Source organism: Bacillus sp. GMs2/2, assembly GCF_050172095.1.
Taxonomy (GTDB): domain Bacteria; phylum Bacillota; class Bacilli; order Bacillales; family Bacillaceae_G; genus Bacillus_A; species Bacillus_A cereus.
Window position 1 is genome coordinate 1 of sequence record NZ_JBNLYE010000010.1, and the last position, 47,929, is coordinate 47,929.

Here is a 47,929-nt window from a genome sequence, read left to right on the forward strand (position 1 = left end):
ATTCACTATTTTTTATTGTTGCTAATATCCATTTCGTAGTGTACCAAGCTAACTCATACTCTTCCTTCGTGACATCGCCACTTTTATAAGCATCCTCTAGCTCCTCTTCATCTAATACATACACCTTACCGCTAGGTAATAATACTACATCTAAATATAAATCATCAAAATAAGGTAAACCACGATCGTCTATTTTATATTCTTTCGCCACATCGATATAATATTGCACTAATTTTTTCTGATCATCTAACATAGCGGTAATCGCAAAGTTTTTCCCGTCTATGAAATATTGAATCCACGTATACTGATCCGCTGCAATACAAAGTTCTTCACCATCATATTCTTTACAACTAGGCTCTCTCACCTTTTTTATATCCAGTATTCCGAGCATTCCCTCTTCCACTTGCTTAACCGTATAACTCTTTTCTATTAGTCTCTTCCACGAAGAACCGTCACCATATTTACGTTTCATTATGTCTGCTCCTCTTCTATATACAGAAAAGCTCCCACATATTATGTGAGAGCTTGTTCATATTATAATTAAGCCGCTTGACCCTTTTCAGAAATCTCTTTTAAATAAGCTTGTCCTTTTTCAGCGTCATATTGACCTTCCCACTTAGACATAACTACAGCTGCTAAAGAGTTTCCTACAACGTTAACTGCTGTACGAGCCATATCTAAAATACGGTCAATACCAGCAATGAACGCTAAGCCTTCAGGTGGAATACCTACTGTACCAAGTGTCGCTAATAATACAACGAATGATACGCCCGGTACACCTGCGATACCTTTTGATGTAACCATTAATACAAGCAATAATGTAATTTGTTGTGTAATAGATAAATCAATACCGTACATTTGCGCTAAGAAAATAGCCGCAATTGCTTGATATAAAGTTGATCCATCTAAGTTAAATGAATAACCTGTCGGAATAACGAAAGATGTAATTGCTTTCGGACAACCGAATTTCTCCATTTTCTCCATGATTTTTGGTAAAACTGTTTCTGAGCTTGCTGTAGAATACGCTAAGATCAGCTCGTCTTTTAAAATCTTAAAGAATTGGAAAATGTTAATTCCAAATATTTTCGCTGTAAGGCCTAAGACAACTACGACGAAGAAAATCATTGCCCCATATACGACAATTAGTAATTTCCCTAATGGAATTAATGAAGCAAGACCAAATGTAGAAACTGTAACACCAATTAGTGCAAACACACCAAATGGTGCAAATTTCATAACTTGGTTTGTTACGTAAAACATTGCGTCAGCTACACCTTGGAAAAATTGAAGAACTGGTCTTCCTCTTTCACCAATTGCTGCTACACCTAAACCAAATAGTACAGAGAAGAAGATAATAGCAAGCATATCTCCGTCAGCTAACGACTTCATAATGTTCGTTGGAACAATATTTACAAATGTATCTGCAAATGAATGACTTTGTACTTGCTCTGTCGTATGTGTATATTTCGAAATATCTGTCTTTGTTAACTGCTCCATATTTACGCCTTTTCCTGGTTGGAAAATATTCGCTATTAATAGACCAACAATAATTGCAATTGTTGTAATAATTTCAAAGTAAAGAATTGTTTTTCCGCCTAGTCGACCTAGTTTTTTAACATCGCCAACACCAGCAACCCCAACAACAATACTTGCTACAACAATCGGTACAACGATCATTTTAATTAATCGGATGAAAATATCACCAATTGGTTGTAAGTACTTCACAACAGCTGGATTATCAAAGAAAATCGCCCCAACCGCAATACCAAGCGCAAGTCCTATTAATATTTGCCATGCAAGTCCTATTCTTTTCATATTTGTTGTAACCCCCTCTTCGATGTGTCACTCTATCTCTCATTCTATCTCTATAAAACTAAGAAATTAAGAGTATTACATATTATTCGACAATTCACTACATTTTGTCCCTGTTAAAAATCATAAATCAAAAATTTAAATCTGACAACAAAATAACTTTGCCTGAACACAAATAATTTTCTTGACAAAAAGCAGACACATGTCAGAAAACCTCACATGAGAACGATTCCTCACTAGTATTTTATTAGCTTTCCAAGTAATATTTCACCTCATAAAAACGATTACTTTCCTTCTTTATTTTACAGATGAATCCCAAAATATACCTTTGTTACACATATGAATAAAATGTAAGCACTATGACAATTACAGTTGAAAAATGATAAATTCCGACAAAACTTAGCAATTTTATAAAATTTTCTTTACATTATGATTACAACGATAGACACCCCTCTTCTTATGATATATAACATTCATAGGGAAAGGAGTCAGACAACAATGAAAAAGAAATTTGCAGCGTTTAGTGTTTTAGCAGCAGGAACGATTTTTGCTTCCCCGTTACTTTCACCTGCATACGCTGAAACGAATCAAGATAAATTATCTAACATTCAATCTGAATTAGAAGGCAAACAAAGTGACTTACAAAATAAATCAGTCGAGAAAGAACAAATAGAAAAAGAAATTCAAGAATTACAGAAGAAAATCGATGAATTAACTACTTCTATTAATAAAAACGAGACTGAATTAAATGATACAAAAAAAGAAATTAGCAAAACACAACAAGTAATTACTGACAAAAAGAAACATATAGAACAATTACAAACAAACATAGATACACGTCAGGAAGTTATTAAACAACGGTTACAATCTATGCAAGAAAAACCGCGTACCAATATCATTACAGAAGTATTAACAAACTCTACAAACATTGCTGATCTTGTTGATAATATGTACTCCGTAAGTTTAATATTAAACAACGATACAGATATTGTAAAAAAACAAACATCTGATCAAAATGCTGTAACGTCAGAAAAAGAGGCTGTTGAGAAAAAAGAACAACAACTGAAAGAATCTGAGCAAAAACTAGAACAAAAACAGCAAGAATTACAAAATAACCAACAACAGCAACAAACTCTTATTAACGATCTACATACGAAAGTAGCAAAAGTAGATTCAGAGATTGAAGGATTAGAAGAATCCAAAGGCATTTTAGAAAATCAACGTCAAGCTGTTCAAAAAGCAATTGAAGAAGAAAAACGTGCCGAAGAAGCTCGTAAAGCGGAAGAAGCTCGCCAGGCAGAAGAGGCTCGCAAACAACAAGCTACTAAATCTGCTCAAGCAACTCAAGCGGCCCCAACACCACATGATACAAATATCGGTGGCTTTATCAAACCAGCAGCTGGATCAAAAACTTCCGGATTTGGTGTACGTTCTTTAGATAATCATAAAGGAATTGACATCGCTGCTTCGGGAACGGTTCCAATTATCGCCGCTGCAGATGGCGTTGTTATTCGTTCAGAATTATCATCTAGTTACGGAAACGTAGTGTATTTATCTCACCGTATAAACGGAAAAACATATACGACAGTATATGCTCATATGAATAGCCGTTCTGTATCGAATGGACAAACTGTAAAACAAGGCGATCAGCTTGGATTTATGGGGAACACGGGCCAATCATACGGACAACATTTACACTTCGAACTTCATCTTGGAGAATGGAATGTCGGCAAGACAAACGCAGTTGACCCATCTCCTTATATCGGATTATAAAAAACCTCGGTGCCTACCGAGGTTTTTTATTTACACTTCACACAATATAGGCATTCTACATAGACTATAACTAAATGCCTATAGTTTACGGGGTGATCAATATGAATACGCAATTACAACAAAAAATAGAAGAAGCTAGAGAGACGTATATTGGCCGGATATTTACATTTGGCGGCTCAGTATTATTTTTAATCGGTTCATTCCTTGCAGTCACTACAGCCTATAAAGCATATAATCGTTTATTACACTCATCAACATCCACATAAAAAAAGACGGGAGATCCCCGCCTTTTTTTATGCAAACATTTTAAATACACCTATCGCATTTAAAAATACAATTATTACAGTTACCGGAATAACATAACGAAGTAAGAAGAACCAAATGTTAAATAACGTTTTCCCCTTCGTTTCCGTCACTTCTAATTCTTTCATCAATAACTCTTTACTCATTTTATTTGGTACAAATAATGAAATAGCTAGTACTCCTAACGGCAGCAATACGTTACTTACCGAAAAGTCAACTAAATCAAAGAATGTTTTCCCGAATATTTTCACGTCACTCATAATCCCAAATGATAAAGCTGATGGAATACCGACTGCAAAAATAAGAATACCGATTAATAATGATGCTGACGGACGCTTCTTCTCATTACCTTTCGCAACAGATGCTACTACAATTTCAAGCATTGAAATTGCTGATGTTAAAGTCGCAAAGAAGAATAAAATTAAAAACATAATAAAGAAAAATTGACCAAATGGTATTTTTGCAAATACTGCTGGAAGGACGATAAACAGTAATCCTGGTCCTTCAGTTGGTTTAACTCCTAATGCGAAAATCGCTGGGAAAATTGCTAATCCTGCAAGTACTGTAACAAAAACAGTTAAACTTACAATAGATGTTGCTGATTTCGCTAAATGTTCCTCTTTCTTTAAATACGAACTATACGTGACCATTACTGAGGCACCTACTGTTAGTGAGAAGAAAGATTGTCCCATCGCGTATAAAATCGTATTTGCTGTAAGCTTTGAAAAATCTGGCTTTAAGAAGAACTCTACTCCAGCAAAAGCACCATCGAGTGTTAACGCACGAACAATAATCGCAATAAATAAAATAAATAATAGCGGCATCATGTACTTACTTGCCTTTTCTATACCTTTCTCTACACCTTTACTTACGACAAAAATTGTACAAAGCATAAAGATAAATTGTGCTCCAATCGCACTTAACGGATTTGAAATCGTTTCACCGAACAATTGTCCATAATCAGCTGCTCTATTCCAGAAACTTCCTGTCACACTATAATATAAATAAAGTAAAATCCATCCACCTACAACACTATAAAAAGATAGTACACTAAAACAAGTAACAACTCCCATACGACCAATCCAAGGATATACTTTGCTATTTGGCACTAGTACTTTATAAGCTGTAACGGCCTCTTTTTGCGTGCTACGTCCAATAGCAAACTCCGCTATTAAAAGAGGCATACCTATAAATAAAGTTAATAGTAAAAATACAAGGAAGAATGCGCCTCCCCCGCCATTACCTGCAACATATGGAAATTTCCATATCGCACCAAGACCTACTGCGGCTCCGGCTGCTGCGAGTACAAAGCCTATTTTCGACGTCCATTGCTGTGTTTCTTTCATCATAAATTCTCCTTTTCTGAATATTTAAACTTTTGTTAATTATACACTTTCATTTCATACTCGCACACCTCCTTTAGAAAATAAAAAAGTCCCCTACACGCAAATATGCATGTAGAGGACGATATATGTAATATAAATACCGTGGTACCACCTCAATTGGATTGATAAATCCCACTTGTTCAAGTACAGGAATAATTCCGATACTCTATCCTTTTAACGGCGGAACCCGGGTTGCCTACTACAATGTTCAACATACCTCTCGCAAGCCCATTCTGTATATTTTATCGTACCGGGCTCCCACCTAACCCCAGCTCTCTGAACGCATCAAATATACGTACTCTTCTTGCTCATCGATTTTATCTATTGAAGTTACTTGTGATTATAAATTATATTTTTATATTTGTAAAGCTCACTTTATCTTTTATTATTTTAAAACCTTTTCCTCTAATTCTCGTAAAAAACTTTCTCTTTTCCCCTCGTTTTGCACATATACTGATTTCAACACTTCTTGGAGCAATATATTTCGCTCTCTCTTTTCTAACTGTAAATCTTTTAACTTCACCCTTACTTCATATAAAAAATCTAAATACGATTCATATGTCTCATCATATTTATTTGCAATCTCATCTCGAATTTTTTTTGCGAGCTTAGGGCTCGCTCCCCCAGTAGAAACTGCTATATTAAGTAAACCACGATGAATCGCTGCCGGAAAATGAACATTACCACTTTCCGGATTTGTAATAACATTTACTAATTGATTCTCGGCGGCATCTTCAGCAACTTGTTCATTTAATATTGAATCACTACTCGCTGCAACAACTAAAAAAGCACTTTTAATATCACTTTTCTCATATTCTCTTTGATACCAACGAATTTTCTTTTCTTCCACAAGTTTTACTAAATTCGCATCTAATTCTGGACTTATCACAACTATATCCGCACCCTGTTTGAGTAAAGGAATAATTTTAAATCCTGCAACTTTTCCCCCACCAATAACAACAACGCGTTTCTCATTAACTCGCACTGTAAGTGGATACATACTGATCTCCTTTCAATAACTCCGTCGTTTTCTGAATTAACATATCTTGAAACGCTTCATTCTTCCCTAAATATGGACTGATTTTTATCTCTCCCAATTCATATTGGCGCACTTCTTTCTCAATATGTTTCATAAGTAAACCTGTAAATAACAAGTAAGGCAGTACAACGATGTTCTTTTCTTTTTGTTCTACAACTTCCTTTAATTTCTCCTCAAATTTTGGCTCTGCAGCCGCTAAATAACAAACTTCTACTTTTTTAACCTTCTCTTTTGTTTGAAATAAAGAAGCAATCCAGTTTATATCTCTTAATACTTCAGGATCACTGCTCCCTCTTGCAACAAGAAGTAACGTCACTTCATTTTTATCTTCCTGTTCGATGCCACTTCCGCTATACACCGATTTAACAAGTGTTTCTGATACACCAAACGGATTACCATAGGTCACTTTAACATCCGAAAATTGATTGGTTAATTTTTCTAATTCAAAAGGGATATCTTTTTTTACATGCCCTGCCGCTAATAAAAAAACAGGGATAGCAATAATCTCAGTGGCCCCACGCTTCACACATGTACGAAAACCATCTTCAATAGAAGGATTCGCTAACTCTAAAAAACAAACTTCTTGAATAGTCGCTTCTATACGGCTCATACACGATGTAATAAATTGAATCGCCTCTTCTTTCGCTGTCTTCAAACGACTTCCATGACATATATATAAGACGGCTTTCATTTTACAACACTCCACTTACTTGATAAGCATTTTCTGTCTGCTTCTCAAACCAATGAATTTTTTCTCTAAAACGGACAACCTCTCCAATTACAATCATACTCGGATTTTGAATTTGCTCTTTTTTCGCAACATCTACAATTGTCCCTAACGTTCCAACAACTGTGCGTTGCATAGACGTCGTCCCCTGCTCAATAATAGCAGCTGGCGTACTTTTATCTTTTCCATGCTTCATAAGTTGCTCACATATGTAGGGCAAATTACTAACCCCCATATATACCGCTAAAGTCTCTACACCTTTCACTAAACTCTCCCATTTCACTTCTTCTTCAGCACCTTCTTTCCTATGCCCAGTCACAATAGCAAAACTTGCACTTGCATCACGGTGCGTCACTGGAATGCCCGCATAAGCAGGAGCAGCTATTCCAGCTGAAATACCAGGAATGATTTCAAATGGTACACCTTGCTTTGCTAATGCTTCAGCTTCTTCTCCCCCTCTACCAAACACAAATGGATCGCCGCCCTTAAGCCTCGTTACAACTTTTCCTTTTTTCGCATACTTAATAAGAAACGTGTTAATTGTCTCTTGCTTCATCGTGTGATAATTCGGGAGTTTTCCGCAATAAATTAAATCCGCGTCAGGCTTTGCGTGTGAAAGCAGCTCTTTATTCACAAGTCGGTCGTATAAAATAACATCTGCCTTCTCAATACATTTCAACCCTTTAACAGTAATTAAATCTGGATCGCCAGGACCCGCTCCAACAATATAAACCTTTCCCATCATCTCTCCTCATTTCTTCTATTAAAATGAAACTTCCATTCGTATATAAGAATGGAAGTTTTTATTTTTTCGTATTACTGATCTCTACTCATGGATAACAAATGCCGCACCTTTTCGAATCTTCTTTTTTTCAAACAAAGAAATCTCTTTTACCTCTGGCAACGGTAAAAAATGCTTTTCAAGCTCAATCTCCGCAAGCTTAAATGCCTGTTCTTCACTTTGAGCAACAACAACAATCGGAACAATACTATTTACTAACACAGCTTCAAATCGATATAAATCCATATCGTCCCTCCTAAGACGCTATGACTTCTTCTAACACGTTATTTAACGCTATTTGTAATGTATCTACACCAACACGACCTACAAAATCATAAAATGTCTCGGCTGGTAATTTATTCTCTTTGAAATAACTTATAAATGATGCAAGTACATCAGGTAGATCCTCGCCATCTATTTTTCCTTTTAACTTTTGATTGTAGGCACCGCCATCTAATAATGTTCCACCTACGTATATTTCAAACGCTTCAACAATGCCTTTTTCCTTCGTTTTCATTTTCACACCTTGTAACCCAATGTCAGCAATTTGACGTTGACCACATGAATTCGGGCAGCCTACCATATGAATTCGAACTGGAACATCGAGTGCAATTTGTGTATCTAAGTATTCTGCAATTTTCCGTAATCTTTCTTTCGTTTCTACTAGTGCAAGATTACAATATTCAATACCGGTACATGAAACCGCATGACCAATAAATGATTTCGGGCTAGCAGATATCGCTTCAAACAGCGGTTCACTAAGTAATCCTTTTACATTTTCCGGAGGAACGTTCGGAATAATGAAGTTTTGCGAGTTACATGTACGAATTTGTCCATTTCCATATTGCTTTGCGATTCTTGCAATCTCAAACATTTCTTCTGCATGTAAACGACCTACCGGTACATTAAAACCTACATATTTTAATCCCTCTTGTTTTTGGTCTTGAACACCATAAAAATAGCCTGCATTCCATCCTTTGAGTGCACTTTCCCCTTTACTTTGTAAAGGCCCTGTATACTCTATTAGTTTCTCTTTAAATTTCTCTGCTCCCCAGTCCGCAACAAGAAATTTCAACCGAGCTAAATGACGTTTTTCACGATATCCAAAATCACGGAATATAGTAGCAATCGCAATCGCCACCGCCTTCACTTCTTCTGGTAAAACGAATACATCTAATTCATCAGCTAAATACGGACGGGCTGATAATCCTCCACCTACTTTTATATGAAAACCAACTTTTTTCTCACCATCTATTTCTTTCGTAGCAGGTGTAAATGCAACACAGTTAATCTCTGCGTTTGCTGAGTTATAAATATTAGAACTAATAGACATTTTAAATTTACGTGGTAAATTAGAAAACTCTTCATTATGCTGGAAGTAATCGTATACTTCTTTTACAATATGCGTTGTATCAAATAATTCATTTGCATCAATGCCAGCAAGCGGATTACCTGTAATATTCCGCGTTATATCACCACACGCTCCAGCTGAAGACAATCCAACTCTTGCTAATCTTTTAAAAATATCTGGAATTTGCTGAATTTCTAACCAGTGAAACTGAATCGCCTGTCTCGTCGTAATATCTATTACATCACGTCCATAATCTTCAGCGATAGAAGCAAGTACTTCTGCCTGTGCATTTGTAATAATCCCTGACGGAATATTTACCCGCATCATAAAATAACCAGCTTCTTTTGGACGTTGTAAATACAATCCTGCCCATTTAAAGGCATCCCACTCTTCTTTCGGAATAGATTCGAAACCATTTTCCGCATAGTAAGGAATATCATTAAAAATTTCTAAGCCATCTTTTTCTAATTTATTTTTCTCGGTCTGATTTAATTTTTCATTGTTAGCCCATACTTTTTCATAACTCATTGTTTATCCCCCTATATAAAACTACGCTCTTGTAAGTACTTCACGATTTGTTCTGCACATTCTTCAATAGAATATTTGTGCGTTTCTACAATTAATTCCGCTTGCTCTGGCTCTTCATAAGGCGAATCAATACCTGTGAAATCCTTAATGTCACCTTTCCTTGCCTTTTTATAAAGTCCTTTCGGATCACGTTTCTCACACTCTTCAATCGGACACTTCACAAAAATTTCAATAAATTCATCTGCCGCTAATAAATCTCGTACTTGTTTGCGGTCTACTCGAAATGGTGAAATAAATGCTGTAAGGACAACTGCTCCTTGATCTACAAATAACTTTGCCACTTCGCCAATACGTCTTATATTTTCCATGCGATCACTTTCAGAAAATCCTAAGTCTTTATTTAAACCGTGGCGAATGTTATCCCCATCCAGCACATAATTTCCAATATTCTTTTCAAACAGTTTACGAGCGACCGCATTCGCTACTGTAGATTTACCCGAAGCTGATAAACCAGTAAACCAAATTACAAAACTATGATGTCCATTCTTCACTCTTCTCTCATCTTTTGAAACCGAAGCTGTATGCCAAGTAATATTCGTATCCATCTCGTTCTCTCCCTATTCTGTTACTACTTCTTTTTTCAAGCCTTTAATTAGCACTTCCACTACTTCTTTACGACTAAATGTACTTGGCGGAATCTCACCGTTTCTTAATAATTCTCTTACTTTCGTACCCGATAAAATAACATGATCTTCTTTTCCGTGCGGACATGTTTTCGTTGAAGCCATCGCTTCACATTTCGTGCAGTAAAAACTATGTTCAAAGAATAGTGGTGTAATTCCTAACTCTTCCACTGTAAAGTTCGTAAAAATTTCTTGCGCTTCGTATGTTCCGTAATAATCTCCTACTCCAGCATGATCACGCCCTACTATAAAGTGGGTACATCCAAAATTCTTTCTTACTAACGCATGAAATATCGCTTCCCTTGGTCCTGCGTAACGCATGGCAGCAGGAAATACACTTAAAAAGACACGATTTTTCGGATAATAGTTTTGAAGGAGTACTTCATAGCTTTCCATTCTTACATCAGCAGGAATATCATCCGATTTCGTTTCTCCAACGAGCGGATTTAAAAAGAGACCATCTACAATTTCAAGAGCAGACTTTTGGATATACTCATGGGCACGATGTACCGGGTTTCTCGTTTGAAACCCGACCACTGTTTTCCACCCACGTTTTTTAAATTCTTCCCTCGTTTCAATTGGGTCTAAATGATAAGAAGGAAATTGATTATTTTCAAAGCGTTTTGTTAGAATAATAGTTCCTCCAACGTAAACGTTTGGTCGTTCATATAATTTTTCCACTCCTGGATGAGCCTCATCCGTTGTTTTATATACAAGTAACGCTTCTTTTTCTTTATCTGGTACAAAAATATCTTCTATTTGAATGACACCATATATATTTCCATTGTTGACAAGCTTTACTTCCTCTCCAACTTTCAGGCTTTCTGCGACTTTTTCTGTTACAGGTAATGTAATTGGTATACTCCACACACTACCATTTGCTAAACGAAGCGTTTCTACAACTGAATCATAATCTTCCTTCCCTAAAAAACCAGTAAGGGGGCTATATCCACCTGTCGCCAATAATTCTAAATCACTTAACGCAATATTGTCTAACTTAATTTCTTTTTCAATTTGTGATACGTCATATGCCTCATCTATACGGTTTACTAATTCGTTTACTATGCTCATTTTTCTATATCCTCTCTTAGCTTTATTTCAAGATTCATCTTATTGGTAATGAAGACCACATTCAGTTTTCACTTTTCCAGCCCATCTACCATCTCTTGAATCGCCACCATCCCCAACAGGTAACGTACATTTCTCACACCCAATACTTGGATAACCAATATCATGCAACGGGTTATACGGCAAGCTATGTTTGTATACATATCGCCAAACTTCTTTCCACGTCCAATGAATGAGTGGACAAACTTTAATAGATTGAAAACGATGATCTTGATTTATAAACTTTGTATGCTTACGTGTTTCTGATTGTTCCCTTCTTAAGCCTGATATCCATGCTTTTTCCACGACTAATGATTTTTCTAAAGGTAAAATTTTTCTAATCTTACAACAAAGATTCGGATTGCTCTCCCACAGTTTTTCACCATGCAACTTCGCCTGTTCATCAAGTGTAAGTTCTGGCTGTTTTTCTATAATATTCAATGAAGGAAATCTTTCCCGCACTTTCCGAATTAATTCATACGTTTCTTGAAAATGAACATTTGTATCCAAAAATACGACTTTAGCATATGGATTTACTTGGTTTATAAGGTGCAGCAATACCATACCTTCCACCCCAAAGCTACATGCGTAGACAATTTCATCTTTATACTCTCCATAAGCCCACTTTAATACTGATAGCGCGCCTTTTGTTTCGTCTTCTTCCGAGAATGAAACAACATTTTCTTCCCACGTTTCATACGTCAACATGTTTTTTCCCCCTGTAAAAGCAAAAAGACGGTTTTAACCTAATGAAAATAGGTTAAAACCGCCTCTAGTTTTTCTAGTCAGCGCTTTTCACTTTAAACGTACTTTTTCACTTTTCTCTAACTGAATTACTTTTCCATCTTGCACAACAATTGTAATTGAACCATATTTCATATCAGCAAGCATCGCTTCAATCTTCTCGGATACTTCATCAAAATGTTCCCGTACACTCACGCGAACAGCCCCCCCTTTTTATTCATAAAAAAAATCTTTCCCATTTCGAAAAGACTGTTCGGTAATATATTTTACCTTATCTTTCAAAATGGATCCCATTTTGCTGGATTTAGCACCTTGCTTTCTATAAGCAGGTTGCCGAGCTTCTTCGGGCCAGTTCCCTCCGCTTCTCTTGATAAGCTTTGTATTTGTATTTTATCACAATTCTGATTTTTTTCAATCCTAGTTTTCCGATATATTTTAATTATTTTATTTTATAAAAAAGGAATTGCCCATACGAACAACTCCTTTTCCTATTTAGACAAGTTCTTTAATACGTATGCGATCGTTCCCAATAATATTTTCATATGTTTCGCGTTCCACAACTACTTGCGATGTTCCGCCTTTTGCAAAGACAACGGCTGGTCTTCGAATCCGATTGTAATTATTCGCCATCGAGTACCCGTATGCTCCTGTACAGGAAACTGCTAGTAAATCAGAAGCAACGACTTTCGGTAAATGAATATCCCAAATCAACATGTCTCCACTCTCACAGCATTTCCCGGCAATCGAAACGAGTTCCTCATTCTCATCATTCCCTCGATTCGCTAACATCGCTTCATAACGCGCGCTATATAAAGCTGGTCTTAAATTATCTGTCATTCCACCATCGACTGATACATATTTCCGAATACCAGGAATATCTTTCACAGATCCAACTGTATAAAGTGTTGTCCCAGCATCACCTACAATGCTACGGCCTGGTTCAACCCATATTTCTGGCAATGGATATTCACATACAGTAAATTGTTCTCTCACTGCACTTGTTACAGCTCGCACATATGTCTCAAGAGTTAATGGTGTATCTGACTCTGTGTAACGTATTCCAAATCCTCCGCCTACATTTAACACTTTTACTACATAGTTTGTTTGCTCTCTCACTTCTACTAAAAATTGGCGAAGAACTTCAATCGCTCGAACAAAACCAGCTGTTTCAAATATTTGCGATCCAATATGTGAATGGATCCCTAGCACATTATAATTTGATTTTTGTAAAGCAAATCCAATTGCCTGCATTGCTTGACCGTTTGAAACGCCAAATCCAAATTTCGAATCATCTTGACCTGTCGTAATATATTCATGTGTGTGCGCCTCTACTCCAGGCGTTACACGAATTAATATGTTCACAAATTTCCCATGTTGCATCGCTAAATCGTGTAAAACTTCTAATTCAAAGAAGTTATCTACGACAAAACAACCGATATTCGCCTGAAGAGCCATCACTATTTCTTCTTCTGTTTTATTATTTCCATGAAAATGAATACGTGATGCCGGAAATCCTGCTTGGAGCGCAGTATATAATTCTCCCCCAGAGACAACGTCTAATGACATATTCTCTTCACGAGCTACTCGGCACATCTCCATGCACAAGAACGCCTTGCTTGCATATGCTACTTGATAAGAGAAACCACTTTCTTTAAAAGCACGATGAAATGCTCGGCATTTTCCTCGAATAGACTCTTCATCGTATACATAAAGTGGTGTTCCGTATTGCTTTGCTAGCTGCGTCGTATCGCACCCTCCAATTTCTAAGTGTCCTTGCCCATTAATTCGGCTTGTGCCGTGTAAATACATTTAAATTCCTCCCTTATTTCCTCTAAAACTCATAACCCCAATCTTCTATTCATTGCAGCACGCTTTTAGATAGACAAAAAACGCGCGGAACAATGTTCACACGCGTTTCTTATTAGGAAAAATATATATTGAAAAAATAAACGAGTTGTTATCTCCTCAAAATAAGAAACCGCATCAACATCTCCAAATAGCTCTCCATAAAATAAATCTTATGACAGTACTACATTTATTCAATGCAGTCCCAATATATGAATAAGATGGTTATTCTTATATTTCGGCAATAGTCCCTTTCAACCTATGATCACAGATTCCATTAAATCTCCCATAGCTTACTCTTTCCTATCGCGGCCTCTACCTTTGAGAGTAGATGAGGTAAGTCTATTTAATTTTCAAACATCTAATTGTTGCTATTAACAATACCAAAGGACCATTTTATTTGTCAAACAATTTTTTATATTGTTTTTTTGCAGTTTAATTTCGTATCGTCTGGTAAGCGCTTTACTAATACCTTTGTTACTTCCCATTCGCCTTCTTCGTTATTAAATGTAATCGTTACCTTCTCAAATGGTGGAGCAATTTTCCCAGCAACACGTTCATACTTTGTCACTTCAATACTTGCTTGAAATAAATATGTACCGCTATACACTTTTTTTAAACTAATAATTTTAGGACATTGATAAGGTTTCAAACTTCCATATTGTTTTTCAATTGCTTTATTTATTTTTGGAAATAAAACAGAATAAAGTGCATCTTCCATAAGAGGTGCATCATATTGGGCTACCGACACACTTGGTGAAGTAAAAAGTATAACACTACTGCATGCTATAAAATATAATAATTTTCGCATTATAACCTCCGTATTATCACGCGATTCTTTCTGCGTACAATAATTATCATACATAGAAATTCTGTTTTATTGTCTCCCACCACTCTTTTTCTACTCGATTATTATAAAAAAGCCCACAACCTTCTTTTATTTTCGTATAATGATACTCATAGTATAATAATCATAATAACAAAGGACTGTTCGTATATATAAAATGAGTCGTTAAGCAAACTGACTCTCAAGAACTGTCATGCTTTTTAGGAGAGGAGTATATTATGCTACAACATCTGTTTCCAAAACTGCGATTTGCACTCGTTGCAGTCGTTTTACTATGGATTAAAACATATATTGTGTACAAGCTAGCATTTGATATTAAAATTGATAATTTCTTTGAAGAATTCATGCTTTTTATCAATCCACTAGCTGCGTTACTTTTATTTTTCGGCTTAGCTTTACTTGCATCTAAGCACCGAAACCGAATTATAATTGGAATCAGTTTTATACTGTCATTTATTTTATTTGGAAACGCAATGTTTTATGGGTTCTATAACGATTTCGTTACTTTCCCGGTTTTATTCCAAACAAACAATATGGCTGATTTAGGGACAAGTATAAAAGAACTCTTTACGTACAAAACATTACTTTTATTTGCAGATGCAATTATTTTAATGTTTATTTCGCGTAAATTCCCATCATTTGGCGACAAAACACCACTTTCCCGCTCAGAGAAGCGAACTTTCTTTAGCGGTGTAACAGCTTTATTAGCACTACAAATTGTTGTATCAGTTATTTATAAACCACAAATGTTCTCACGCTCATTTGACCGTCAAACTGTCGTGAAGAATTTAGGTTTATACACATATCATCTATTTGATATTACGCTTCAATCCAAGTCTTCAGCTGAGCGTGTATTTGCAAGTGGGGATGGGTTTTCTGAAATTAAAAACTATACAGACTCAAAAGACAAACAAGTTGATAAAAACTTATTTGGAGCTGCAAAAGGTAAAAATGTAATTTTAATTTCAATGGAATCTACACAAAGCTTTGTTATTAATAAAAAAATAAATGGAAAAGAAATTACACCATTTTTAAATGAATTTATTAAGGATAGTTTCTATTTCGATAACTTCTATCATCAAACTGGACAAGGTAAAACTTCTGATGCTGAATTTATCGTTGAAAACTCACTTTATCCGCTAGATCGTGGTTCTGTATTCTTTACTCATGCGACAAATGAATACACAGCGACACCAGAACAATTAAAGAAATACGGATATTCTTCTGCCGTCTTCCATTCAAATGATAAAACGTTTTGGAATCGGGATGTAATGTATCCTGCGCTTGGATATGATCGTTACTTTAATTTAAATGATTACGCAGGAACGGAGCAAATGTCTGTCGGTTGGGGATTAAAAGATAAAGAGTTCTTTGAACAATCTATTCCAAAGTTAAAATCTTTACCGCAACCGTTCTATACAAAATTTATTACATTAACAAATCATTTTCCATTTCTTCTAAATCCGGAAGATCAATATGTTGATGAATTCAACTCGGAAAGTGGTGTTGTAAACCGCTACTTCCCAACTGTTCGTTACACAGATGAAGCTCTTAAATTATTTATTAAACAATTAAAAGAAGAAGGATTGTATGATAATTCCGTTATTGTCATCTATGGTGATCATTACGGTATTTCCGAAAACCATAACGCAGCTATGGCACAGTTCCTAGGAAAAGATACTATTACACCATTCGATTCTATGCAATTACAACGAGTCCCTCTTATTATTCATGTGCCTGGCCAAGAAGGAAAAGTTGTTTCTAAAGTATCCGGTCAAATTGATATTAAGCCAACGCTCCTTCATTTACTTGGTATTAAAACAAATAAATCCGTTGAATTTGGAACTGACTTATTTATTAAAGAGAAAGACCCGCTTATGGTAATGCGTGATGGTAGCTTTGTTTCTGAAGAGTATGTTTATACAAAAAATATGTGCTACAAAAGAAGTACGGGTGAAGAAGCTGACATGACGCTATGTCAGCCGTATATTGAAAAAGCAAAAACAGAATTAAAACTCTCCGATAAATTAATTTATGGAGATTTATTACGCTTCGATCCTAATAATCGATATAAAACTGGAACGATGACAACGAAATTTGAATAGTAAAGGAAGCAACTTTATACAAGTTGCTTCCTCTTTTTATTTTCACTTAATTTTCAAACCATCCTTCTATGAAATCTTTCACAAATTGGTAATTTCTTTCGTATGAGGAATAAATTTATGGTATGATAAAATAAGTAAACTTTCATACACTAATTAAGAATTTATTACAGAAAGCAAGGGATCAGATTTTGTATAGAGCAGCTATTCCAAACTTATTTACGCTCGGAAATTTATATAGCGGATTTTTATCAATCGGCTATGCATCTTTAGGATATTATAAATCAGCTGCTATTTTAGTACTTATCGGGATGATGTTAGATAGTCTTGATGGTCGTGTTGCTCGTTTATTACGTGTTGATTCACAAATGGGAAAAGAGCTCGACTCGCTTGCAGATGTCGTAACATTTGGTGCAGCACCAGCTGTTTTAATGTATTACACATCTTTCTCAAACTACGGAATCATCGGATTATACATAGCGGGATTATTCCCTCTTTTCGGAGCATATCGTTTAGCACGATTTAATGTAACACCATCTTCTACTTCAATGAAATATTTCACTGGAGTACCGATTACAGCAGCGGGAGGGCTTGTTGCTTTCTTAACGTTATTTTCACATACCATTCCAAAAATCGTTCTTATTACCGTATTTGTAACGTTCGCATTTTTAATGGTGAGCCGCATTCGTATCCCAAGTTTAAAAGATGTACCAATTCCACGATATAGCATCATTATTACACTATTTTTAGTTGGAATCATTATTACAATGTATCAAACAGGATTTGGAAATTTTTCTGTTTTCTTATTTATTGCCATTCCACTATATATTTTGTACATGTTATCTCAATTCATTAGACAAAGACCGTCTAAAAAAGCGAATAAAGAAAAATAAGAAAACCTTCCGAGTCCGGAAGGTTTCTTTTTATTTTGTAACTAATACCTTTTGATTTACAGGTGTTACTGGCTCTTCGCCGTTTAATACAGCTAAAATATTTCTGACAGCCATTTCAGCCATCGCATCACGAGTTTCAAATGTTGCATTCCCTACGTGTGGAGCAAGTACTACATTCTTTAATTCTTTTAGCTCTTCTGTAATTTTCGGTTCAAATTCAAACACGTCAAGAGCTGCTCCTTCAATTTCATTCGTTTTTAATGCATGAGCAAGTGCTGCTTCATTCATAATTGGTCCACGTGAAGCATTTACAATATACGCTGTTTTCTTCATCATTTTAAACTGCTCTTCATCAATCATATGATGTAAATTTGGATTATAAGCACAGTTAATTGTAATAAAGTCTGCTGTTTGTAATAATTCTTCCAACATCACATACGTTGCCCCCAGCTCACTTTCAGCTTCAAGCTTACGATTTGGCCCTGTATATAAAACATCCATTCCAAATGCTTTCGCACGTTTTGCAACAGCCTTCCCGATTTCTCCAAGACCTATAATTCCGATTGTCTTACCATGAACTTCTCGTCCTAAGAAAAATAACGGTGCCCATCCGTTAAATCCAGTCGTACGACATAACGTATCCCCTTCAGGAATTCTACGCGCCGCTGCTAAAAGAAGTGCAAATGTTAATTCTGCAGTCGCTTCCGTTGATACTTTCGGTGTATTCGTAACTGCAATTCCTTTTTCGCCCGCATACTTGTAATCAATATTGTCGTAACCAGCACCATAGTTTGCAACAATCTTTAAATGAGGCGCTGCATCAATAACTTCTTTTGGCACCTTTGTCGAAAGTAAACTTAACAATGCATCTTTATCTTTTACACGCTCTGTTAATTCATCTATAGAAATTAACTCCTCTTTATCGTACATTTCTACATCATGATCTTTTAATAGTTCTAATCCAATTTCCGGAATTTTTCCCGCTACTAATATTTTTGCCACTACTAACACCTCTTCTATAGAAAATAAGATATCTCTTATATTTCATTGTAAGAAATCCACATATAAAAACCAAGGAATTTGATTATAGTTTTAAAAATCGACACTTTTCCATGAAAAAAGAGGAGATGCAACTCTCCCCTTTTCTTACGCTTTTTCCTGCGATTCTTTTCCAAGCTTCACATCAATCGTTCCTTCTGCAACCGTATCGCTAATTTGCTCCTCAATAACCGATTGAGATTCAGCATTCGTTTCAGAAGTATAAGCTTGTTGCTGTGCACCTTGTACATTTTGTTTATTTTGTTGTTTCGCCATTTCTTACCCTCCTTTTCATTCTTTCTTATTTTGAACAAAAAGGACGGTTTTCATCAAAAAATTGCGTTTCATTTTGAATTTGTTACTTCTTCTTCAAGCGACCTCATTACTCTTGCTCGCTTCGTAAATGTTGCAACCTGAGTAACACCGTGAGCTAGTAATGTTTGTACATTTTCTTGTACATAATTCCCTAAATCATTTGGATAATGGGCATCCGAAGAAATCGTAATTGGAACACCATACTTAGCTAATACTTGTAAATATAGTGGACTTGGGCACATTTCACGAACAGGATAACGATAGTATAATCCTGCATTTATTTCTGTTGCCGTATTCGTTTCTACTAACGCACAGGCAATTTCCTCATAATAAGAAAGCTGTTCATTCTCATCCAATCGATAATTAAATACCTTTATATTATCAAGATGAGCGATAATATCAAATAACTCGGTACGAATCGCACTCTCAACTGTTTTAAAAAACATATCATATAATGCGCGTAGGTCATGCTTCTCAAAATATTCTTTCGTATCTGGATTATCAAATCCCCAGCCATTTAGAAAATGAACGGAACCAATTATATAATCAAAGTCTCCTAGCGCTAATAATTCTTTTAACTCTCCTTCACAACCAATAAAATAATCCGCTTCAATTCCAAGTTTAAGTGTGACACCTCTTTTACTCCATCGTTCTTTCGCCTCTTCAATGACCTTTGTAAAATCATACAGTGAAACTACCCTTACTTGATCTAACCATTCCTTCTGTATACGACCGAGCTTAGAATCACTAATATCTACATATTTTTCATAATATCCTTTCGCTTCATGAAAACGATATAAATGATCAACAATCCCAACTTCTGTTATACCTTTTCGCACAGCTTCTTCTAAATAGAGGTCCATCCATTCTGTTGTAAATGGCCCTTCCTTCACACGCTTTTGCAAACGCTCTTGTGTTTTCATAAGCCAATCAATAGAATGCCTTTCTTGAAGCGGTTCATAACGTTCCAGCGCTTCATTTATTTTAGCAAGCCATCCTATTGAATACGGTCCTTCTTCTAAGTGAAGATGATAATCTACTTTCATATACATTCCCCCTTATAATGTATCTATTTCCCTTCTATCCCCAACTCTCGAAAGCTTTCCATTTCGTTCTTTCACCTCCCGCATGACATCTTCCAATGTAATATTTTTTTCAGCTAATAAAACGAAACAGTGATAAAATACATCAACCATTTCTTTCACTACTTCTTCTTTATCATTATTTTTACATGCGATAATTACTTCAGCACACTCTTCACCAATTTTCTTTAAAATTTTATCTTCTCCTTTTGAAAATAAATAATTTGTATACGATTCAGGAAGTGGGCTTTCCTTTCGTTCTTCAATTGTTTTATACAGCAACTTAAAGGCATTTTCCATATGTATCCCCCTATATAATTTGATAGTGAAAACATGTCTTCTCTCCCGTATGACAAGCAGGTCCTACTTGTTTCACATTCACAACAATTGAATCTTGATCACAATCTAAATATAAAGATTGCACATATTGAAGATTCCCTGATGTTTCCCCCTTATTCCATAACGACTGCCTAGAACGAGAATAAAACCATGTTCTTTTCGTCTCTAACGTTTTTTCATATGCTTCTTCATTCATATAAGCTAGCATTAAAACTTCTTTCGTACCTTCTTCGATGACAATTGCTGGTATTAATCCTTTTGAAAAATTAGGTTTCATAACCGCACCTCAACATTTGCATCTCTTAATTTTCGCTTTACACTCTGCACTGTCGCCTCACCATAATGAAAGATGGATGCCGCTAACGCTGCATCAACTGTTGTCTTTTGAAAAACTTCTATAATGTGATCCGTATGACCACAGCCCCCTGATGCGATGACTGGAATGGAAACACTTTTTGAAATTTCTTCTGTTAAACGAAGGTCATATCCGCTTTTCGTTCCATCTGCATCCATACTCGTTAACAAAATTTCACCTGCCCCAAGTTTAACAACACGCTTCGCCCATTCTATGGCATCCATTCCTGTGTCAACTCTTCCGCCGTTGACGTATACGTTCCATTTACCTTCTGCTACTTTTCTAGCATCAATTGCCACGACAATACATTGTGATCCAAAGTGTTCTGTCCCTTCTTCTATAAGCTTCGGGTTTCGCACTGCCGCTGAGTTTATTGAAACTTTGTCTGCTCCAGCTCTTAGTAAATTGTACATATCTTTCACACTTGAAATCCCCCCGCCAACCGTAAGAGGAATAAATACTTTAGCTGCTGTTTTTTCTACAACATCTATAATCGTTTTTCTTCCTTCATGAGTCGCTGTAATATCTAAAAATACGATTTCATCTGCCCCTGCCTCGTTATATGCTTCAGCTATTTCAACCGGATCACCGACATCTTGTAATCCTATAAAATTTACACCCTTTACGACTCGCCCTTCTTTCACATCTAGACATGGAATGATTCGTTTCGCTAACATAACTTCGTTACCTGTAACACTTCTTCTAAATCAATCGTTTTCTCGTAAAGCGCCTTTCCAATTATGACACCATATATATTCATATCATTTAACTTTTTCACATCTTGAATAGATGCCACTCCTCCAGAAGCGATGAGACGAATGCCCACACTTTTTTGAAGTATCGCTAATTGTTCAAAATTTGGACCTGCAAGCGTCCCGTCTTTCGAAATGTCTGTAAACACAATCGTTTGAACACCTAAACTTTCCATTTGTTTCGCTAAACTAACGTAAGAAATTTCAGACAGATCAAGCCAACCTCTCGTTGCTACGAAACCATTTTTCGCATCAATTCCAACAATGATTTTCTCTTTATATAGACGAACTGCTTCCTCTAAAAATGACTTATCATAAAGAGCTGCTGTTCCTAAAATCACTTTTTCTACACCTGCTGACAATAACTTCTCCACCGTTACAAGTGAACGAATTCCTCCTCCCACTTGCACAGGAATACGTACCGCCTTGCAGATTTTTTCAATGACGGGCAAATTTAACGACTCGCCAGCAATTGCACCGTCTAAATCAACAATGTGTAGTATTTCCGCTCCAAGCTTTTCAAATATGATCGCCTGCGCTACCGGATCTTCATTCATCACCGTTTCTTTACTAAACTCTCCTTGATAAAGTCTAACGCATCGCCCTTCTTTTAAATCGATAGCTGGGAAGATTTCCATGCTTCTACCACTCCTTGAAAATTTTTTAATATTTGCATGCCAATTTCGCCACTTTTTTCTGGATGAAACTGTGCACCAAATACATTTCCTTTCGCGACAAACCCTGGTATTTGCATTCCATAATCACTTACTCCGCATACAATTTCATCTGGACAATCCGCGTAATATGAGTGAACATAATACACGAAAGAACCATCCACTAATCCATTCCAAAGCGGAAATTCTCTTTCCTTCCTTAATTCATTCCATCCCATATGAGGAATTTTATACGAAACTTTTAACTTCCGAATTTCACCTGGTAGTAAACCTAACCCGCTACAATCTTTTAGTTCCTCACTTCGTTCAAATAAAAGTTGCATGCCCAAACATATACCGAGGAGTGGTTTTCCTATGTCACAAACTTCTTTTAGTACACACACTAAATCTCTTTCTTTTAATACTTCCATCGCTTTCGGAAATGCACCTACTCCCGGTAGAATCACGCCATCGCTTCTCAATATCTCTTCTTTATCACTCGTTACAATGTACTCTGCGCCAGTATATTTTAATGCTTGCTCTACACTGCGAATATTCCCCATTCCATAATCTATAATGGCAATCAATTACAACATCCCTTTCGTTGAATTTACACCAGTAATGTTGGCATTTTTTTCGACCGCTTCTCTAAGCGCTCTACCAAAAGCTTTAAATAATGCTTCAATTTTGTGATGTGTATTACTTCCGTATAGAACGCGCGCATGTAATGTAATATTGGCAGCATGTGCAACTGCTCTAAAAAATTCTTCCGTCAATTCTGTATCAAAATCCCCGAGCTTCGGATTTGTTAATTCCCCTTGAAATACACAATATGAGCGTCCACTTATATCAATTGCAACAAATCCTAAAGATTCATCCATCGGTACATACGCGGAACCGTAACGATTAATTCCTTCTTTATTTTGCAATGCTTCTTTCAAGCAATTTCCGAGTACAATTCCAACATCTTCAACGGTGTGATGTGCATCGACAAATACATCACCTTCTGCCTCAACTTGCAATCCAAATCTTCCATGTCTAGCAAATAAAGTCAGCATATGATCGAAAAAACCAACCCCCGTTTGAATAGATACACTCGTACTTTCATCAAGCTGCAAACTTAATTTAATTTTTGTTTCTGTCGTCTCACGTGCTTGACTGGACTGACGCATTATTTTTCCTCCTCAAACCTTATTTGGATTGCTCTCGCATGTGCATGTAACCCTTCTTTATTTGCAAGCTCTACAATATGATGCTGTACATTTTTTAATGCTTCCTCTGTATAAGAAATAAAACTTGATTTTTTCACGAAATCATCGACTGATAACGGAGAAAAAAATCTTGCCGTTCCGCTCGTTGGTAATACATGATTCGGTCCCGCCAAATAATCCCCGAGCGGTTCAGGTGCATATGGCCCAAGGAAAATAGAGCCTGCATGTTTCACATAATCTAGAGCATTCATCGGTTCTTTTATATGTAACTCTAAATGTTCTGGAGCAATTTCATTTGATAACTTTAGTGCCTCCTCTAAAGAAGCAACGATAAAGATGGCTCCATTTCTATTTATTGATTCACGTGCAATTTCACTTCTTGGTAACGTTTCTAACTGTCTTTCTACCTCTTTTTCTACTTCTTTAGCTAGTTCCATATTCGTTGTAATACAAATCGCCGTTGCTCTCTCATCATGCTCTGCTTGCGATAATAAATCCGCTGCGATATATTTTGCATTACCTGTTTCATCCGCGACAACTACAATTTCTGATGGACCAGCAATCATATCGATATTTACTATCCCGTATACTTCTCGTTTCGCTAGAGCGACGTACAAATTTCCCGGTCCAACTATTTTATCCACTTTCGGAATCGATTCCGTCCCGTATGCTAAAGCAGCAATTGCTTGTGCGCCACCTATCGTATAAATTTCATCTACTCCCGCAAGATTTGCAGCAGCTACTATATGAGGATCAATTCCCCCTTTCCTCGGCGGTGTTACCATTACAATTTTTTTCACACCTGCAAGTTTCGCCGGCAATACATTCATTAATACTGAAGAAGGATATGAAGCTGTCCCACCTGGTACATATACACCTACATTTTCTAATGGCCGAATAAGCTGCCCTCTAATTATGCCTTTACTTTCACAATCGAAGATTGAATACTTCTTTTGTTTTTCGTGATACGAAACAATGTTTTTCTTCGCCTCTTTTAAAGCTTCTAAAAATGAATTCTCTACAAACATACTCGCTTGCTGTATTTCTTCTTCACTTACACGAAAATCTTTCATCTCTACACCATCAAACTTTTTTGTATAGAAAGATAAAGCCTCATCATTTCCTTCCCTTACATGTCTAATGATTTCTCTTACACTTCTTTGAACAGTTTCTTCTATTATATTAGCGTTTTCTCTTAGCACTTTTATTTTAGATAATGCCTCCTTAAAGTCTTCATAAATGATTTCCATTTTAAATCCTCCTATTTCCCTGATAAGATTTCTTGCTCCATCATATTTATAATGCTGAATATTTCGTCTTTTTTAGTTTTTAAGGCTGCCTTATTTACAATCATCCGAGCCGATATAAAGTACATTTCCTCAAATACAATGAGTCCATTCTCTTGTAATGTTTTTCCTGTTTCAACAATATCTACAATCGCATCTGCCAATCCAAGAAGAGGAGCGATTTCTACAGAACCTTCTATTTTAATAATTTCTACATCCTCTCCCTTATCATGAAAATAAGTAGAAGTAATATGTGGGTATTTCGTAGCGATTCTTTTCTTCCGGTAACTCTTCGGATTATACGTAGGAATAGAAGCAACACAAAACTTACAAATCCCCACTCCTAAATCCAGCATTTCATAAATATCTTTCTCGTTTTCCATTAAAATATCTTTTCCAACGATGCCAATATCAGCTACCCCATGTTCTACATAAGTAGCAACATCAACCGCTTTTACTAAAATAAATGAAATATTTGTATTTTTACTTTGAAATACAAGCTTCCGACCTTTATTTTTGAGCTCGGAACAATCAATTCCAATCTGCTCAAAAAGTGGAATGACATGTTTTTCTAATCTTCCTTTCGTTAACGCAATTTGAATGTTACGCATGAAGCCTCTCCTTCTTTCTGGACTACCCATTTCTCATTCCATACATATTCCACTAAATATTCATTCTTTGCCTCAACAACCGTTCCTATTTTATTTTTTCTTGCAAATTGAAAGGTATCGCTTAAATTAGAGAATAGAGATAACCAAGCATTCTTCCCATCCTTTCGAAGTAAATTTCGTAACCTTTCTGCTTCCGCTAATCTATTTAACTCATAATGAATCACAATATCAATTTGATTTCGTTCATATGGTTCTTGCTGCTCTTGCAGCGCCTTCACAATTTGATTTACTTGTACCGCGAGTCCAACAGCTGGCAGCATTTCTCCAAAATTGCCAATTAGCTCATCGTATCTTCCGCCACTAACGATTTCTTCTCCAATTTCATATATATATCCTTTGAAAATAACACCCGTATAGTAATCTAAGTGTTGAATTATGCCCAAATCAATTGATATGTAAGAACCATATCCTAACGTTTCAATTGTTTCATACATTTCTTTTATTCTTGCAATTGCCATTTTCATTTCATTACTTGAAGCAAGCTTTTCTGCTTCCTCAATAACTTCTAAATTTCCAAATAGCCTTGGCAATTTCTCAAGTAACCTTACTGTCTCATCGCATCGATTTAATTTCTTTTCTCCGATAAAATTTGAGAGGGCTGCATAATTTTTACTTTCTATATACGTTCTAAGTACCCTTTCTTCTTCATCATGGATGGAGAGTTTTTTTACAATACATTTATATAACTGTACTTGCCCAATCTCAATTGTAAAAGATTGCACCTTCAACTTTTGAAGTGCTTGAATGACACTTATTACACATTCAATTTCAGCTCTTACATTATCAATCCCGATAACTTCAATACCACTTTGTACGATTTCATTATATTTTCCAGAATGGGATTCATTCGCTCGAAATACATTCCCGCTATACGTCACTTTAAGTGGCGTATCCCATCTCTGTGTTCCAATAACTCTCGCTAAAGGAATTGTCATATCTGGACGTAAAACGATAATCCTTCCCTTTTCATCAAAAAATTTATACATCTTCTCTTCATCTATCGGTCTATTTTGAAATGCAAAAACATCATAAAATTCAATTGTAGGTGTTCTTATTTCCTCATAACCTCTCTCTAAAAAAGTAAGCCTTAATTTCTGTTCTACTTCTTCAATTAACGTACATTCTTCGAATAAATAATCTCTCGTTCCATTCGGGTTTGCTCGTTTCCATTTTGTCATCTAAATTTTCACACCTTTCCCCTTCTAATGTATGCCTATTTCATTCCCCTAAGCCGAAAATAAAAAGAGCCTTGTAGACAAAATACCTACAAGGCTCTTCAGTAGAGTGTAGGTACAACGGGAATAACCCTTGTACCTACACGTTTTCACGCTAGGTTCAAGGGTTTCATGTATGATGATGTAGTTGTGTAAGCATTGTAATAGATTGCACGATATTCATAATACTTACTCCCTTTCTCCTCTGATTTTCACATAGTATATAACAGTTAATTTTGAATGTAAATACATTTTTAATATTCCGTCACTTTTTTAATGTAAAGCCACTTTTCTTTCATACTCTTTTATTTCTTGTTCATATTGCATTGTAATACTAATTTCATCTAAACCATTTAATAACTTCTCTTTCCACATTTTCTCGATTGTAAAATGGAATCTATGCGTATTCGTTGTCATTATTTCATTTTCTAAATCAACTGTAATTTGTTCCCTCGCATCTGTTTTAGCAAGTTGTTCACGCATATCTTTATCCATTACAATCGGTAACATGCCATTCTTCATACAATTCATATAAAAGATATCGGCAAATCCTCCAGCGATAATAACGCGGAAACCATAATCAGCAAGCGCCCATGGAGCATGTTCTCTTGACGAGCCACATCCAAAATTATCACCTGTGATTAATATACTGGCTCCTTTTCTTTCTTGTGCATTAAGCGGGAAATTAGGGTTTTCTTGGCGATTATTATCATATCGCCACTCATCAAATAAAAACTTCCCAAACCCAGTTCTTTCAATTCTCTTTAAATATTGCTTCGGAATAATTTGATCTGTATCAATGTTATCATTCATCAGTACTGCGGCAGTACCTTTATGAATACGAAATGGCTCCATCATAACTCTCCTTTCTAATATCAACAAAATGACCATATAACGCAGCCGCTGCCGCCATTGCCGGGCTAACTAAATGCGTTCGTGCTCCCTTTCCTTGTCTTCCTTCAAAATTGCGATTTGACGTAGAGGCACAATGTTCCCCTTCAGGCACTTGATCTGGATTCATACCTAGACACATTGAGCATCCGGGCTCTCTCCATTCAAATCCAGCTTCTTCAAATATGCGATGTAATCCTTTATGCATCGCTGCTTCTCTTACCCTTTGAGATCCAGGTACAACAAGTGCTCGCACACCTTCTTTTACTTTTTTACCTTTCACGACAGATGCAGCAATTTCTAAGTCAGAAAGCCTGGAATTTGTACAAGATCCAATGAAAACATGTTGAACTGGAATGTCATACGTACTTTGTCCGGGACTCAATCCCATATAAGAAAACGCTCTTTCGTCATTTGCATCATGCTTTTCTGGCAATTTCTCATCGATCCGAACGCCCATACTAGGATTTGTTCCCCACGTAACGTACGGCGCTAAATCCGTAACATCTACTAGAATATGTAAATCATAAACTGCATCTAAATCTGTATAAAGTTCTGACCATTTTTTCTTAATAGATTCATAGTCTTTCGGTGCATATTTACGCCCTTTTACGTAAGCAACCGTTTTTTCATCTGGTGCAATAATGCCAGCCTTTGCTCCCCCTTCAATTGCCATATTGCAAAGCGTCATCCTCTCTTCCATATCCATAGCATGAATGGCCTCTCCGTAAAATTCCATTACGTAACCTGTTCCAACTGCTACTCCGTACTTTGAAAGAAGGTGTAAAATAATATCTTTCGCATAAACACCTTGCGGTAACTTTCCTTTTAACTCAATGCCCATTGCTTTCGGCTTTCGTTGCCATAACGTTTGCGTCGCCAATACATGTTCCACTTCACTCGTACCAATACCAAACGCTAGTGCGCCAAAAGCACCGTGTGTTGCTGTATGACTATCACCACAAACAATCGTTTTTCCTGGCTGTGTGAGTCCAAGTTCTGGTCCTATTACATGAACGATCCCTTGCTCTTCATCTCCGATATCCGCTAATGGCACCTGAAATTGTTTACAGTTTTCCCGAAGTGTATCTAGTTGCTGCTTCGCAATGCGGTCGGTAATATTCCAAACATCTTTCGTTGGAATATTATGATCCATCGTTGCAAATGTTAAATCTGGTCTGCGGACTGTTCGATTTGTAAGCCGCAAGCCTTCAAAGGCTTGCGGTGACGTTACTTCATGAACAAGATGTAGATCGATATATAATAAATCCAATCCATTTTCATTAGTCGCAACTACATGTCTTTCCCAAAGCTTATCTAGTAACCTTTTCCCCATTATCTTCCTCTCCCTACTAACGCTTGCTCTTCCATTTCTTGAATAACTGCCTTTGTAAATGAAGTTGTCGTTTCAGTCCCCCCGATATCTGCTGTACATTTTCCTGATTTAAGGACTGCAGAAACTGCTTCTTCAATTGAATATCCTTCTCTCGTTAATCCGAACGATTGCCCAAGCATCATTGCAACAGAACGCATCATCGCAATTGGATTCGCCTTATTTTTCCCCGCAATATCCGGTGCTGATCCGTGAATAGGCTCGTATAATGAAGGCCCCTTTTCAGCGTGACTTGCTGATGGAAGCATTCCTAATGATCCAGCTAATACTGAAGCCTCATCACTTAAAATATCACCAAATAAATTTTCCGTTACAATAACGTCAAATCTTCCTGGATTCCGAATTAATTCCATAGCTGCTGCATCTACTAAAATGTGTTCTACTTCCACATTTGGGTAGCGAAGTGCTACTTCTTCTGTCACAGTTCTCCATAATTTACTAGACTCTAAAACATTCGCTTTATCAATAGATGTTACTTTTTTCTTCCGCTTATTCGCTAATTGAAAAGCATACGAAACGATACGTTCAATTTCATGGCGATGATACGTAAGTGTATCTGTCGCCACTTCTTCCGTTCGCTCTTTCGGATAAGAAAAATAAATTCCGCCTGTTAATTCACGAACGACAACGAAATCAATTTCATCAGCGTTTTTTAATGGTGATAAATGTGCAGTTGCACTTTCTACCGTTACAGGGCGAACATTCGCAAATACACCAAGTCCTTTTCTTAATGCTAATAATCCTTTCTCAGGCCTTTCTTTCGCACTATCCCACCTTGGTCCACCTACTGCTCCAAGTAAAACCGCATCACTCGCTAAACAGGCGGCAAGTGTTCGCTGTGGTAATGGTTGCCCAGTTAAATCGATAGCAACACCACCAAAGTACTCATCTTGCAAATGAAAATGATGTCCATATAGCCTTTCTACCATATGCAATACTTCCTTCGCACTTTCCATTACTTCTGGACCAACACCATCACCAGCTAAACAAACGATACGTTTTTCCATTTTTAACACTCCTTTTAACTGAATTTTCAGAACTTTATTTTAATAGGTGAGGAAAGCTTCTCTCACCTATCAAATATTTATTTCACAAGCGCTATAAGAGATTTTAATTTCCCTGCTGCATGGACATAAGCTCTCGCCGACGCTTCCAATACGTCTTGCGCAACTCCGAAACCTGATATTTGGTGACTACCTTCTTTTAATTCAACATGAACGTGAGCAAGTGCATCTTGACCTTGTGTAATAGATTGTATGCGATAATCTGCCAATTCACATTCTAATCCTAAAATTCTTTGAATCGCATTGTATATCGCTTCAATACTACCAGAACCAGTGGCTGCATCTTCATATACATTTCCTTCCTCATCCTTCAGCACAACTGTTGCGCATTGTGTACTATTTGATACGAAATGCACTTGTAATTGCGTAATGTTATATTGCTGAGCTGCAAATGCTGCTTCACCAAGCATAAGTGCGCGTAAATCTTCTTCAGTAATTTCCTTTTTACGATCAGCCAATTTTTTAAATGCTTCGAATGCCGCATCTCGCTCTTCATTTGTAAATTCATAACCAAGCTCTTTCATTTTTTCCGTAAACGCATGACGGCCAGAATGTTTCCCAAGTACAAAGAGATTTTGAGATTCTCCTATAAGCGCTGGTTCGATAATTTCATAAGTTGTTACTTCTTTTAAAACCCCGTCTTGGTGAATGCCCGATTCATGAGCAAATGCATTCGCTCCAACGATTGCTTTATTTTTCGGTACAACCATACCCGTTAACCTGCTTACTAATATACTCGTCGCCTTAATTTCTTTTAAAGTCATTGAAGGCTCTGCTTTATAAAAATCTTTTCTAATATGAAGAGCTACCGCAACTTCTTCTAACGCTGCATTCCCTGCTCTTTCTCCAATGCCATTAATCGTTCCTTCTACTTGCAATGCTCCTCCTTCAACCGCAGCTAACGAATTTGCTACTGCCATACCAAGATCATCGTGACAATGACAAGAAAAAATCGCTTTTTCATATGATGGAACGGATTCTTGTAAGTATTTAAAAAGAGAATAATACTCTTCTGGATTCGTATATCCAACTGTATCCGGAATATTAATTACATTCGCTCCTGCTCGAATTGCAATTTCTACTGCTTCAGCTAAAAATGCTCTCGATGTTCTTGTCGCATCTTCTGCAGAAAATTGTACTGTCGGAAATAATGATTTTCCAAGCGTAACCGAGCGATGAATACTATTTAACACATCTTCTTTTGACATACAAAGTTTATATTTCATATGAATATCACTCGTAGCTAAAAATACGTGTAGACGAGGAGATACAGCACCTTTCACAGCTTCATATGCTCTTCGAATGTCACTTTCTTTCGCTCTAGCTAAACTCATAACCGTAGCATTTTGAATTGTATTCGCAATACGTTTTACCGATTGAAAGTCACCTTCGGAAGCTGCCGCGAATCCAGCTTCCATTACATGAATACCAAGCCTCTCTAATTGCCTAGCAATTTGTAATTTCTCTTGTTCATTTAAATTTACTCCTGGTGATTGTTCGCCATCACGAAGCGTTGTATCCATGAACAAAACCTGCTTCATATTATTTAACCCCTACCTTTACTCGCGGCTGTACGAAAGGCATCATTTCACGTAATTTACGTCCAACTACTTCGATTTCATGTTTATTCTCTTTCTCATTTGTCGCATGGAAATTTGGTCTTCCTGCTTTATGCTCTGCAATCCAGCCTCTTGCAAATGTACCATCTTGAATTTCTGCTAATACTGCCCCCATCGCTTTCTTCGTATCTTCAGTAACAACGCGTGGTCCTGATACGAAGTCTCCCCACTGCGCTGTATCTGAAACTGAATATCTCATATTTTCAAGTCCACCTTCGTACATAAGGTCAACGATTAGCTTCAGTTCATGTAAACATTCAAAATATGCAAGTTCAGGCTGATATCCTGCATCAACTAACGTTTCAAACCCTGCTTTTACAAGTGCAGTCACTCCGCCGCAGAGTACAGCTTGCTCTCCAAATAAATCTGTTTCTGTTTCTTCTTTAAACGTCGTTTCTAGTACACCAGCTCTCGTTGCTCCAATTCCGTCAGCATAAGAAAGTGCTTTTTCAGTCGCAACTCCTGTTGCATCTTGATATACTGCAAATAATGCAGGAACAGCCCCGCCCTCGGCGAACGTACGGCGTACGAGATGCCCCGGTCCTTTTGGCGCTACTAGAAATACATCTACATTAGCTGGTGGTTTTACTTGATCAAAGTGAACATTAAATCCATGTGCGAACACGAGGGAGTTTCCAGCCTGTAAATTTGGTGCAATTTCAGCTTCATATACTTCTGGTTGTAATTCATCAGGCAGTAGAATCATTACTACATCAGCTTTTTCCGCTGCTTCTGCTACTGTATATACAGAAAATCCATCTTCATTCGCTTTATTCCAAGACTTACCTTTTCTTAAACCTACTACTACATCAAATCCGTTATCACGTAAATTTTGCGCATGTGCATGACCTTGCGAGCCATATCCGATGATTGCTACTTTCTTTTCCTTTAATACATTTACTGTTACATCTTTCTCATAATAAACTTTTGCCATTTTCATTTCCCCCTATATTTAAATGATTATTGAATTAACATAACTTGCTTATCTTGTTTTTTCATACTACGTGTAAATGCTGTTACACCTGTTCTAGCAATTTCTTTCAAACCGTATGGACGAAGTAATTCAATTAACGCTTCTACTTTATCTTGCGTACCTGTTACTTGCACAACTATGGAATCCTTCCCAACATCTATTACAGCGGCTCGAAACGGTTCAATTAAACTATATAATTCTGCCCTCGCTACAGAAGTTGCTACTTTAATAAGAGCAAGCTCTCTAGCAATCATCGCTTCTTCTGTAATATCTGATACTTTCAGTACATCAATTTGCTTATGCAGTTGTTTAATTAACTGCTCCACTTGCTGTTCACTTTCAACGTGTACAACAATCGTCATTCGCGATATATCTGATGATTCTGTATGACCTACTGAAATACTTTCAATATTAAAATGTCTTCGTGTCATAACCCCTGTAATTCTGTTTAAAACACCACTTTGATTTCGAACTGTCGCTGTAACAATTCTCTTCACCCTTTTTCCACTCCCTCCATTTGGTGAACACCTTTTCCTGGCGCAACCATCGGCATAACCTTCTCTGATTGAAGTACACGACAATCAATTACGACTGGCTCTTGTAATTCAATAGCATGCTGGATTTGCTTCTTTGCAAGAAGTGGATCGTCAATACGAACACCTTTTATGCCATATGCATTCGCAAGAGCGACGAAATCTGGTTGGCATGGTAATAAAGAATGTGAATATCTTTGATTGTAAAATTCATCTTGCCATTGTCTTACCATTCCTAAAGCTTCATTATTTAAAATAAATACTTTAACGGGTAAAGCGTGTTCTTTTAATACACTTAATTCTTGTAGAGTCATTTGAAACCCAGCATCACCAACAATTGCAATAACTAATTCTTCAGGCTTTGCAATTTGCGCACCGATTGCTGCTGGAAATCCAAACCCCATCGTTCCTAATCCACCAGAAGTTACCCATTTATCTGGATTTTTCAGCGGATAATATTGGGCTGCCCACATTTGGTGTTGCCCAACGTCTGTTGTTACAATCGCTTCTCCCTTCGTAATTTCATATAACATATCAATTGCGTATTGGGGCTTAATACTTTCAGAATTTCTTTTATAAGAGAATGGATATTGTTCTTTTCTCCCCTTTAATAAAGTGATCCATTCATGATGATTTTCTTTTCCCCCTTCTGGTTCAAGTAATACTTCCAATGCCCGCTTAGCACTTGCAACAATAGGAATTTCAGTTGGCACATTTTTCCCGATTTCTGCTGGATCGATATCGATATGCGCAACAGTAGCCCCTTTAGCAAAATAAGCTAAATTCCCTGTAAGTCGATCATCAAATCTCGCGCCTATATTAATGAGTAAGTCACATTCATATAACGCCATATTGGCTGTATAAGAACCATGCATTCCTCCCATCCCTAGAAATAGTTCATCATCTGGTGGAAAACCACCAAGACCAAGTAATGTATGCACAACAGGGATTTCATATTTACGAGCAAAATTTGTCAATTCTTTCGAAGCTTTCGCATGCAATATACCCGCTCCAGCTAAAATTAACGGTTTTTTTGCGGTTTCAATTACTTTGAGTAATTTGTTTATTTGAAGTAGATTCGGTTCATAATTAGGGTTATATCCCGGTAAATCCATTTGTACATTGCTACATTGCTCACCTTTCTCGACTACCATATCTTTCGGAAGGTCAATAACGACTGGTCCTGGTCTTCCAGTTTTAGCAATATGAAATGCTTCTTTAATAATTCGAGGTAAATCTGAGGCCTTTCGTACTTGATAGTTATGTTTTGTCACTGGCATCGTAAGTCCCATAATATCTGCCTCTTGAAAAGCATCGCTCCCAATTAACGTTGTTGCTACTTGGCCTGTAAATACTACAAGTGGCAATGAATCAATCATCGCATCAGCTAGACCCGTAATTACATTTGTAGCACCTGGCCCACTCGTTGCAATTACAACCCCTGGATGCCCTGTAATTCTGGCATACCCTTCAGCAGCGTGAATTGCCCCTTGCTCATGCCTTGTTAAAATATGCGGAATTTCACAATCATACAATGCATCATAGAGAGGTAAAACGGCACCACCCGGATAACCGAAAATCACTTCTACGCCTTCCTTTTCTAGCGCTTCTAACAATAGCTGTGCACCAGTTGCCAGTTTCTCTTCCGTTTTTGAAGACATTGTTCTTATAAGCCCCCTTTTTCAAACTTTTATACAATAAAAAAATCCTACGTCCACACTCCAGCTATGTGCTGAAGGGACGAAAGATTTCGCGGTACCACCCTTCTTCGCAAGAATACTCTTGCCTCAGTGATCCATAAATGGATCTAGCTAATAACGGAGCTACCGTCTAAGCCTAGACAAATGCTTTAGCTTAGCACTCAAGGGCGATGTTCGTCGACGTGAACCATCGGTTTTCAGCAACCACCGACTCTCTGTGAGGCTTCACAATCAACTACTCCTCCCTATCAACGCTTTCTTATGTTAAAAAAGTTGTTATCCAACTTTATTTTCTTCGTAAATTTTCTCTCCATCTTCTACAACTAACTTACGAAACTCTTTTAATAAACGGTTCGTATGTGGACCTGTTTGCCCTAAGCCAATCGTTCTACCATCTACTGTCGTAACAGCAATCACTTCAGCAGCTGTTCCTGTTAAAAACACTTCATCAGCTACATATACATCATGTCTTGTAAATAACTCTTCTCTTACGTCATACCCAAGTTTTTCGCCGATTTCTAAAATGGCGTTTCGTGTAATACCTTCTAACGCTCCAGCAGAACTTGGTGGTGTAATTAATTTATTTCCTTTAACAATAAACACGTTATCTCCTGATCCTTCAGCTACATATCCTTGATCATTTAACATAAGTGCTTCTTGTACTCCAGCTAATTTCGCTTCAATACGAACTAAAATATTGTTTAAGTAATTTAAAGATTTTACTTGAGGGGATAAAACATCGGGACGATTTCGGCGCGTTGCAACTGTTACAACTGGAATCCCTTTCTCATAATATTCTTGTGGGAATAAAGATAATTGTTCTGCAATTACTACTACATTCGGCTTCTTACATGAATCGGGATCCAATCCAAGATTTCCTGCTCCTCTTGATACAACAAGGCGAATGTATCCATTAGATAATTTATTTTGTCGAATCGTCTCAACAACAATATTTGTTACTTCATCTAATGAATATGGAATTTCTAAAAGGATTGATTTTGCTGATTCATACAGCCGGACAAGATGCTCTCTCAAACGGAAAACATTACCGCTATAAACTCTAATTCCTTCAAACACTCCATCGCCATATAAATAGCCATGATCATATACTGAAACTTTTGCCTCATCTTTTGGAACAAATTCTCCATTTAAGAAAATCCATTGCTCATTCACTAGAAGCGCCTCCTATGTTCTATGAATTTTTTATTGTTTCCTAGTTTACTCTCCTTTCTAAATAAATCAAGTGAATTTTTAGAAAATTTATAATTTTTATTCGTACGTACTTCTTTGCTTATACTGATTTAACAACATTGTTAACGTTTACAAAAAAGTCAAAAATTTTTTCGCCAATTTCCACTAAAAAAAATATTTGTTTAAAAGAAGGATTTTCATCAATTGATACGAATCTATTGTATTCAATAAACGGACGTCCTATTTTATAAATCTGGGAATATATAACGACTTTTGCTGAAAAAGGGGGGAAATAACAAAAATAGCGCTGTCTAAAAATAACATTCATATTTTTCATTTCGTAATCATAATCCTATTTTTAAAAAACAATTTGTCAAAATAAAGGAGGAAATAAATATGGCGTGTGTACAAATTAAAGGAACGAGACAAGAGGTAGTAGAAATGCTGCAATTATTTGATCTAATGGATACGAAAGGTTTTTGTAAATTCGATAATTACGTAGAGGTAGAACCAAATACGAAAGAACATAATCATTTTATTGCTTCAATCGACATCCATTCAAATACTTCTTCAGCACAAGATACATTAAACGATCAATTCGTTAGTCAAATGCTTACTGGCGTATATAACGACTAAACAAAGATTTACTTCCTACCGTCTTTTCATAAATATATGCAGTGAACTTGAGCATACTAGCAATTAGATGGTAGGAGGTGATAATTATGGCTAGAATTGGCGTTGAAAACTCATTAACAGACGTTCAACAAGCTCTTCAACAACAAGGTCATGAAGTTGTTACACTTAACTCAGAACAGGATGCACAAGGGTGTGATTGTTGCGTTGTAACTGGGCAAGATTCTAATGTGATGGGCATTGCAGATACATCAATTAAAGGATCAGTCATTACAGCTCACGGTTTAACAACGGATGAAATTTGTCAACAAGTTGAAAGTCGCACTTAAAAAATGAAAGAGGACTCCTTTTAAAAGGAGTCCTCTTTTTTATATTCACCTAACGGGAAAGTAACATATACTGGATGAAAGCCCTACCTCTCTCTCATCATTACGGTTCCACTGACCGCTCCTTGATTCACTAGTATACATATATAGCTTACAAATACAATTTATAGGGTTTGTTCACAAAAGTTGTTGATAAAATTACCCGATCTTTCGCAAACTTTTCGTATTGCATTCATAAGAGATATTTACTTTACACTAGCTGTAACCGAGACACGAATTAAAATTTTAACACCAATACAATAACTTGTCAACTTTTTTCCGCAAATTAAAAACAGACATTAACGGTTTGTCTGTTTTAGAATGGAGCTTTTTCTTTTATTACATATACAACAAAGCCGCTTACTAACATAAATAAGCCAACTACTAAGTTTTTGATATTAATCATAAATTCCTCTCCCTTATTCCACACATCATATATATTTACATTTCAATTATTCCGATCATCCTAAAGCGCACTTTTTCTAATATATCATAATTCCTAAAAAATGCAAGTTCACTTTTGACGACCATTCACAAATTTATCTACAGTGCTTGGTACAGTATTTAAAGCCTTTTCAATTAAATGTGTACTGCTGTTGAGATGTAATACTTGCACCCCATTAGAACCAACTACTAAAAAAGCTACTGGACTAATGGAAACCCCAGCCCCGCTTCCTCCTCCAAATGGATGCCGTTGTTTGTTCTCTTTATGCTGATTTTGCCCACCGTTATGTTTTTCAGTGATGAAATCCCCTTTAAAATCACTTCCACCAGCTCCAAAACCAAAAGCCACTTGAGATACTGTTAATACTACATTTCCGTCAGCTGTTGAAACCGGGCTCCCAACAATTGTATTTACATCTACCATCTCTTTTAAATTTGTCATTGCCGTTTTCATTAAATTTTCAATTGGATGTTCCATTATGTATTGCACCCTTTCCTCATTATTCCTTTTTATATTTTCCAAAATAGAGGAAGTCATACTAACTTTTCCTATTTCAAAAAAACATTTTCCTTCTTTTAAAAGATACTACTCCCTGTACATGCTCCGGTATAGTGAAACTTTAATCAGTGGGATGTGTACGTAGCTCGACTCCCACAAATAGCGGGATAAAAAAGAAAAAGAGATACATACTACTATTGAACCTTGTTATGAAAGGAGTCATGACTTTGACTGAGAAATTTGATGATTATAAAAAAAGAGATAGAATAGATAGTGATTATAGTGACTATAAAGAAGAGTACGCCGCTGAGGTTGCACCACAACGCATTGATTATGATTACGATGATAAAGACGATAAAGATGTTGTAAAATCGTCCGCTGCTGGATCAACTGCTGGTTTTATCGCTCTTGCGCTATCTATCTTATCGCTATTTACATTTCCAACACTATTTGGTCTTGTTTCTGTTTTACTCGGTATTTACGCTTATAATCGCGGAGCTACTGTAACTGGCGGTATCGCTGCAGTTGTCGGTGGAATTGCTGCACTTATCGCAATTTTATTCCGAGTAGCACTTATTGGTCTATTGTTCTCCCTGTTCTAAAAAAGAAAAAGGTATCTCGCTTAACGCGGGATACCTTATCCTGTAAACACATCTTCCGATGGATATTTTATTTTTTGTTTTGCTGGTCGCGCTAAAGAGAACACAAGTGTTAATGGTCCAATTAATCCGCAGAACATAACAAACATAATAATACATTTTCCGAATGCCGATAGCTTTGCAGTAATTCCCATCGTTAATCCGACTGTGCCAAACGCTGATATTGTCTCAAATAATAATTGAATAAAGCTGAAGTTTTCTGTAAGCATTAATATGAATACCGCTGCTAAAATAAGTATTTGACTGGCAACAGCAATCGCTAAGGCCCTCGTTACTGTCGACATTTTAATTGTACGCTGAAATAAAACAATTTCCTCCTTTTTTCTAAAGAAAGAAAGGACAGATGTAATTAAGATAACAAACGTCGTTAATTTAATTCCTCCACCTGTTGATACACTTCCTGCACCAATAAACATTAAAATCATCGTAAATAATATAGATGATTCTTCCATACCTCCATAGTCAACCGTATTAAATCCAGCTGTCCGCGGAGTAATACCTTGAAAGAAGGAAGCCCATAGTTTTTCATTTAAAGATAAATTCCCTAATGTCTTCACATTATTATATTCCAATACAAAAATCACAATCATTGCTATAACATTTAGTACTACTGTTCCAATAATCATTATTTTTGAGTGAAGTGATAATTTTCGAAAACTGCGACTATACCATATATCAATTAATACGGTAAAACCGAGTCCACCAATTACAATTAAAGAGCAAATCCCAATATTAATAATGGGATCCCCTACATATCTTGTTAAATTATCTGGCCATAAAGCAAACCCTGCATTATTATAAGATGCAATTACATGAAAAATACTATAGTATAAACCTTTTCCAAAACCAAACTCTGGAATAAAGCGAAACGATAAAAAGATGACCCCAATAAGTTCAATACAAATCGAAAATATAAAGACACGCTTTACTAATTTTACAAGACCACCTATATTTGTTTGATTAAATGCTTCTCCAATTAATAAACGATGGCGTAATCCGATTTTTTTACCTAGTACCCAAACAATTAAAATGGCAATTGTCATAAGGCCTAGACCACCTGTTTGAATTAAAAACATAATAACAATTTCGCCAAACATCGTAAATGTACTTGCTGTATCCACTACTCCCAAACCAGTTACGGTCGCTGCTGACGTTGCTGTAAAGAAAGCATCTACCCAACTAATATGTACTTTCGTTGCGAATGGTAATTTTAATAACAAACCGCCAACCACAATTAAGCAGAAAAAGCCTAATGCTAATATTTGTGGTGGGTTTAATCGTATAAGACGATTATACAGCCCTTGTTTTTTTGTTACGTCCATATCACTAACTCCCTTATTAAAGTGAAGCTTCCCCTCATACAATAAAAAGCTTTTTAAAAGCCCTTAAATAATTGGGACAAACCTTATATTCTCATAATATAGTTGAGCATAATCTTTTTTTTCATAGATTACAACTTTTATTTATATTCAGATTCCTTTTCGTTTTATGCTGGAAAACTCTATATCCTAATTCTATATTGCTAGCAATAACAATTTCATATGTACTATCTTTCAAATCCCCATATCTTTCACTCTATGTTCACATAGAGGTCACATCCACCTTTTATAGTATATGTATCGAAGCTGTTCCTCCCTAATTTATAAGACATTCCCCAGTGTCTTTGAATAGCTTCCATCCCTAATTAAATTGACATAAATTGTCCCCTTCCATTGACCATCTTATAAATGATGGTCTTATTTTTTGTTTGCTTTATCTTTTATTCCGCTATTTGTGGGCAATAAACGCCCGATTGGTTAAGGCTAATAATCAACAGGGGATGAACAAAAAACACTCATTAAATTTTCATTTTATTTAAAACTCCCTCTCTCTTTCACTCTATATTCACACAGAGGTCACATCTATCTTTTATAGTATATGTATCGGAGTTGTTCCTCCCTAATTTATAAGACATTCCCCAGTGTCTTTGAATAGCTTCCCTCCCTAATTAAATTGACATAAATTGTCCCCTTCCTTGACCATCTTATAAATGATGGTCTTATTTTTTTGTCTTTCTATCTTTTATTTAAAACTCCCTCTCTCTTTCACTCTATGTTCACACAGAGGTCACATCTACCTTTTATAGTATATGTATCGAAGTTGTTCCTCCCTAATTTATAAGACATTCCCCAGTGTCTTTGAACAGCTTCCATCCCTAATTAAATTGACATAAATTGTCCCCTTCCTTGACCATCTTATGTGATGGTCTTATTTTTTTGTCTTTCTACCTTTTATTTAAAACTCCCTCTCTCTTTCACCCTATGTTCACATGAGAGTCACACCTACCTTTTATAGTATATGTATTGAAGTTGTTCCTCCCTAATTTATAAGACATTCCCCAGTGTCTTAAAGCAACTTCCATCCCTAATTAAATTGACATAAATTGTCCCCTTCCCTAGACCATCCTATGTGATGGTCTATTTTATTTTCCAAACACAAAATCAGTCTATCTACACCTAAAAACCAAAAATTCAGAAAATATTGTTAAATTAGGGATTTTTTCGGTATAATTACTTTAGAAAGAAATTTCACAAAAACAAAAGGGGGGATTTTATTGAAACAAACAAAAGCAATCTTAATCGCATTATTTCTAGGTCTAGTTGTTGGACTCACTCTAAATTTAGCTGCTCCATCTATCTTTGAGCCACTAAATCAATATGTGTTCAACCCAATTGGTCAATTGTTTATTCGACTTATTAAAATGCTAGTTGTTCCTGTTGTGTTCATTTCTATCGTACTTGGTGCTGCCGGCCTTGGAGATCCGAAACAACTTGGAAGAATCGGTTTAAAATCAATTTCATTCTTTCTCGTAACAACTGCGGTTGCCATCTCTATAGCGGTTACATTTGCACTTATTATAAAACCAGGAGCTGGCGGTAATTTTAAAACAGAAGGTCTTAAGTATGAAGGTGCAAAAACTGAAACATCTTTCGTTGACACATTGCTAAATATCGTACCAGATAACCCAGCAAAAGCGATGGCTGACGGAAACATGTTACAAATCATTGCCTTTGCCGTATTGATTGGACTCGGTATAGCTATTTTAGGAAAACGAGTTCAAGGTATCCATTCATTACTTGAACAGGGCAACGAATTAATGATGTATCTTGTTAATCTCGTTATGAAATTAGCCCCAATTGGAACATTCGGTTTGCTCGCTTCATCCGTTGGTAAAATGGGGCTTGCAGGCGTCGCTGCGATGTTCAAGTATATGATTGTCGTTATGTTAGTACTCATTATTCACGGGGTCTTTGTATATGGTGGCTTATTAAAGGTATTAGCAAAAGAAAATATTGTTCGTTTCTTTAAACATTTCGGACCAGTAATGGCAATTGGATTTAGTACATCTAGCTCTAATGCATCGCTTCCATTTGCAATGAAAACAGCACAAGATAAGCTTGGCGTTCCAAAAGCGATAAGCTCATTTGTACAACCACTAGGGGCAACTATTAATATGGATGGTACTGCCATTATGCAAGGAGTAGCCACTGTATTTATCGCTCAAGTATACGGAGTTGAACTTACATTACCGCAATTAGCTATGGTCGTATTAACTGCTGTACTAGCTAGTATCGGTACTGCTGGTGTACCTGGTGTTGGACTTGTAATGCTTACAATGGTTTTAAATCAAGTAAATCTACCAGTAGAAGGTATCGCTTTAATTATCGGTATTGACCGTATTCTAGATATGTCTAGAACAGCTGTAAACATTTCTGGGGATGCAATTTGCGCAATGATTGTCGCAAAATCAGAAGAAAAATATAATTCGGATCAATCGGCAGCATCGTAAATCAAAAAAGGAGTGAATTAATTCACTCCTTTTTTGATTTACTCCCTTTTTTAGAACGATATTCTTTCCCTTTATTATCATTACCAGTTTCAAATTCAGTGCTAAATTCCTGATTAAACTGGCCGGACTTTGGTGATCCTTGATTACCGCTCCCTTTACTACCGTTACGATTCGTCATATCTCTCCCTCCTTCCTTGTATTAGTAGTATGGCGCTCTATGTTTTTTCATACACATTTTATTTTTTAACATCTATTACACACGAAAGAAGACCTCCCATATATAAGGAAGATCTTCTATTTCATCACGTAAGCGTTTTCTTGTTTATAATCACTTAAATAAGTTTTTTGGAAATTGAAATCATTACATTCATTTCATCTTCTGAAAGTGCAGAGAATCTTTCTTGTAAATATTGTTTTTTCGCATCTTCCATTTTCGCAACTAAATCTTTCCCTTGTTCTGTAATCTCTAAATACACAACTCGGCGATCTGATGTAGAACGTGAACGAGTTACAAAACCTTTATTAATTAATTTTTCTGTAACAGCTGTAATATGACTATTCGACACATTTAATTCATTTGCTACACGCGATACCATTTCTTTATTCGTACGATTTAATATTCTCAGAACGATGAATTCATTCCACGGTATGTAACCACCGAATATTTTTCCGATATCATTACGCAATGTGCGAAACATAGCAAACACATTTGTCGATAGTTCTTCCATTAATTGCTCTCGATTTTGAGACAACATTGACAGCTCCTTTTATTTCATTTAGTTAAATAAAAACCTTATTAATAATTTTACATGAAATCTTACTTTTTGTCATCTTATTTTCCCATAATTCGTAGTTTTTTAATATGTAGTTCATGATAAAATGAAGTCAACTTCCAGAAAAAGGGGGATTTTAATGCGTGAGGAGGAGAGGTTCTCAAATCTCAGCCAAAAAGATAAAATAATTATTATTAGTATTATTGCTCTTTTTCTCATTATAGTTTTTGCATTTATATTTTTTGTATATGTAGGAATCTTTCAAATTACAGGTATAGCGTATAGTTCACGTACTGCTTTACTTCTCTTTTTTTTATTAATCACTTTCTTAGAAGGTATTACATTTTTTATTTTCAGTTTCTTCAAAGCGCTGCTATATCCATCGACTCAAAACATGCCAAATTGGATTTCTATCACTCTTTTCTCATTCATTGAAATTACACTAGATTGGTTCGTCATTCATACTGCTGATGATTGGATAGAAAATGTACAAATGTCCAACTTAGCTGAATTATGTGCCGTACTATTCTTTTTTCTATTAAATAAATTATTAAGTGACAAGAAAGAGTAAGAATACAAGCTTTTCTATATAAAAATTGGTACAATGAAAGCAAATCTTACTAAAGAGGTGTTAATTATGAACTTACAACAATGGGCTGATAAAGGTATGTCCTTTGATACATATGTGAATGAAATGAAAGTAAACCAATACGAGCTACTACACATTTACAATAACTTTTTAATTCCAAATGAATTACTTCCTGTATTAGAAGAACGTCAAAATGATGGCTGGCGTGTTATCGTATTAACTGCCGATTGGTGTGGCGATGCTCTTTTATGCGTACCTGTTATGAAACGAATTTCTGAAGTTGCAAATATTGACATGCGTTTATTAATTCGCGATGAAAACTTAGAATTAATGGATCAATATTTAACAAATGGAACAGCACGTGCGATTCCAATCTTTATTTTCATTGATAAAGATGGAAATGAACAAGCCGTCTTTGGACCACGCGCTCCAAAAGTACAAGAATTAGTAACTTCAATGCGCGCTACATTACCTGAAAAAGAAGATCCAACATTCGAAGAAAAACAAAAAGAAATGTATGCTAATTTCCGTGCTACATTAGCTGATGATACTTCTCTTTGGGAACATGTAATGGAAAACATGATAGAAAAATTAGTAAAATAAAAACCTGCCGAGCTCGGCAGGTTTTTATTTTACATAATGAAGAAATAGAATACCGCAGCTAAAATGAAACGATAATAAGCGAACGGTGTTAGTTTTACACGAGATAATAATTTCAAGAATGAAACAATTGCAAGCATCGCAACAACGAATGCAGTTACAAATCCTGTTACAAATAGCGTTATATCTGCTGAGCTTAATACATCCCAGCTTTTAATTAAATCTAAGCCACTTGCAGCTACCATCATCGGTACCGCTAAAATGAACGTATATTCAGCTGCCGCTGTATGCGACACGCGAGCTAATAAACCACCACTTATTGTAGAACCAGAACGAGAAAATCCTGGCCAAAGAGCTAAACATTGGAACATTCCAATTGTAAATGCCTGTTTATATGTGATTTCATCTAACGTTCTTGCTGTACTTGGTTTTGAAAACTTCTCAGCAACAATCATTAAAATACCACCGGCTACTAAGCTAATAACAACTGGTCCTGGACCAAATAAAACCTCTTTAATAGTGCTATGGAATAATACGCCAAGTACCCCGGCAGGAATCATCCCGATAATAATATGTAATAAATTTAACGATGGTCCGTCTGTTACTTTACCTATTCCAACTAACGACCATAGACGCTTCCAAAATATAACAACAACTGCTAAAATCGATCCCAATTGGATAACAACTTCAAAAACTTTCGCTCTCTCGTCTTCAAATCCAATTAAATGTCCTGTTAAAATCATATGTCCTGTTGATGATACTGGTAGAAACTCTGTTAACCCTTCAACAGCACCCATGATTAAACCAATTAACCAATCAGCCACAAGTAGTGCCTCCTTAATAACAAATAATATGTAATTTTTTCACACCTTATCATAATACCTTATCCCTTTTCAAAGTGCATCCTTTTTTTATTGGCTTCATATGTTGTAGGCGCGTATTTCTTTTCTAATCTTTGATTAAATTGTATGATAGTAAGAGTTTGTTTTTTTATACGGAAAGGGGATTTTATGAAAGAAACTACTTCATTCTCACAAAAGTTAAAGCAATTTGTATTACTATTTTTTCCGATTTTCGTAACGCAAATGTCATTATTTGCGATGAGCTTTTTCGATACAACAATGTCAGGACATGCAAGCCCAACTGATTTAGCAGGTGTCGCAATTGGAACAAGTATATGGATTCCAGTTAGTACTGGGTTAACAGGAATTTTAATGGCCACGACTCCCATTGTTGCACAGCTCGTTGGATCCAAGAAAAAAGAGGACGTTCCCCACGTTGTCATACAAGCAGTTTATTTAGCAATTTGTGCTAGTTTCGTTGTTATCCTCATCGGTTTCTTCGTCGTTTCACCTATTTTAAACGGCATGCGCTTAGAAGAACCTGTGGAACGTATTGCAGCTCAATTTTTAAGTATTATCGCAATAGGAATTATACCTTTATTCACTTACACGGTTTTACGTGGATTTATTGATGCATTAGGAAAAACTCGAACAACGATGATTATTACATTACTATCATTACCAATTAACGTAATATTAAATTACTTATTAATCTTTGGTAACTTCGGTTTCCCAAAACTTGGTGGTGTTGGAGCGGCAATTGCTTCCACTGCAACATATTGGTGCATTTTAATTATTACAGTCATTATTATTCAGACGAAAGAGCCTTTTGCCTCTTTCAACATTTTCAAACAATTATACCGCCCTTCTCTTTCGAGTTGGACAGCATTCTTAAAGCTTGGCGTCCCTATCGGATTTGCTATCTTTTTTGAAACGAGTATTTTCGCTGCGGTAACGCTTATGATGAGTAATTTTAGTACGACAACTATTGCAGCTCACCAAGCAGCTATGAACTTCGCTTCCTTGTTATATATGACTCCGCTAAGTTTAGCAATGGCAATGACTATTGCGGTCGGATTCGAAGTTGGTGCAAAACGTTTCGCTAATGCAAAACAATACGGACTGATTGGAATTGGATTAGCCCTTGCCTTTGCTTTATTATATTCGATTCTTCTCTACTTCTTTGATGATCAAATTGCTTCTATTTATACGACAGATGCAAAAGTTCATCATTTAGCAAAAGAATTTCTTATCTTTGCGATTTTATTTCAAATTTCAGATGCAATTGCAACCCCTGTACAAGGAGCTCTGCGTGGTTATAAAGATGTAAATGTCGCTCTAATTATGACTTTAATTGCTTATTGGATAATAGGTCTACCACTAGGTTATATATTAGCAACGTATACAGAATGGGCCGCAAAAGGCTATTGGATCGGTCTTATTATCGGTCTAGCATTTGGCGCTGCCTTCCTACTTATCCGTCTCTTTCAAGTACAACGAAAATATACAACACAAAACAGCCGCTAATAATAAAGCGGCTGTTTTCTTTATGCATATTTTTTCTTGTAACGTATAATATAATGAAAAAGAAAGGTGGGTACATATGGACGACAAAGAAAAAAAGCAATCATTCGATGAAGAATTTGCCCCTGAAATTTCACCTGGATATCGGCAAGATGTACATAAGCCACCTAAATATAAAAACACTTCGTTTTTAATGGGCATTACCATTTTCGCTGCTGTATTACTCATACTTATCATTTTCGTTTATTTTTGATGAAAGGTGGCCTATTATATGAAGAAACAAGATTCCAATCGTTCAAAAAGAACTGTTAAAACACAAAAAGGATATGCAGGAGATTCTGTTCATACCCTTAAACAAGTCGAGCAAGGAAATTTATATATTGCTCAAAAAGAACTTGGTCAACAAAATGAAAATCTTTAAAGGCCCTTTATTCCTTGAGGGCCTTTTTATTCCGCATTAAGTAGTACACACCCAAAAATGTTCTATTGAGCAATGAATTTCCTTTATTGTACGCGCTGCTTTTGTTCTAGCACCATAAATATATTATTAACCTTTACAATTTTCACTTCATAATTCAATTTCATTTCATTTCACTTCTCTTACCATTTTCAGTACCCGCAACGTACGCTACAGCTTGATAAAGAAAACTCTCATCGGTCTCTTCACGTACCTCCTCGTTTGTAAATTTATACTCTAAATCTCGAAAACGATTTGGATAATAATTTCCCATTAATTGTTCATACCCTCTATTTAAAAATAGTTCTTCACCTTTTCGTTTCACATCTTCTTTATTAGTAGACCCAAACACTGATAGTTGCTCGGTCACAAAATGCTCTCCTACCTTTTTCATTTCATTATGAGTTAAATTTTCTATACTTTTGTTCTTTAACTCCTTATTTAACTCGTACTGATCAATCGGTTTAAAGGTAGCAAAAACCTCCTCTTTATATGACCAAAACAATATAAAAGCG

54 protein-coding genes, 1 pseudogene, 2 riboswitches and 2 other annotated features are annotated in these 47,929 nt (G+C 36.2%); of the genes and pseudogenes, 13 read left to right on the top strand and 42 right to left on the bottom strand.

The window, feature by feature from the left end; translation table 11 throughout:
* Nucleotides 1-472 (bottom strand): DUF402 domain-containing protein (locus ACQGS6_RS03200; protein WP_426964879.1); only part of this gene is annotated, 472 nt, incomplete at its 3' end.
* A 68-nt stretch (nucleotides 473-540) separates the two neighbouring features.
* A complete protein-coding gene (gene gltP, locus ACQGS6_RS03205; RefSeq protein ID WP_000821130.1) occupies nucleotides 541-1,815 on the bottom strand; it encodes a glutamate/aspartate:proton symporter GltP in 1,275 nt (424 codons plus the stop codon).
* 495 nt (nucleotides 1,816-2,310) lie between these two features.
* Between gltP and ACQGS6_RS03210 the strand changes: the two genes are divergently transcribed.
* Nucleotides 2,311-3,585 carry a murein hydrolase activator EnvC family protein gene (locus ACQGS6_RS03210; RefSeq protein ID WP_000726071.1) on the top strand — a complete coding sequence of 425 codons (1,275 nt, stop codon included), beginning with the start codon at nucleotides 2,311-2,313 and terminating at the stop codon, nucleotides 3,583-3,585.
* A gap of 101 nt (nucleotides 3,586-3,686) precedes the next feature.
* Nucleotides 3,687-3,851 carry a hypothetical protein gene (locus ACQGS6_RS03215; protein WP_001096002.1) on the top strand — a complete coding sequence of 55 codons (165 nt, stop codon included), beginning with the start codon at nucleotides 3,687-3,689 and terminating at the stop codon, nucleotides 3,849-3,851.
* 27 nt (nucleotides 3,852-3,878) lie between these two features.
* Here the strand turns inward: ACQGS6_RS03215 and ACQGS6_RS03220 are convergent, their stop codons facing one another.
* The 12 genes from ACQGS6_RS03220 to ACQGS6_RS03275 all read right to left on the bottom strand — a co-directional run bounded on the left by ACQGS6_RS03220 (nucleotide 3,879) and on the right by ACQGS6_RS03275 (nucleotide 14,889).
* Nucleotides 3,879-5,234, bottom strand: a complete 1,356-nt coding sequence (locus ACQGS6_RS03220) for a sodium-dependent transporter (RefSeq protein ID WP_426964880.1) — start codon at nucleotides 5,232-5,234, stop codon at nucleotides 3,879-3,881.
* A 111-nt stretch (nucleotides 5,235-5,345) separates the two neighbouring features.
* Nucleotides 5,346-5,594: a binding site (T-box leader), on the bottom strand.
* Nucleotides 5,595-5,658: 64 nt separating this feature from the next.
* Nucleotides 5,659-6,273, bottom strand: coding sequence for an NAD(P)-binding protein (locus ACQGS6_RS03225; RefSeq protein ID WP_000283363.1), 615 nt, complete (start codon nucleotides 6,271-6,273; stop codon nucleotides 5,659-5,661).
* Entirely contained in the window at nucleotides 6,248-7,003 is a 756-nt protein-coding gene (locus ACQGS6_RS03230) for a sirohydrochlorin chelatase (RefSeq protein ID WP_000648885.1), read from the bottom strand. Before ACQGS6_RS03230 ends, ACQGS6_RS03225 begins: the two co-directional genes overlap by 26 nt.
* A gap of 1 nt (nucleotide 7,004) precedes the next feature.
* Nucleotides 7,005-7,781 carry a uroporphyrinogen-III C-methyltransferase gene (gene cobA / locus ACQGS6_RS03235; protein ID WP_426964881.1) on the bottom strand — a complete coding sequence of 259 codons (777 nt, stop codon included), beginning with the start codon at nucleotides 7,779-7,781 and terminating at the stop codon, nucleotides 7,005-7,007.
* An 84-nt stretch (nucleotides 7,782-7,865) separates the two neighbouring features.
* Nucleotides 7,866-8,066, bottom strand: a complete 201-nt coding sequence (locus ACQGS6_RS03240) for a DUF3906 family protein (protein WP_000366913.1) — start codon at nucleotides 8,064-8,066, stop codon at nucleotides 7,866-7,868.
* Between the two features lie 10 nt (nucleotides 8,067-8,076).
* Nucleotides 8,077-9,699, bottom strand: a complete 1,623-nt coding sequence (locus tag ACQGS6_RS03245) for a nitrite/sulfite reductase (RefSeq protein WP_000119611.1) — start codon at nucleotides 9,697-9,699, stop codon at nucleotides 8,077-8,079.
* Between the two features lie 11 nt (nucleotides 9,700-9,710).
* Nucleotides 9,711-10,304: an adenylyl-sulfate kinase gene (cysC, locus tag ACQGS6_RS03250; RefSeq protein WP_000380499.1), complete on the bottom strand. Its 594-nt coding sequence runs from the start codon at nucleotides 10,302-10,304 to the stop codon at nucleotides 9,711-9,713.
* A gap of 12 nt (nucleotides 10,305-10,316) precedes the next feature.
* Nucleotides 10,317-11,453: a sulfate adenylyltransferase gene (gene sat / locus ACQGS6_RS03255; protein ID WP_044584250.1), complete on the bottom strand. Its 1,137-nt coding sequence runs from the start codon at nucleotides 11,451-11,453 to the stop codon at nucleotides 10,317-10,319.
* Nucleotides 11,454-11,492: 39 nt separating this feature from the next.
* On the bottom strand, nucleotides 11,493-12,197 hold the full coding sequence (locus ACQGS6_RS03260) for a phosphoadenylyl-sulfate reductase (protein WP_000959010.1): 705 nt from the start codon (nucleotides 12,195-12,197) through the stop codon (nucleotides 11,493-11,495).
* A gap of 87 nt (nucleotides 12,198-12,284) precedes the next feature.
* A complete protein-coding gene (locus ACQGS6_RS03265) occupies nucleotides 12,285-12,428 on the bottom strand; it encodes a YezD family protein (protein WP_000116158.1) in 144 nt (47 codons plus the stop codon).
* Nucleotides 12,429-12,501: 73 nt separating this feature from the next.
* Nucleotides 12,502-12,610: riboswitch (SAM riboswitch) on the bottom strand.
* Between the two features lie 115 nt (nucleotides 12,611-12,725).
* A complete protein-coding gene (gene lysA / locus ACQGS6_RS03270) occupies nucleotides 12,726-14,042 on the bottom strand; it encodes a diaminopimelate decarboxylase (protein WP_000280645.1) in 1,317 nt (438 codons plus the stop codon).
* Between the two features lie 180 nt (nucleotides 14,043-14,222).
* A riboswitch (Lysine riboswitch) is annotated at nucleotides 14,223-14,404 on the bottom strand.
* Between the two features lie 89 nt (nucleotides 14,405-14,493).
* The gene (locus ACQGS6_RS03275; RefSeq protein WP_001228824.1) at nucleotides 14,494-14,889 is read right to left on the bottom strand and encodes a DUF3888 domain-containing protein; all 396 of its coding nucleotides are present in this window, start codon (nucleotides 14,887-14,889) and stop codon (nucleotides 14,494-14,496) included.
* Between the two features lie 254 nt (nucleotides 14,890-15,143).
* Between ACQGS6_RS03275 and ACQGS6_RS03280 the strand changes: the two genes are divergently transcribed.
* On the top strand, nucleotides 15,144-17,030 hold the full coding sequence (locus tag ACQGS6_RS03280) for an LTA synthase family protein (RefSeq protein ID WP_000939082.1): 1,887 nt from the start codon (nucleotides 15,144-15,146) through the stop codon (nucleotides 17,028-17,030).
* 188 nt (nucleotides 17,031-17,218) lie between these two features.
* Entirely contained in the window at nucleotides 17,219-17,920 is a 702-nt protein-coding gene (gene pssA / locus ACQGS6_RS03285; protein WP_000285417.1) for a CDP-diacylglycerol--serine O-phosphatidyltransferase, read from the top strand.
* Between the two features lie 30 nt (nucleotides 17,921-17,950).
* Here pssA and ACQGS6_RS03290 read toward each other — a convergent pair whose 3' ends face one another.
* The 21 genes from ACQGS6_RS03290 to ACQGS6_RS03390 form a co-directional block, all read right to left on the bottom strand.
* Entirely contained in the window at nucleotides 17,951-18,922 is a 972-nt protein-coding gene (locus ACQGS6_RS03290; RefSeq protein WP_001062829.1) for an NAD(P)-dependent oxidoreductase, read from the bottom strand.
* A 144-nt stretch (nucleotides 18,923-19,066) separates the two neighbouring features.
* Nucleotides 19,067-19,234, bottom strand: coding sequence for a YozQ family protein (locus ACQGS6_RS03295; RefSeq protein ID WP_001118880.1), 168 nt, complete (start codon nucleotides 19,232-19,234; stop codon nucleotides 19,067-19,069).
* Nucleotides 19,235-19,302: 68 nt separating this feature from the next.
* Entirely contained in the window at nucleotides 19,303-20,319 is a 1,017-nt protein-coding gene (locus tag ACQGS6_RS03300) for a histidinol phosphate phosphatase domain-containing protein (protein WP_000861846.1), read from the bottom strand.
* A gap of 12 nt (nucleotides 20,320-20,331) precedes the next feature.
* On the bottom strand, nucleotides 20,332-20,655 hold the full coding sequence (gene hisE, locus ACQGS6_RS03305) for a phosphoribosyl-ATP diphosphatase (protein ID WP_000426357.1): 324 nt from the start codon (nucleotides 20,653-20,655) through the stop codon (nucleotides 20,332-20,334).
* A 10-nt stretch (nucleotides 20,656-20,665) separates the two neighbouring features.
* On the bottom strand, nucleotides 20,666-20,971 hold the full coding sequence (hisI, locus tag ACQGS6_RS03310; RefSeq protein ID WP_000803961.1) for a phosphoribosyl-AMP cyclohydrolase: 306 nt from the start codon (nucleotides 20,969-20,971) through the stop codon (nucleotides 20,666-20,668).
* Complete coding sequence (gene hisF / locus ACQGS6_RS03315) at nucleotides 20,968-21,726, bottom strand: imidazoleglycerol phosphate synthase cyclase subunit (protein ID WP_000880110.1); 759 nt, start codon at nucleotides 21,724-21,726, stop codon at nucleotides 20,968-20,970. The genes hisI and hisF overlap by 4 nt, the downstream gene beginning before the upstream one ends.
* A complete protein-coding gene (hisA, locus tag ACQGS6_RS03320; RefSeq protein ID WP_000402298.1) occupies nucleotides 21,720-22,439 on the bottom strand; it encodes a 1-(5-phosphoribosyl)-5-[(5-phosphoribosylamino)methylideneamino]imidazole-4-carboxamide isomerase in 720 nt (239 codons plus the stop codon). Before hisA ends, hisF begins: the two co-directional genes overlap by 7 nt.
* Nucleotides 22,412-23,041, bottom strand: coding sequence for an imidazole glycerol phosphate synthase subunit HisH (gene hisH, locus ACQGS6_RS03325; protein WP_000560362.1), 630 nt, complete (start codon nucleotides 23,039-23,041; stop codon nucleotides 22,412-22,414). The genes hisA and hisH overlap by 28 nt, the downstream gene beginning before the upstream one ends.
* Complete coding sequence (gene hisB, locus ACQGS6_RS03330; RefSeq protein WP_001249951.1) at nucleotides 23,042-23,626, bottom strand: imidazoleglycerol-phosphate dehydratase HisB; 585 nt, start codon at nucleotides 23,624-23,626, stop codon at nucleotides 23,042-23,044.
* Nucleotides 23,626-24,915 (bottom strand): histidinol dehydrogenase, encoded by a 1,290-nt coding sequence (gene hisD / locus ACQGS6_RS03335; RefSeq protein ID WP_000402914.1) that lies wholly within the window; start codon nucleotides 24,913-24,915, stop codon nucleotides 23,626-23,628. Before hisD ends, hisB begins: the two co-directional genes overlap by 1 nt.
* An 11-nt stretch (nucleotides 24,916-24,926) precedes the next feature.
* Nucleotides 24,927-25,562 carry an ATP phosphoribosyltransferase gene (hisG, locus tag ACQGS6_RS03340; RefSeq protein ID WP_001244487.1) on the bottom strand — a complete coding sequence of 212 codons (636 nt, stop codon included), beginning with the start codon at nucleotides 25,560-25,562 and terminating at the stop codon, nucleotides 24,927-24,929.
* Nucleotides 25,538-26,800 carry an ATP phosphoribosyltransferase regulatory subunit gene (locus ACQGS6_RS03345; RefSeq protein ID WP_426964882.1) on the bottom strand — a complete coding sequence of 421 codons (1,263 nt, stop codon included), beginning with the start codon at nucleotides 26,798-26,800 and terminating at the stop codon, nucleotides 25,538-25,540. The genes hisG and ACQGS6_RS03345 overlap by 25 nt, the downstream gene beginning before the upstream one ends.
* Before the next feature lie 309 nt (nucleotides 26,801-27,109).
* Nucleotides 27,110-27,691, bottom strand: a complete 582-nt coding sequence (gene leuD / locus ACQGS6_RS03350) for a 3-isopropylmalate dehydratase small subunit (protein ID WP_000433189.1) — start codon at nucleotides 27,689-27,691, stop codon at nucleotides 27,110-27,112.
* The gene (gene leuC / locus ACQGS6_RS03355) at nucleotides 27,669-29,063 is read right to left on the bottom strand and encodes a 3-isopropylmalate dehydratase large subunit (protein WP_000518102.1); all 1,395 of its coding nucleotides are present in this window, start codon (nucleotides 29,061-29,063) and stop codon (nucleotides 27,669-27,671) included. The genes leuD and leuC overlap by 23 nt, the downstream gene beginning before the upstream one ends.
* Complete coding sequence (gene leuB / locus ACQGS6_RS03360; protein WP_000415386.1) at nucleotides 29,063-30,127, bottom strand: 3-isopropylmalate dehydrogenase; 1,065 nt, start codon at nucleotides 30,125-30,127, stop codon at nucleotides 29,063-29,065. Before leuB ends, leuC begins: the two co-directional genes overlap by 1 nt.
* A gap of 77 nt (nucleotides 30,128-30,204) precedes the next feature.
* Complete coding sequence (gene leuA / locus ACQGS6_RS03365; RefSeq protein ID WP_000815753.1) at nucleotides 30,205-31,725, bottom strand: 2-isopropylmalate synthase; 1,521 nt, start codon at nucleotides 31,723-31,725, stop codon at nucleotides 30,205-30,207.
* Between the two features lies 1 nt (nucleotide 31,726).
* On the bottom strand, nucleotides 31,727-32,737 hold the full coding sequence (ilvC, locus tag ACQGS6_RS03370; protein WP_001151747.1) for a ketol-acid reductoisomerase: 1,011 nt from the start codon (nucleotides 32,735-32,737) through the stop codon (nucleotides 31,727-31,729).
* A 26-nt stretch (nucleotides 32,738-32,763) separates the two neighbouring features.
* On the bottom strand, nucleotides 32,764-33,273 hold the full coding sequence (gene ilvN, locus ACQGS6_RS03375) for an acetolactate synthase small subunit (RefSeq protein ID WP_000822952.1): 510 nt from the start codon (nucleotides 33,271-33,273) through the stop codon (nucleotides 32,764-32,766).
* Complete coding sequence (gene ilvB / locus ACQGS6_RS03380; RefSeq protein WP_000095832.1) at nucleotides 33,270-34,970, bottom strand: acetolactate synthase large subunit; 1,701 nt, start codon at nucleotides 34,968-34,970, stop codon at nucleotides 33,270-33,272. The genes ilvN and ilvB overlap by 4 nt, the downstream gene beginning before the upstream one ends.
* A 72-nt stretch (nucleotides 34,971-35,042) precedes the next feature.
* Nucleotides 35,043-35,270, bottom strand: a binding site (T-box leader).
* Nucleotides 35,271-35,285: 15 nt separating this feature from the next.
* On the bottom strand, nucleotides 35,286-36,182 hold the full coding sequence (gene ilvE, locus ACQGS6_RS03385) for a branched-chain-amino-acid transaminase (protein WP_001005487.1): 897 nt from the start codon (nucleotides 36,180-36,182) through the stop codon (nucleotides 35,286-35,288).
* Between the two features lie 118 nt (nucleotides 36,183-36,300).
* Nucleotides 36,301-36,537 carry a hypothetical protein gene (locus tag ACQGS6_RS03390; RefSeq protein ID WP_000794204.1) on the bottom strand — a complete coding sequence of 79 codons (237 nt, stop codon included), beginning with the start codon at nucleotides 36,535-36,537 and terminating at the stop codon, nucleotides 36,301-36,303.
* Between the two features lie 59 nt (nucleotides 36,538-36,596).
* On the opposite strand from ACQGS6_RS03390, the gene ACQGS6_RS03395 reads away from it, so the two are divergent.
* Both ACQGS6_RS03395 and ACQGS6_RS03400 read left to right on the top strand, forming a co-directional pair.
* Nucleotides 36,597-36,836: a DUF3911 family protein gene (locus ACQGS6_RS03395; protein WP_000752512.1), complete on the top strand. Its 240-nt coding sequence runs from the start codon at nucleotides 36,597-36,599 to the stop codon at nucleotides 36,834-36,836.
* Nucleotides 36,837-36,922: 86 nt separating this feature from the next.
* Nucleotides 36,923-37,162: a YkuS family protein gene (locus ACQGS6_RS03400; protein ID WP_000101022.1), complete on the top strand. Its 240-nt coding sequence runs from the start codon at nucleotides 36,923-36,925 to the stop codon at nucleotides 37,160-37,162.
* Between the two features lie 352 nt (nucleotides 37,163-37,514).
* Here the strand turns inward: ACQGS6_RS03400 and ACQGS6_RS03405 are convergent, their stop codons facing one another.
* Together ACQGS6_RS03405 and ytfJ are read right to left on the bottom strand one after the other, a co-directional pair.
* Complete coding sequence (locus tag ACQGS6_RS03405) at nucleotides 37,515-37,604, bottom strand: hypothetical protein (RefSeq protein WP_000608227.1); 90 nt, start codon at nucleotides 37,602-37,604, stop codon at nucleotides 37,515-37,517.
* Nucleotides 37,605-37,712: 108 nt separating this feature from the next.
* Nucleotides 37,713-38,180: a GerW family sporulation protein gene (gene ytfJ / locus ACQGS6_RS03410; RefSeq protein ID WP_001986234.1), complete on the bottom strand. Its 468-nt coding sequence runs from the start codon at nucleotides 38,178-38,180 to the stop codon at nucleotides 37,713-37,715.
* A 188-nt stretch (nucleotides 38,181-38,368) separates the two neighbouring features.
* Between ytfJ and ACQGS6_RS03415 the strand changes: the two genes are divergently transcribed.
* Nucleotides 38,369-38,743: a hypothetical protein gene (locus tag ACQGS6_RS03415; RefSeq protein ID WP_000136535.1), complete on the top strand. Its 375-nt coding sequence runs from the start codon at nucleotides 38,369-38,371 to the stop codon at nucleotides 38,741-38,743.
* Nucleotides 38,744-38,778: 35 nt separating this feature from the next.
* Here ACQGS6_RS03415 and ACQGS6_RS03420 read toward each other — a convergent pair whose 3' ends face one another.
* Nucleotides 38,779-40,122 (bottom strand): TrkH family potassium uptake protein, encoded by a 1,344-nt coding sequence (locus ACQGS6_RS03420; protein ID WP_000383526.1) that lies wholly within the window; start codon nucleotides 40,120-40,122, stop codon nucleotides 38,779-38,781.
* Nucleotides 40,123-41,393: 1,271 nt separating this feature from the next.
* On the opposite strand from ACQGS6_RS03420, the gene ACQGS6_RS03425 reads away from it, so the two are divergent.
* Nucleotides 41,394-42,629 (top strand): dicarboxylate/amino acid:cation symporter, encoded by a 1,236-nt coding sequence (locus tag ACQGS6_RS03425; protein ID WP_098536345.1) that lies wholly within the window; start codon nucleotides 41,394-41,396, stop codon nucleotides 42,627-42,629.
* 22 nt (nucleotides 42,630-42,651) lie between these two features.
* On the opposite strand, the gene ACQGS6_RS03430 is transcribed toward ACQGS6_RS03425, so the two are convergent.
* Together ACQGS6_RS03430 and ACQGS6_RS03435 are read right to left on the bottom strand one after the other, a co-directional pair.
* Nucleotides 42,652-42,807: a hypothetical protein gene (locus ACQGS6_RS03430; protein ID WP_000184928.1), complete on the bottom strand. Its 156-nt coding sequence runs from the start codon at nucleotides 42,805-42,807 to the stop codon at nucleotides 42,652-42,654.
* A gap of 154 nt (nucleotides 42,808-42,961) precedes the next feature.
* Nucleotides 42,962-43,381 carry a MarR family winged helix-turn-helix transcriptional regulator gene (locus tag ACQGS6_RS03435; RefSeq protein ID WP_000081432.1) on the bottom strand — a complete coding sequence of 140 codons (420 nt, stop codon included), beginning with the start codon at nucleotides 43,379-43,381 and terminating at the stop codon, nucleotides 42,962-42,964.
* 160 nt (nucleotides 43,382-43,541) lie between these two features.
* Between ACQGS6_RS03435 and ACQGS6_RS03440 the strand changes: the two genes are divergently transcribed.
* Both ACQGS6_RS03440 and ACQGS6_RS03445 read left to right on the top strand, forming a co-directional pair.
* Nucleotides 43,542-43,973, top strand: coding sequence for a regulatory YrvL family protein (locus tag ACQGS6_RS03440; RefSeq protein WP_001206404.1), 432 nt, complete (start codon nucleotides 43,542-43,544; stop codon nucleotides 43,971-43,973).
* A gap of 33 nt (nucleotides 43,974-44,006) precedes the next feature.
* Nucleotides 44,007-44,594: a thioredoxin family protein gene (locus tag ACQGS6_RS03445; RefSeq protein ID WP_002004705.1), complete on the top strand. Its 588-nt coding sequence runs from the start codon at nucleotides 44,007-44,009 to the stop codon at nucleotides 44,592-44,594.
* A gap of 29 nt (nucleotides 44,595-44,623) precedes the next feature.
* Here the strand turns inward: ACQGS6_RS03445 and uppP are convergent, their stop codons facing one another.
* Nucleotides 44,624-45,415 carry a bacitracin resistance undecaprenyl-diphosphatase gene (uppP, locus tag ACQGS6_RS03450; RefSeq protein ID WP_000796263.1) on the bottom strand — a complete coding sequence of 264 codons (792 nt, stop codon included), beginning with the start codon at nucleotides 45,413-45,415 and terminating at the stop codon, nucleotides 44,624-44,626.
* 186 nt (nucleotides 45,416-45,601) lie between these two features.
* Here uppP and ACQGS6_RS03455 point away from each other — a divergent pair, with 186 nt between their 5' ends.
* The 3 genes from ACQGS6_RS03455 (at nucleotide 45,602) to ACQGS6_RS03465 (ending at nucleotide 47,378) form a co-directional block, all read left to right on the top strand.
* Nucleotides 45,602-46,960 (top strand): MATE family efflux transporter, encoded by a 1,359-nt coding sequence (locus ACQGS6_RS03455; protein WP_426964883.1) that lies wholly within the window; start codon nucleotides 45,602-45,604, stop codon nucleotides 46,958-46,960.
* A 76-nt stretch (nucleotides 46,961-47,036) separates the two neighbouring features.
* Nucleotides 47,037-47,210, top strand: coding sequence for a hypothetical protein (locus tag ACQGS6_RS03460; protein WP_000341062.1), 174 nt, complete (start codon nucleotides 47,037-47,039; stop codon nucleotides 47,208-47,210).
* 18 nt (nucleotides 47,211-47,228) lie between these two features.
* Nucleotides 47,229-47,378, top strand: coding sequence for a hypothetical protein (locus tag ACQGS6_RS03465; protein ID WP_000743742.1), 150 nt, complete (start codon nucleotides 47,229-47,231; stop codon nucleotides 47,376-47,378).
* Nucleotides 47,379-47,461: 83 nt separating this feature from the next.
* Here ACQGS6_RS03465 and ACQGS6_RS03470 read toward each other — a convergent pair.
* Nucleotides 47,462-47,929, bottom strand: a pseudogene (locus ACQGS6_RS03470) (biotin transporter BioY); the annotation flags it as partial.

Excerpts from the sequence above, each read along its gene's own strand:
- gltP (WP_000821130.1), bottom strand. The coding sequence starts at position 1,815 with ATGAAAAGAATAGGACTTGCATGGCAAATATTAATAGGACTTGCGCTT.
- ACQGS6_RS03210 (WP_000726071.1), top strand. The coding sequence starts at position 2,311 with ATGAAAAAGAAATTTGCAGCGTTTAGTGTTTTAGCAGCAGGAACGATT.
- ACQGS6_RS03215 (WP_001096002.1), top strand. The coding sequence starts at position 3,687 with ATGAATACGCAATTACAACAAAAAATAGAAGAAGCTAGAGAGACGTAT.
- ACQGS6_RS03220 (WP_426964880.1), bottom strand. The coding sequence starts at position 5,234 with ATGAAAGAAACACAGCAATGGACGTCGAAAATAGGCTTTGTACTCGCA.
- ACQGS6_RS03225 (WP_000283363.1), bottom strand. The coding sequence starts at position 6,273 with ATGTATCCACTTACAGTGCGAGTTAATGAGAAACGCGTTGTTGTTATT.
- ACQGS6_RS03230 (WP_000648885.1), bottom strand. The coding sequence starts at position 7,003 with ATGAAAGCCGTCTTATATATATGTCATGGAAGTCGTTTGAAGACAGCG.
- cobA (WP_426964881.1), bottom strand. The coding sequence starts at position 7,781 with ATGGGAAAGGTTTATATTGTTGGAGCGGGTCCTGGCGATCCAGATTTA.
- ACQGS6_RS03240 (WP_000366913.1), bottom strand. The coding sequence starts at position 8,066 with ATGGATTTATATCGATTTGAAGCTGTGTTAGTAAATAGTATTGTTCCG.
- ACQGS6_RS03245 (WP_000119611.1), bottom strand. The coding sequence starts at position 9,699 with ATGAGTTATGAAAAAGTATGGGCTAACAATGAAAAATTAAATCAGACC.
- cysC (WP_000380499.1), bottom strand. The coding sequence starts at position 10,304 with ATGGATACGAATATTACTTGGCATACAGCTTCGGTTTCAAAAGATGAG.
- sat (WP_044584250.1), bottom strand. The coding sequence starts at position 11,453 with ATGAGCATAGTAAACGAATTAGTAAACCGTATAGATGAGGCATATGAC.
- ACQGS6_RS03260 (WP_000959010.1), bottom strand. The coding sequence starts at position 12,197 with ATGTTGACGTATGAAACGTGGGAAGAAAATGTTGTTTCATTCTCGGAA.
- lysA (WP_000280645.1), bottom strand. The coding sequence starts at position 14,042 with ATGTATTTACACGGCACAAGCCGAATTAATGGGCAAGGACACTTAGAA.
- ACQGS6_RS03275 (WP_001228824.1), bottom strand. The coding sequence starts at position 14,889 with ATGCGAAAATTATTATATTTTATAGCATGCAGTAGTGTTATACTTTTT.
- ACQGS6_RS03280 (WP_000939082.1), top strand. The coding sequence starts at position 15,144 with ATGCTACAACATCTGTTTCCAAAACTGCGATTTGCACTCGTTGCAGTC.
- ACQGS6_RS03295 (WP_001118880.1), bottom strand. The coding sequence starts at position 19,234 with ATGGCGAAACAACAAAATAAACAAAATGTACAAGGTGCACAGCAACAA.
- ACQGS6_RS03300 (WP_000861846.1), bottom strand. The coding sequence starts at position 20,319 with ATGAAAGTAGATTATCATCTTCACTTAGAAGAAGGACCGTATTCAATA.
- hisE (WP_000426357.1), bottom strand. The coding sequence starts at position 20,655 with ATGGAAAATGCCTTTAAGTTGCTGTATAAAACAATTGAAGAACGAAAG.
- hisI (WP_000803961.1), bottom strand. The coding sequence starts at position 20,971 with ATGAAACCTAATTTTTCAAAAGGATTAATACCAGCAATTGTCATCGAA.
- hisF (WP_000880110.1), bottom strand. The coding sequence starts at position 21,726 with ATGTTAGCGAAACGAATCATTCCATGTCTAGATGTGAAAGAAGGGCGA.
- hisA (WP_000402298.1), bottom strand. The coding sequence starts at position 22,439 with ATGGAAATCTTCCCAGCTATCGATTTAAAAGAAGGGCGATGCGTTAGA.
- hisB (WP_001249951.1), bottom strand. The coding sequence starts at position 23,626 with ATGCGTCAGTCCAGTCAAGCACGTGAGACGACAGAAACAAAAATTAAA.
- hisD (WP_000402914.1), bottom strand. The coding sequence starts at position 24,915 with ATGGAAATCATTTATGAAGACTTTAAGGAGGCATTATCTAAAATAAAA.
- hisG (WP_001244487.1), bottom strand. The coding sequence starts at position 25,562 with ATGCGTAACATTCAAATTGCGTTAACGAAAGGAAGATTAGAAAAACAT.
- ACQGS6_RS03345 (WP_426964882.1), bottom strand. The coding sequence starts at position 26,800 with ATGACAAAATGGAAACGAGCAAACCCGAATGGAACGAGAGATTATTTA.
- leuD (WP_000433189.1), bottom strand. The coding sequence starts at position 27,691 with ATGGAGCCATTTCGTATTCATAAAGGTACTGCCGCAGTACTGATGAAT.
- leuC (WP_000518102.1), bottom strand. The coding sequence starts at position 29,063 with ATGGGGAAAAGGTTACTAGATAAGCTTTGGGAAAGACATGTAGTTGCG.
- leuB (WP_000415386.1), bottom strand. The coding sequence starts at position 30,127 with ATGGAAAAACGTATCGTTTGTTTAGCTGGTGATGGTGTTGGTCCAGAA.
- leuA (WP_000815753.1), bottom strand. The coding sequence starts at position 31,725 with ATGAAGCAGGTTTTGTTCATGGATACAACGCTTCGTGATGGCGAACAA.
- ilvC (WP_001151747.1), bottom strand. The coding sequence starts at position 32,737 with ATGGCAAAAGTTTATTATGAGAAAGATGTAACAGTAAATGTATTAAAG.
- ilvB (WP_000095832.1), bottom strand. The coding sequence starts at position 34,970 with ATGTCTTCAAAAACGGAAGAGAAACTGGCAACTGGTGCACAGCTATTG.
- ACQGS6_RS03390 (WP_000794204.1), bottom strand. The coding sequence starts at position 36,537 with ATGAAAAATATGAATGTTATTTTTAGACAGCGCTATTTTTGTTATTTC.
- ACQGS6_RS03395 (WP_000752512.1), top strand. The coding sequence starts at position 36,597 with ATGGCGTGTGTACAAATTAAAGGAACGAGACAAGAGGTAGTAGAAATG.
- ACQGS6_RS03400 (WP_000101022.1), top strand. The coding sequence starts at position 36,923 with ATGGCTAGAATTGGCGTTGAAAACTCATTAACAGACGTTCAACAAGCT.
- ACQGS6_RS03405 (WP_000608227.1), bottom strand. The coding sequence starts at position 37,604 with ATGATTAATATCAAAAACTTAGTAGTTGGCTTATTTATGTTAGTAAGC.
- ytfJ (WP_001986234.1), bottom strand. The coding sequence starts at position 38,180 with ATGACTTCCTCTATTTTGGAAAATATAAAAAGGAATAATGAGGAAAGG.
- ACQGS6_RS03420 (WP_000383526.1), bottom strand. The coding sequence starts at position 40,122 with ATGGACGTAACAAAAAAACAAGGGCTGTATAATCGTCTTATACGATTA.
- ACQGS6_RS03430 (WP_000184928.1), bottom strand. The coding sequence starts at position 42,807 with ATGACGAATCGTAACGGTAGTAAAGGGAGCGGTAATCAAGGATCACCA.
- ACQGS6_RS03440 (WP_001206404.1), top strand. The coding sequence starts at position 43,542 with ATGCGTGAGGAGGAGAGGTTCTCAAATCTCAGCCAAAAAGATAAAATA.
- ACQGS6_RS03445 (WP_002004705.1), top strand. The coding sequence starts at position 44,007 with ATGAAAGCAAATCTTACTAAAGAGGTGTTAATTATGAACTTACAACAA.
- ACQGS6_RS03455 (WP_426964883.1), top strand. The coding sequence starts at position 45,602 with ATGAAAGAAACTACTTCATTCTCACAAAAGTTAAAGCAATTTGTATTA.
- ACQGS6_RS03460 (WP_000341062.1), top strand. The coding sequence starts at position 47,037 with ATGGACGACAAAGAAAAAAAGCAATCATTCGATGAAGAATTTGCCCCT.
- ACQGS6_RS03465 (WP_000743742.1), top strand. The coding sequence starts at position 47,229 with ATGAAGAAACAAGATTCCAATCGTTCAAAAAGAACTGTTAAAACACAA.